This window comes from Halorussus litoreus (genome assembly GCF_003382685.1).
In the GTDB taxonomy this organism is placed as follows: Archaea; Halobacteriota; Halobacteria; order Halobacteriales; family Haladaptataceae; genus Halorussus; species Halorussus litoreus.
The window spans coordinates 24,274-80,541 of sequence record NZ_KZ859513.1 but is presented as its reverse complement, the minus strand read 5'-3'; the positions used below and the strand labels follow the sequence as shown (position 1 = coordinate 80,541).

Genomic DNA, 56,268 nt, shown 5'->3' with positions numbered 1-56,268 from the left:
TCTCTTTGCGGCTGAATCGGGTTCGACTGGATCGGCTCTGCGGAGACTGGCTCATTATCCCAGTTGTTCGCTGGCTTATCTTCCTTCTCGGCGCGCGCTTGCTCGTCCTCTCACTCGGCGCGTGCTGGCGCGGTTGTCGGGAGCGGGGCGCGGCCGACGGCCGCGGAAATGCGAGCGGTGAAACCGCGAGCGGAGCGACCGACTGCTCGGCAGACGCGGGTTGTCTGCCGGTGCCTCGTGCCGCGCCAGCACGCGCCAGGGTGGAAAGAAGGGTAAGCGCGCGCCGGGTCTAACACTGTCTCTTCACTCACGAACTGTCTCTTCACTCACGACCCGAGTTCCGTGTCGAAATCCAGCGTACCGCCGAAACCAAGTTTACGACGCCAAAGCAGTCCCGAAGCCATTATGACCGTTCGCCGCGGGGGTGTCCAACATGAACGTCACGTTTCTCGGCACGGGAAGCGCGATGCCGACCGGCGAGCGCTACCAGACCGGCATCCTCGTCTCGGACGAGGAGACGGACCGCCGGCTGCTCGTCGACTGCGGGAGCGGCGTCCTCCACCGACTCCAGCAGTCCGGCGTGGGCTACGAGAACGTCTCGACCGTCCTGCTGACACACCACCACCTCGACCACACCTCCGACCTGCTCTCGCTGCTCAAGGCCCGATGGCTGGCCGGCGAGGACCACCTCGAAGTCGTTGGCCCGACCGGGACCAAGGCCCTGCTGGACGACCTCATCGACGTGTACGACTACCTCCGCGACAAGGTGGACCTCCAGATCCGGGAGGTCGGAGCCCACGAGTTCGAGGTCGCGGGGTTCGAGGTCGAGGGGTTCGAGACGCGCCACTCGCTGCCGTGTCTGGCCTACCGGTTCGGCGACCGGTTCACCTACAGCGGCGACACCGAGGCGTTCGAGGGGCTGGGGAACTTCGCGGACGGCTGCGACGTGCTGGCTCACGACTGCTCGTTCCCGGACGACGTGGACGTGGACAACCACCCGACGCCGACCCAGCTCGGCGAGGCGCTCGCGGGCTCGGACGCGGACATCGGTCGCGTCTATCTGACCCACCTCTACCCGCACACCGAGGGTCGCCACGAGGAGATGCTCGACTCCATCGACGCGGTGTACGACGGCGACGTCCGGTTCGCCGAGGACCTGCGGACACTCGACCTGTAGGCCGAGTCGTCGCCGCGCGTCGCCAGCGCAGGCCGCCGACCTTCGGACCGTCGAACTGCCGGACGAGGGCCAAGCAGGCGGGAGCGACCTACTCCAAGCTATCAGCGTAGTCCTCGACGACACTCCACGTCGACGTCTCGTCCGGGAAGATTGCGAGCGGATTGTCCTCGTGCGTGCGCCGAGAACCGTCGTTCTTCGGGTCGCGCAGCTCCGCGAACCAGAACTGAACGCCGTCGAGGCCCTCCTCGCGGGCGACCCGAGTCGCCGTCCGGAAGAATTCGTTTCTCTGCGAGACCGGTAAACTCCCGTCAGCGTCTACCACAGCGCCGAACTCGCCGAAGTACGCGGGCTTACCGACCTCTTCATGCGCCTCACGCACGTGCGTGCGCACGTACTCGGCGAACGCTTCCTGTTCGCGGACCGTGATGTCACCACCGTGGCGCTCGACGGGGTAGCTGTGGAACGAACACGCGTCGATCGCCTCGGACTCGTGGGTCTCCACGTACGCGTTCCGGACGTTCCACGACTCGAAGACGTCTCCGGTCGCACCGTGCATGCCGGTGCCGACGAGGTGCGAATCGTCTACGGACTTGATGTGGCTGGCGGCGTCGTGATACCAGTTCGTGAGCGGTTCACCTCGCCGTTCGTCGTGGTACTCTATTTCGTTGCCCACTTCCCACATCAGGATGGTCGGGTCGTCCCGGTACTCGACGCCGGTCAACTGATTCGTACGAGTCAGGACGTACTCGACGTAGTTCCGGTAGTATTCGTTGGCCTGCTCGTCGCCGAAGAAGTCGTTTTTGGTCTCGGCGGTGTCCGACCAGTCGGCGTACGCGGCCGGACTCGGCGCGTGTTCACCGCCGTACCAGTTGTTCAACAGCGGGAGGACCAGCCGGATGTCGTGGCGTTTGGCCGCCAAGAGAACGTAGTCGAAGTGTTCGAACCAGTCGTCCCGGAAGGTCCCGGGTTCGGGATGGACGTCGGAATCGGTCCAAGCGGGCGGGAACCCCCAGGTTCGAACCACCGAAACCCCGTGGTTCGACAGATACTCGAACAGGCGGTCGACGTACTGTCGGCCCCACTGACGGACCGGCAGGTGGTTGTTGTTCGCGCCGACGTACCGGAACCGCGAACCGTCGAGAACGAAGTTCGCGCCGTCCCGACCGACGAACGACGGAGGGTACTGCTCGACAGTCATCGACGTAGTCGTGGTGTCCTGCCGTTCGCCGTCGACCGAGAGCGTGGCCTCGACGGTCTGCTCACCGACACGTGGATGTCGTATCTCGAACTCCGCCGTGCCTGTGCTGCCGGGGGCCAGCGAGACCGACGCTGAGTCCGTCGACTCCCCCGAGACGGCGAGCGCGACGGTAGCCGCTACCGACGCGTCCCCTTGATTCGTCACGTCGACGGCGACGGTGGCTGGTTGGGTCTGTCGGGGCGTCTCGGTTTCCAACCGGACTCCCGAGAACGCAGGGTCGGCTGTCGGTGTCTCCGTCGGCGCGTTCGTCGAGAGTTCGGTCGTTTCGCTCGTCGCGGTCGCGGTAACCGCCGGCGTGGCGATCTCGGTCGGTGGGGTCGAATCCTCCTCGCTTCTCGACGAGCAACCGGCGAGGCCCGTCGCCGCCACGACGACGCTCCCCAGATAGGTCCGCCGTCCGAGTCCGTTTCGAGCGGGAGACCCGTCCCCGGTATCCGCTTCGGGGCGGTCGCGTTCGTTCGACATGACCGATCATTCCGAGCATAGCATGAAAAATCCAGCGAGGGTGCGACTCGAACGACCCCCGACCCCGAGACTTCGACGCCGAACTTTTTATCCCGACAGTCCGTCCCGTGACCCATGGCCGACGAGTGCCCGTACCTCGAATACCGACCCCTCGCGGACGACGGGAACGACGCCGAGCGCGCGTACTGCACCGCATCCGGGGAGTTCGTGCAAGCGATGCGCGCCGACATCTGCAACGACCGGTACGGCCTCGACCACGAGACCGACTGCGAGATCTACCGCGACCACGAGGGTCTCCCTGACGTTCCAGGTGTGGACGCAGACGACCCGGCAGACGGCGTGGGAGGCTCCTGACCGATGGCGGGCTACGACGACTACCTCGCGGGCGAGCCGGTGATCGTCACCGCGGCGCTGACCGGCGGGGTCCACGGCAAGGAGGCCAACCCGAACCTGCCCGAGACTCCCGAAGAGATCGGCGAGGCCGCCGCGGCCTGCGAGGAGGCCGGAGCCGCGGTGGTCCACCTCCACGCCCGCCACGACTCTGGCGAGCGGTCGTTCGACCGCGAGCGCTTTCAGGCCATCACCGACGAGGTGCGCGAGCGCACGAATCTGGTGATCCAGCACTCGACCGGCGGGACCAGCGCGCCGGTCGACGCACGTCGCCAGTCGCTCCGGACCGACCCGCCGCCGGAGATGGCGAGCCTCGACATGGGGCCGCTGAATCGGTATCGCCACCTCACGAGCGAGAACACCGGCGCGACCGTCGATTCGCTGTACGACGAGATGGTCGACCGTGGCATCAAGCCCGAACTGGAGGTGTTCAACGACGGCCACCTCAACGAGGTCGCGGGGCTGCTGGAGCGCCGGGACCTCGACGACCCCATCTACGCGACGCTCATCTTCGGCGGGGGAACCACCTCGCCGCCATCGCCCCGGAACTTGCTCAACGCGGTGGCGAACCTGCCCGACGGCGCGCTGTTCAACACGCTTGGCTTCGGTCGCCACCAGCTTCCGCTCACGACGATGGGTATCCTGCTCGGCGGCCACGTCCGGGTCGGGCTGGAGGACAACGTCTACTACGGCCGGGGCGAACTCGCCGAGAGCAACGCCCAGCTGGTCGCCCGGACCGCAGAACTGACCGAGACGCTGGGCAGGCCGGTCGCGAGCCCGGACGAAGCGCGCGAGATGCTGGGAATTTAGAGTTCGGGTTACGGTCGGTAACCTGCTTTCCCCGAGGCCCCGGCAAGTCTCAAGGGCGCGGGTCGGGTAGTTCCGGACGATGAACGCACGCGAGTTCTCGGAGGGCCGGAGGTAACGATGGCGGGACGCAATCCCCACCGGGGCGACGTCGACCCCCACGAGGGACAGCCGGTCGGAACCGCAGGCGCGGAGCTGGCGGACGCCGACGCCGCGGTCCTGCTGGTCCACGGCCGAGGCGCGACCGCCGAGAGCATGCTGGAGATGGTCGGCGAGTTCGCGACCGACGGCGTGACCTACCTCGCGCCACAGGCCAAGGGCCGGACGTGGTACCCGAACTCGTTCCTCGAAGAGATCGACAGCAACGAGCCGAGCCTGTCGTCCGCACTCGCGCTCGTAGGCGACACACTCGACCGCATCACCGACGCCGGGGTTCCGACCGAGAAGGTCGCGCTCGTCGGCTTCTCGCAGGGGGCCTGCCTCTCCAGCGAGTTCGTCGCCCGGAACGCCGAGCGCTACGGCGGCCTCGCCGCGCTCAGCGGCGGCCTCATCGGGCCAGAGGGAACCCCGCGGGACTACGACGGCGATCTGGGCGGTGAGCGAACCGACGGTTCGCGATCCTCGTCGGCCCAGTGGTCCGACGGTGGTACGCCGGTCTTCCTCGGCTGTAGCGACGTGGACCCCCACATCCCGGTCGAGCGCGTCCACGAAACGCGCGACGTGCTGGCCGACCTCGGCGCGGACGTGACCGAGCGCATCTACGAGGGGATGGGCCACGGCGTGAACGAGGAGGAACTGGAGTACGTCGCGGACCTCGTGGCCGGGTTGACGGACGGGGAGTGAGTCGGAGGATCCATCGACAGTTACCGAATCGAATTTCGGATTTTGCAACTGGGCGCGTGCTGGCTAGTCTTTCCACGTGGGGCGCTCTGGGGTGATTTTCTACGTGGCGCGCGCTGGCTCGCCTTTCCACCCGGCGCGTGCGGGCGCGACCTCGTGTCGCGCCAAATCGCGCGAGGGCCGAGTAGCGCAGGTCGGAGTGAAAACGGAGACCGAGGCTTGCGAGACGCAAAGCGTCTCGCTGATCTGCGAACGCAGTTCGCAGACAACGCAGGCGGTTGGGGAGGACGAGGCGCGGTGCTGTTGCGGTGTTGTGCGGTCACGCCGAGGCTCAAGAAGTAGCTAGCTTCAGGATTGCGTTAATTTCTGTTTCGATTGAGCTAGCTATTCCCTCGACATAGGAGAGACCGCAACCGCACAGCACCGCGCCTCGTCCTCCCCAGCCTCCTGCGGTCCTCGCTGCGCTGCGGTCCTCGTCCCTCGCGCGCGAGTAACGCGCGCGCCGAGGTTTTAACAAAATAGACGATATCTCGATAGAATAGACGAGTTACAACGTATCCCGTCCATTTCGATTCCGAACCAGACCCCGACCGTATCTGCCCGGACCCGTGCGATTAAGCCCGTCAAGCGACAATCCGACCACATGGATTCGACGGAACCATCTCCGAGTTGGGACGCCGCGGCACATAGCGAGGTCGTCGACGCGTTCGAGGTCGCGGTCGGCGAGGTCACCTACCGCGTGTGGGGGGCCGACTGGTGTGGCGACTGCCACGACACCCTCCCGGACTTCTTCGCGGCGCTGGAGGCCGCGGGCGTCCCGGACGACGAGGTCAGCGTCCACGAGGTCGACGAGGACAAGCAGGGTGAGCGCGTCGACGACTACGAGGTCACGCTCATCCCGACCATCGTCGCCGAGCGCGAGGTCGACGGCGAGTCGAGAATCGTCGCGCGCTTCGAGGAGAGCGAAGACCGTCCCGCTGCCGAGTACGTCGCCGAGAAGTTGCTCGACGCGGACGTACTGGCCTGAGGAGAGCGCCCCCGGTTTTTCTCACCGCTTACTCAGCGGACTCACCGCCGAGCCACGCGTCTGCCCAGCGGAGCGTCCCGTTCGCGTCGATGGCGACCGAGTCGTCACCGAGCATCTCCCGGAGTTCCCTGCCCGTGTTCGTGAACGTGTCGAGCCGTCCGGGGACGAGGTAGTAGTTCGGCCCGCCGTCGTCCCCGAGGTACGGCTCGGTCACGCCGCCGACGCCGAGGTCGCTGGTCGCGTACACGTTGACGGCCACCTCGACCGACTCGTCCGGGTCGGGCGGGTCGTTCGGGTCCCGGTCGAACTCACACCGGAGGGGCATCGCGTCCACGCACTGGGAGACGCTCACACCGGGGTCGCCGACGACGACGTAGTGGCGACCGATAGCGGTGTACTCCTCGACGATCTCGAGCGCGCCGCCGACGTCGAAGCCGTAGTTGAGCAGCCGGGCGAACGTCTCGCCGACCTCGACCGCGCCGCCGTTGTCCACGTCGCCCCAGCTCACGATGGCCGCGCGAGCGCCCGCCTCCACGAGTTCGATGCCCTGGTCGTGCGAGCGACAGGCATTCAGCAGGACCGTCGTCGCGCCGGTCTGCTCCACGGTTTCGGCGTCGAGGATACCGTCCGGGCACGCGAGTCCCCGGCCGTCGATGTGGCCCACGAAGTGGAACACGTCGTGGTCGGCCGCGAGCAGCTCCCGGAGGTCGTCGGTCGGCACGTCGAACCGGCAGTCCACGTCGAACGGCGCGACCTCCCTGGCCCCGCCAGCGCCGTACACGTCCGAGACGGCGTCCCACTCCTCGCGCATCCCCTCGTCGTTGCACACCACCATCACGTCGATGACGCCGTCGGTCGGCGCGGGCCGGTCGTGCTCGAACGCCGCCCGTAGCAGCTTCGCGCCGTGGACGGGCGTACCCTCGCCGATCCACGCGCGTTCGATGGCGTCGGAGTCGGGGAGCGGCACGTACTCGTCGGTCTCGGGGACGCCCGCGTCGCGAGAGTCGGCGGTGGGCGGCCCGCGTTTGAACGACTCCAACGCCGCCGTCTGGTCGGTCCCGTCGGGCGACTCGGCGTCCGCGGAACTCGTGCCGGGCGACTCGACGTCCGTGGAACTCCCGTCCGCAGACGCTTCGACGGCTGGCGACTCCACGCGGACCAGCGAGAGGTCGTCGACGACGTACGGGAGGAGTTCGACCGCGTCCGGGTCGGGTCGGACGTGGGTGGCCCGGTGCCACGTCGGCGCGGCGGCGTCGAGCGCCTCGTCCGGCACCGAGCAGTAGGCCGCGAGCTGGTCGCCGAGTGGCGCGTCGTACAGCGCCTCGAAGTCGAGGTCCACGCCAGGGTGTGATTCGAGCACGCGGCGCTCGTGGAGGTCCATCGGGTGGAACCCCTCGGTCCGGGTCACGCAGTCGAGGACGAGTGCCCGCTTGAGGAAGCGGACGACTTCCTCCTCGAACCCACGCTCGCCGTCGAGGCGGTACGAAAAGCCCGTGTCGGCGGTCACTCGCGGCGTCTCCGCCGGCACCACGTTCGCGCCGAAGTAGTACGCCAGCGGTGCGACCGCGTACACGTGCTCGAAGTCCGCGGGCACGTGGAGCGTGACGCCGGTGTCGGGCACGCCGACGTCGTCCGGGATGGAGAGCTCGTCGCCGCGCTCGACCCGGGGCGGGTGCCCGCGGAGGTTCGGCCACGAGCGCTCGCAGGTCGTCGTCTTCAGCCCGGAGCCAAACGTCGAAATCGCGGCCATCGCGTCCGCGGGGTCGTCCGAGACCGTGACCGTGGCGGCCGGCGAGGTGTGGTGCGAGCGCGCGCCGACGAGTACCCCGGCCGCCTCGTCGAAGGTGATCGCGATGCGGTCGGTGTTCGCGGCGACCGACAGCGCGGCCTCGACCCGAAGGTAGAGCTTCATCGGCGCGTTGACCTCGACGAGATAGTCGTCCCGGGGAAGCTCGTGGTCCTCCCGGTAGCCGACGTCGAGCACGTGAGAGCCGTCCCTGGCGTCCCGGACCACGACGGTCACGGTGTACGGGAGTTCGACGGCTCCGGCGACGAACTCGCTCGCGACCGAGACGGGGTAGGCGAACGCCGCGGTGTCGGCGGGGGTCGGCGAGGCTTCGCGGTCCGTGTACAGCAGAAATCGGTGGCTTTCGATAGGGTCGACTATCTCCACGCCCGCCCGGTCGCCGAGTGCGTCGATGCGCGGTCGCATGGTCGAAATCTGGTCTCCGTAACCCAGCCATCGAAGACGTGGACCGAAAGCGTTCCGCTTGCGTCAACCCCGCAAAGGCGTCCCGCTCGCGTCCGACCTGCCGGAGTGTCCCGCTCGCGTCCAACCTGCCGGAGTGTCCCGCTTGCGACCGACCCGGGTCACATCGGCAGCCAGTCGCTCGTCACGTCGGGGTCCGAGACGTGCCAGCGCTCCTCGGCGTGGTGGTCGTGCTTGGCCGGATCGACCGGTCGGAGTTCGACCACCGCGTCGAACTCCCCGGCCAGTGACCGGACCCGCTCGCTCTCGTACGGCTCGGTCAGCACGTAGTGGCCCATCGCCGCGTAGTCGCCGACGTAGCCCGTGACGACCTGCAGACACCGGCGCACGACGCCCTCGTCGTAGTGCTCCAGCAGCGCGTCCAGCGAATCGACGCCGACCCGGAGCTCGGTCGAGTCGAGCCCGGAGGCGTGGGCGTCGAACGTCGCCATCGCCTCGGCCAGTTCGGCCTGCAATCCAGCGAGCTGCGGGTCGACGACCCGGCGCTCCGAGAGGTCGCCGAGCGATGGCGAGTCGGCGTTCCCGCCGGCCTCGGCGACCGACCGCGGCGGCGAAGCGTGGTTGATGATCTCGGTCGTCTCCTCGTACGAGCCGGGCATCTCGGTGGGGTCCGGGAGTCGTTCCGCGACGCTCCCCGGGCTGGCGTCCGTGATGGCGAGCAGCCGGTAGCGACGCTCGTCGGGGCCGCCGAGCAGGCTCGCGCTCGCCTCGGTGAACAGGCGGCGCGGCGCGTCGCCGACGACGAGCAGGTTGCAGCCGCCCGCCCGCAGATCCTGTAGCACCTCGCCGAACCCGACGTTGTCCGTGGGATTTTGGCCGTCGGTCGGGCCGGCAGGGTCGCCGGTATTCCCCTCGCTCATTAGATGAATTCTTGAGATGTAGCGTTAATAAACTTTCGACGCTGACAGCTGTGGAATTCCCGCGCGAGCGGACGGAACGTAAGGACGTTGTTAACTGCCTAGTGTCTTCGGAATTTACTTAGGAGAACGCTTATCCGTCGATTCGCCGGGGTCCGCGAGACAATGTCACAAAATAACGGTCCGAAGCATCAGATGCGTCCGCTGCGTCCGATGCGAACACGACGATAGTCTCACGCGACCGAGTATCGGACGGCAATTGCTGGCGCGAGCGAGTCGCGACTCGCTCGCGCCAGCAATTCCGCTCAGTTCTTGCCGACCACCTACCGTTCGCCGTCAGCCCAGTCGAGCGCCTCGGCGAGGTCGGCTCGCGGCGGCGAGCACGCGAAGTCCCGGCAGACGTAGGCGGTCGGCTCGCCGTCTTTCGCCGCCCGATCGGCCCAGATCGGCGGCGCGTCGTCGAGACCGAGCCGGTCGAGCCACGCTGCGAGGTCGTCCTCGGCGGGCGGCCGCCGCGAAAGCAGGCGGGTCGGCAGGTAGCGCTCGGCGAGTTCCGCGCGCCACGCGTCCGGGAGGTCGTCGGCGACCGCGGTGAGCTCCAGCGAGCCGCGAGCGTACCGGTCGGCCGCCAGCGCGAGCGAGGCGTGCTGGAGCGGATTCGAGCGAATCGCTTGCCCCCGGCTTTCGAGCACGCGCTCGGCGATGGTCTCGAACTCGTCGTCCGGAGTGAAATGGGCCAGCGCGAGCAGGGTGTCGGCCGCGACGCCGAGGCTGGACGGCGTCGACTGGTCGTGGGGCTCCTGCGGGCGCGCGACCAGCTCCTCGCCGCGCTCCGGCGTGAAGTAGATCGTGCCGGCGTCGGCGTCCCAGAACTCGGCCGCGATGGCGTCCGCGAGGTCGAGCGCGAAGCCGAGGTGGTCGGGGTCGCCGGTCGCCTCGTAGCAATGCAGCGCGCCGCGTGCGAGGAAGGCGTAGTCTTCGAGGTAGCCCTCGATGGCGGCGTCACCATCTTTGTACCGCCGGCGGAGTCGGCTGGGAGCATCGCCGTCCTCCGACTGGCTCCACAGCTTCTCGCGGACGAATTCGAGCGCGTTCTCGGCGAGGTCGGCGTACGAATCGTCGTCGAGGACGATTGCACCTTCGGCCAGCGCGGAGATCATCAGACCGTTCCAGCCCGCAAGCACCTTCTCGTCGCGCCGCGGTCGGACCCGCTCCGCGCGGGCGTCGAACACCTGCTCGCGGGCCTCGGCGATTGTCTGTTCGACCGCGGACTCGTCCAACCCGTGCTCCTCGGCGAGATCCGAGACCGACTCGCTGACGGTCAGCACGGACTTGCCTTCGAAGTTGCCCGACTCCGTCACGCCGTAGCGCTCGCAGAACAGGTCTGCGGTGGTGGCGTCCGCTACCGCCTCCCGAATCTGCTCGGGCGTCCAGACGTAGAACTTCCCCTCCTCGCCGTCGCTCTGGGCGTCGAGCGTGCTGTAGAATCCGCCTTCGGGGTGAGTCAGCTCGCGCTCCACGAAGTCGAAGGTTCGGCGGGCCGCGGTCGCGAAGCGCTCGTCACCGGTGACTTGATAGCCGGCGAGCATCGCGCGGGGGATCTCGGCGTTGTCGTACAGCATCTTCTCGAAGTGGGGGACGACCCACTCGCGGTCGACGGTGTAGCGGTGGAAGCCCCCGCCGACGTGGTCGAAGAGGCCTCCTTCCGCCATCGCGGTGAGCGCCTCCGTGGCGACTTCGCGGTACTCTGCTGCCGTTTCGTCGTCGCTGGAATCGCCAGTCTCGTCGTGTTCAGCCCGGAGGGACGCCCGCAGCAGCAGGTGGATTCGCCCGGCCTGCGGGAACTTCTGACCGGTGCCCCAGCCGCCGTGTTCGCGGTCGGCCCCGCGGAGCGCGGCGTCAGCGGCCGTTTCGAGCAGGTCCTCGCCCGGCGCGTCGCCGGGGTCGGGCACCGATTCGAGTTCGCCCTCGATGGCGTCGGTCCACTGGTCGGCTCTGCGTTTCATCTCCCGGCGATCTTCCGGGTCCGCCCACGAGTCGGCGATGTTCTCCAGTAGGTCGAGAAAGCCGGGCTGGCCGCGCTTGGCCTCCTTCGGGAAGTAAGTGCCCACGTAGAACGGTCGCCCGTCGGGCGTGAGCCACACCGAGAGGGGCCAGCCGCCCCGGCCGGAGACCGCCTGCGCGATGGTCTGGTAGATGCTGTCGAGGTCCGGGCGCTCCTCGCGGTCGACCTTTATCGGGACGAAGTTCTCGTTGAGGGTCTCGGCGACCGCCTCGTCCTCGAAGCTCTCGTCTTCCATCACGTGACACCAGTGGCACGCCGAGTAGCCCACCGACAGGAAGATGGGCACCTCGCGCTCTGCGGCCGCGTCGAGTGCGGCGTCGTCCCACGGCTGCCAGTTGACGGGGTTGTCGGCGTGCTGGCGGAGGTACGGGCTCGCCTCCTCGTCGAGCCGGTTTCGCGAAGTTGGGTCGGCGTCGGTATCGAGGTCGTCGGCGTCGGAGTCGCTCATGGGAGAGTCGAGGGGCTTGAGCGACGTAAAGTCGGGGCTTTCCGGGATGGTGACTCTCGAATGGCGTCGTGATGCTGTATGGCCCACTGGAGCGCTCGACTCGTCCTTCCACCCGGCACGCGCTTCCTAACCGTTCCACCCGGCGCACGCTTCCTAACCGTTCCACCCGGCGCACGCTGCTTCGACTTTTCCACCCGGCGCGCGCAGGCGCGGCCTCGTGCCGCGCCATCCCGTGTGAGGGACGAGGACCGCAGGCCGGAACGGAGTGGAGGCCGAGGACCGCAGGAGGCTGGGGAGGTCTGAGGCCCGTGCTGTGCGGTCGCGGTTGCGGTGTCTGCGCGAACGAATGTGAGCGCAGGCTCGGCAGCGCTTCGCTCTGCCGGTACTGTGCGGTCTCTCATATGCCTCGGCAGTAGCTAGCTCGTTCTGCCTCTACAGGCAAACGAGTATCACGAAGCTAGCTTCTGCCTCGACACGTGAGACCCGCAGCCTCACACCTCCATAGCCTCCTCTCTCGCGCGTTGCTCGCGCGCGCCGGCGCTGCAAAACAAATTGGCTCAAATAGGCCGTTCCAACCGACGCGCAATCAGACGAAACGTTCATCCATTCTGACTGCCACGACGGCCATATGGTCAGTCTGCCCTCCAATCCCGCCCTCACCATCGCGTTGGGCGTCCTGCTGCTGGCGAACCCGCTCTACGTCGGCCACTTACATCTCGACGATCCGAACTGGTACCGCTACGAGTCCTCGGAAGTCACGTACGACGGGTCGTCGATAGACGTGGACATCCACGTCGACGGCGTCGACGACGATGTTGCCTGTCTGGCGGCACCTACCCCGTCGCGTGCCTGCGCGCTGGAGTACGCGGTCCACGAGGACGGGAACCTGACCGCGCCGGTCGGATGGGGCCACATCTTCACCCGGAACTACGGCCGGCTCGGATACCGGTACGCCTTCGTGGAAGACGGCTTCTACGAGGTCGAGGCCCGCGAAGTCGGCGACGAGACCGTCCTCTCGCTGAACCGTACGCCGGCCGACGAGGCGATGCGGTCCGTGGCGACGCCCATCTCGCGCGCGGCCCCACAGGTCCGGCAGGCCATCCGGAGCGAGAGCGTGAAGACCCACCAACCTCTCGACGGTGCGAACCAACTGATCCGCGACGGCAACACCTACTACGTGGTCTATCGAGCCGCCGCCCACATCGAAAGCGGTCCGCATCCGCTCCGCAATCTGCTCGAATCAGGGGTCACGGCCTTCGGGATGGGCGTCGGGCTCTGGCTCGTCCTCAAGGGCCAACGCCGTCGTATCGAACGCGAACGGCAGTGAGATACACGTCCGTGGATATTTCTCTCGTTTCCAAGAGCAACCTTTACACTCCCGTGCCTACACCCTCCCGGTATGACCGAGACAGTCCTACTGGTCGGCGGTGGCGGACGCGAGCACGCCGTCGCACGCGCGCTCGACGCGAGCGACGCGGACTTGTACGCCTGCGCGGGCAACCGAAACCCCGGCATCGCGGCGCTCGCCGAAGGATTCGACACGCTGGAGACCACCAATCCCCAAGCAGTCGTCTCCTACGCCGAGGACGTGGGCGCGACGCTCGCGGTCGTCGGCCCGGAGGGTCCACTCGCGGCGGGGGTCGCCGACGCGCTCGACGACGCCGGAATCTACGCCTTCGGCCCGCAGGAGGCCGAGGCCCGCATCGAGACCGACAAGGCCTACCAGCGGCGGTTCATGCGCGAGTACGAGATTCCCGGCTGTCCGGATTTCGCGACGTTCGACGAGATGGAGGCCGCCTGCGAGTACATCGACGACTACGACGGCGACCTCGCGGTGAAGCCCGCGGGCCTCACCGGCGGAAAGGGCGTCCGCGTGATTGGGGACCAGGTGACCACGGAGGAAGCCAAAGACTACCTCCGCGACTCCGACTACGACCGCGTAGTGCTCGAAGAGCGCCTCGTGGGCGAGGAGTTCACCGTCCAGGCGTTCGTGGCGAACGGTGACCTGCGGGTGACCCCCGCGGTGCAGGATCACAAGCGCGCCTACGAGGGCGACGAGGGCCCGAACACAGGCGGGATGGGCAGTTACAACGACGCCGCACTCGAACTGCCGTTCATGGGCGAGGCTGCGTATCGTGAGGCCGTCGCGGTTCTGGAGGCCACCGTCGACGCGCTCGACGGCTACAAGGGCGTGCTCTACGGCCAGTTCATGCTGACCGCCGACGGCGTGAAGGTGGTCGAGTTCAACGCCCGCTTCGGCGACCCCGAGGCGATGAACACCCTGCCGGTGCTCAACACCGACCTCCTCGACGTGCTGGTCGCGGCCCGCGAGGGCGACTTCCTGCCGGAACTCTCTGTCGCGCCGAAGGCCACCGTCTGCAAGTACGCTGTCCCCGAGGGCTACCCGACCGACCCGAAGGCGGGCGCGAAGGTCGAGATTGACCCCGAGAATGCCGGAGACGCCCTGCTGTTCTACGCCAGCGTGGACGAACGCGAGGACGGTATCTACACCACCACCTCGCGCGCGTTCGCGGTCGTCGGCGTCGCCGACACCATCACGGAAGCCGAGGAGATCGCCGAGGACGCGCTCGCGGTCGCCGGCGAGGAGGGACTCGACGTGCGCCACGACATCGGCAAGCCCGAGCTCGTCCAGCAGCGAATCGACCACGTCGCGGCGCTCCGGGGGGAGTAGGAAGCAGTCCGCGAACGGTCGGTCTTGGAGTAATCGCGGCCTGACTCCCCTTCAGCCGATGACTGACGCAGCTTCAGTCCAGGCCTTCGCCCCGCCAAGCGACGAATAACAAACCCCCAACTGGTCGTTGGCGCGGACATGCCCGAGTCCGACGACGCCGCCGTCGAGTCGCTGTCGACCGACAGAGCGTTTCACCTGCTCGGCAACGCCACGCGCCGGCGGGCCCTGTCGGCGCTCCGAGAGTCCGACGGCGCGATGGCGCTGGACGACCTCGCCGCGGAGATCGCCGCGCGCGACGCCGACGCGACACTTGCGGCAGTGTCCCAGGACCGCCGCGACCGCGCTGCGGCGTCGCTCCACCACTGCCATCTGCCGAAACTCGCCGACGCGAACGTGGTCGAGTACGACCCGGTGGCCAACGAGGTCGAACTGCTGGGACGAGTCGAGGCGCTGGGGCCGTACTTCGACGTGATAGAGGGACCGTAGCGGCGATTCGATCCGATAGAAGTCCGTAGTCGGCCGTCTGCGAACTCCCCCGGCTCTCGCGAGAACTGTCGTCTCGAGCAGTTCCGAGCCGACCAGCTACTTTCAAGGTCGAACCCTCCGAACGTGCCACCGTGACCGACGAGCCAGCGGACGAGACGGGCGGGACCGACGACGCCGTCGCGCGACGCCACGACCGCATCGCGCACCACGCTACGCCGGGGCCGGGCAACTCGCTCCGGTCGTGGCCCAGCGCCAAGCATCCGCTCCGGGTCGCGCTCAACTACGTGGTCATCGTGCTGGCGCGCGTCTCGCCCAGCCTCGCGCTCAAGAATCTCCTCCTGCGCTCGATCGGCGTGACCGTCGGCGAAGGCGTCTCGTGGGGACTGGAGTCGACCCCTGACGTGTTCTGGCCGGAGCTCGTCACGGTCGAGGACCACGCGATAATCGGCTACGACGCCACCATCCTCTGCCACGAGTTCCTGCAGGACGAGTATCGGACAGGCGAGGTGGTCGTCGGCGAGGAGGCGATGATCGGCGCGGGCGCGATACTCCTGCCGGGCGTCGAGGTCGGCGCTGGCGCGAGCGTGGCCGCCAACTCGCTGGTGACTCAGGACGTGCCGCCGGGCGCGACGGTGGCCGGCGTTCCTGCCGAGCCGATGGGCAGCGGGGAGTCAGAATAAGTTGCTCGTCGTGCGCTACGGTAGTCACGAGTGCGGACAGTCCGATTCGCCGTCATCACCGGACCAGCGCCGCGTCCACGAGCGCGCGCTCGGCCTTCCGGAGGAGCGCGGACGCCGTGCTCTCGGTGCAGTCGAGTTCGGCCGCGACCGCGGCCAGTTCCGTCTCGCGGGGCACCTCGTAGTAGCCCAGCTCGCGGGCGACCTCGACGGCCTCGAACTGACGGGCCGTGAGCCGACCGGCCAGCGAGCCCGCGAGGTGGCGGTGCTCGCCCACGCGGTCGACCGCTACCTCGATGTCCTCGGGGAAGTCCGCGACGACCTGTCGAAGTTCCTCGGGGTCGCCCAGCACCGTCAGCGCGATTTCGCCGTCGGGCCCGAACACGACCGGCGGGACGACCACGATCTCCCGGCCGTCGAGCGCGGTCAGCCACGCGCGGTCGCCGGGCCGGACGTCCATCTCGACGTGGACGTAGCAGGTGTCGTCGTCGACCCGCGTGAGGTCGAACGACCGGACCGCATCGACAGCTCCGAGAACCGACCGGATGGCCTCTGGATCGCCGACCACCAGCGAGAGAAAGTAGACGACGCCATCGTCGTGGGCGTGCCAGGACAGCAACTCCTCGCGCACGAAGTCGTCGCCGGGCGCGTCCGCTTCGGGCACCGACAGTCGCAGCTCCGGCGGCAGTCGGATGGTCACGTCGAGCGATTTCACGTCCACGATTACCGGCCCCCGATATAAAAAGGCCAACTGCTTCGCGGCAACCGGGAGGCGGCTTGCGGCCCGAGAGGTAGATATGACCCGACGGAGCCACCCGGAACGCGAGGATGGTCGAAAGGAGTCGGCGGACGCGAGGTCGGCGGACGCGAAGTCGGCGGACGTAGCGCCGGCCACTGCACGGTCTCCCAAGCCGCCCGGCCCATCAGGCTTCCCGGTCGTCGACTCGACCGTGGCGGCCTCGCGCGACCCGCTGGGCTTCACCGACGAACTGGCGTCCTACGGCGACCTCGTCTCGTACGGCGCGTTCGGAGAGGAGTTCGTCGCGGTGTTCGACCCACGTATCGTCGAGACGGTGCTGGTCTCGGAGAACGATGCCTTCGTGAAGGGCGACTTCGAGCAGGCGTTCGGCGACCTCCTCGCGCCGCAGGGGGTCGCCTTCACGGAGGGCGAGCGATGGCGTCGCCAGCGCACCGCGCTCCAGTCGGCGTTCACCCCCGACCGCATCGAGAGCTACGCCGCCGAGATGGTCGCCGCCACGGCCGCGAGGGCCGACGACTGGGCCGACGGCGAGGCGGTCGAACTCGGCGACGCCTTCGCGGGGCTGACGCTCCACATTCTGACGCGAGCGCTGTTCGACCTCGATCTCGACGCCCAGCGCGGCGCGGTCGTCCGCGATGCGACCGAGGCCATCGGCGCGATCATGGACCGATTCGGCCTGCTATCGTTCCTGCCGGAGTGGGCTCCGAGTCGGACCGAGCGTCGCTACGAGGCGGCGATGGCGGGCCTCGACGACCTCGTGGACGACCTGATGGCCGAGCGCCGGGACGAAGCCGCCGAGGTGGACCCCGACCGCGACGACCTGCTCTCGCTACTCGTCGCCGCCGCAGAGGCCGAGGGAACGGGAATCGGAAACGAGGAGACGGGGATGAACGCCGAGGTGGTCCGCGACCAACTCGTGACCTTCCTGTTCGCGGGCCACGAGACCACCTCGACCGCGCTCACCTACGCCTGCTGGCTGCTCGCCGGACACCCCGACGTTCGCCGGCGGCTCGACGCGGAAATCGACAGGGTGCTGGGCGGTCGGGACCCTTCGTTCGCTGACGTGTCCCAACTCGACTACACCGAGCAAGTCACAAAGGAGGCGCTTCGGCTCTACCCGCCGGTGTACGCGCTGTATCGCCAGCCGAAGGACGAAGTCCTCGTCGACGACTACCGGATTCCGCCGGACACCACCCTCCAGATCGCCACGTACGAGATCCAGCGCGACGAGTGCTGGTGGGTGGCCCCCGACGAGTTCCGGCCGGAGCGGTGGCAAGAGGAGAACGCCTCCGACCGCCCCGAGTACGCCTACTTCCCGTTCGGCGGCGGCCCGCGCCACTGCCTCGGGATGCGGTTCGCGATGACCGAGTTACAGCTCGTACTTGCGACGCTGGCCCGTCGCGTCGAGTTCGAGCGCGTCACCGACGACCTCGACCTCTCGATGGGGCTGACGCTCGACCCCGGCGCGGTCGAGGTGCGAGTGCGAAAGAAGATGCGTTAGCGGCGGCGAACCGCAGCAGAATCAGTCGATCCGCCGCGTTCAGAACCGGTGGGTCTGCCGCGTTCAGAACCGATCCGTCCGCCCCGAGGCCGCCCACGCGTCGGTGGGCGCGCCGGTCGGGACGCGACCGGCGCGCCCCTGCAAGCCCCGCAGGCGACCGGCGAACGACCAGCGTTCGCCCTGCCACGTCTCCTCGGCGTCGTCGCCCTCTGCCGCGGCCGCCGCAGCCGCGGCCTGCGAGCGGAGGTGCGCGCCCACGGCCGCCGCGATGGCTGCGGCCTCCTCGTCGGTCGCGTCGTCGGGAATCCGGAGGTCCGCGTCGGATTCCTCGCTTTCCTCGCTCTCGTCGGCGTGTTGGCCCGCCATGCGTCTCAGAGCGGGATATTGCCGTGCTTCTTGTCGGGCTGTTCGTCGCGCTTGCTCGCCAGCATCTCCAGATCGTCGATGAGTCGCGGTCGGGTGTCCTGCGGTTCGAGCACGTCGTCGACGAACCCGCGGTCCGCGGCGGTGTACGGGTTGGCGAACTCCTCGCGGTACTCCTCGATGAGCTCCTCGCGGCGGGCCTCGGTGTCCTCGGCGGCGTCGAGTTCGTCGTCGTAGAGGATGTTGACCGCGCCCTGCGGGCCCATCACCGCGATCTCGGCGGTCGGCCACGCGTAGTTCACGTCCGCGCCGATGTGCTTGGAGGCCATCACGTCGTACGCCCCGCCGTACGCCTTCCGGGTGATGACCGTCATCAGCGGGACGGTGGCCTCGGAGTACGCATAGAGTAGCTTCGCGCCGTGGCGGATGATGCCGCCGTGCTCCTGGTCCGTCCCGGGCATGAACCCCGGCACGTCGACGAACGTCAGGATGGGAATATTGAACGAGTCGCAGAAGCGGACGAACCGCGCACCCTTCTGAGAGGACTCGATGTCGAGCGTGCCCGCGTTCACTCGGGGCTGGTTGGCGACCAAGCCGACCGAGCGGCCGTCGAGGCGGGCGAACCCGACCACGATGTTCTTCGCGAAGCCCGGCTGGACCTCGAAGAACGAATCCTCGTCGACCACGCCGTCGATGACGCGGGTCATGTCGTAGGGTTTCTGGGGTTCGTCGGGCACGATATTCGTCAGTTCCTCGTCGCGGCGCTCGGGGTCGTCCCACGGCTCGACTCTGGGCGGGTCCTCGACGTTGTTCTGCGGGACGTACGAGAGGAGCCGTCGGATGTCGTCGAGCGCCTGCTTCTCGTTTTCTTCCGCGAAGTGGGCCACGCCGGAAGTCGACTCGTGGGTCTTCGCGCCGCCCAACTCCTCGAAGCTCACCTGCTCGCCCGTCACCGTCTCGATCACGTCCGGGCCGGTGATGAACATGTGGCTGGTGTCCTGGACCATGAACACGAAGTCCGTGATGGCCGGCGAGTAGACCGCACCGCCGGCACAGGGGCCCATGATGGCCGAAACCTGCGGGATGACGCCGCTGGCTTCCGTATTGCGGCGGAAGATCTCGGCGTAGCCCGCGAGCGACGCGACGCCCTCCTGGATTCGGGCTCCCGCGGAGTCGTTCAGCCCGATGACTGGCGCGCCGACCTCCATCGCCTTGTCCATCACCTTGCAGACCTTCTCGGCGAACACCTCGCCGAGCGACCCGCCGAAGACGGTGAAGTCGTGGGCGAACACGAACGTCTTCCGGCCGTTGACCTCGCCGTAGCCCGTGACCACGCCGTCGCCCTTGACCTGCGTTTCCTCCATCCCGAAGTTGTGGCTCCGGTGGGTCCTGAGCTGGTCGAACTCGTTGAACGTCCCGTCGTCGAGGAAGTAGTCGATGCGCTCGCGCGCCGTCATCTTGCCCTTCTCGTGCTGGGCCTCGATGCGCTCTTCGCCGCCGCCTTTCAGCGCCTCTTCGCGCAATTTTCGGAGTTCCTCGATCTTGTCGTCCATCGTCATCGTCGGTGATCCCTCCGATAGCTACTCATTGGGCGAGTTGAGGACCACGCGCCGGAAAAACGTTGCTAAAAGGGGTCCCGGCGGGGCTGGGGCCCTCGATAGCGGGGACAGAAGGCGGTCGCCAAGTCACGTCGGTGCGACGCTTCTCAGCTCCAGAGGGTCACGCCCGCCAGCGCGAGCAGGTTGGCGAGCAGGGTCGCCAGCAGGAACAGCGGCAGGACGGTCCGGACCGACCAGAGCCACGCGGGGCCGACCGACCGGACGCGACGGCCTGCGCCGGTCGAGAACTCCGCGAGCGCGTCCGGGCCGAGCACCCAGCCCGCGAACAGCAGGAACCCCGTCAGCCCCGCGGTCAGCATCAGGTCGACGAGCGGGCCGGAAACGAAGGTGAACAGCCCCGGCGCGAGCGCGTTCGCGCTCCCGGTGAACAGCACCAGCCCGGCGAGCGCGCCGGTAGCGGTCCGGCGCTCGAACCCGTGCTCGTCGACCAGATACGCGACCGGAATCTCCAGCATACTGATCGAGGACGACAGCGCGGCGAGCGCGACCACGCCGAAGAACAGCACCGCGAGCACCCGGCCGAAGGGGACCTGCGAGAACGCGCCCGCGAGGCTGACGAACAGCGCGCCCGGTCCGCCGCCCTGCGCGGCGGGTCCAGTCAGCTCGCCGACGGTCGCGAACAGGAGCGGGAACACCACCAGCCCCGCGAGGACGCCGACGCCGGTGTTGAGCATCGCGATAGCGCTCCCGTCGAACGCGAGGTTGTGGTCGTCGCCGAGATACGAGGCGTAGGTGATCATCGTGCCGACGCCCAGCGAGAGGGTGAACAGCGCCTGTCCCGCCGCGGCTCCGACCACGTCGAGGACGTTCGCCCGGAGGTACGCCGCGTCGAATTCTAGGTAGAACGCCAGGCCCGCGCCCGCGCCCGGCCGCGTGACCGCCCAGCCCGCGAGCGCGAGCAGCAAGACCACGATGGCGGGCATCATCACGCGCGTCGCCGTCTCGATGCCGTCTCGGACGCCGCCGACCACGACCAGCGCAGTGAGCGCGAGGAACGCGACGTGGAACCCGACCGCCGGGAGGCCGAAGCCGATGGCCTCGAAGTACGGCCCCGCCGATCCGAAGTACGACCCGGTGAAGCTGGCGAGGAAGTATCTGAGGATCCACCCGCCGACGACGCTGTAGAACGACAGCAGGACGACGCCGGTCACCACGCCGAACAGGCCGACCGCGCCCCACGACTTCGACCCGTCGGACAGCCGGTAGAGCGCGCCCGCGGGGTTGCGCTGGGAGCGCCGCCCGATGACGAACTCCGCGAGCAGCCCGGGCACGCCGATCAGCAGGATGATGGCGAGGTAGACGACCAGAAACGCGCTCCCGCCGTTCTCGGCCGTCATCCACGGAAACCGCCACAGATTACCCAACCCGACCGCACTCCCGACCGCGGCGAGAATAAAGCCCAGCCGCGTCGCCCACGATTCGCGTGTCATTCCGAGACAGTCGCCAACCCGTCCCAAAGAGAGTTTCGAACCGAGGAACCGTCAACCGCCGAAGAACACGGTCGAACGTGGCTGAACGACCGTTATCGATTCGGTGGTCTCGACGCAATCGAACGATGAAAACGACCCAATCGATTCGACGAGAACGAGTGGCCGTCCTCAGAACGCCGGAATCGCCGGCATCTCGTAGAGCGTGTTCACGCCCAGCAGGAGCGTCGCCACCACGGCGAGCAGGACGAAGGTCCGGAGCGCCCAGAGCCACGCGGGACCCACCTGCGGGAGCCCGCCGGTCCCCTTCCGGAGTTCTTCGACCGCGACCGGGCCGAGCACCCAGCCGGCGAAGAAGACGCCGAGCAGGACCGACACCGGCAGGAGGAACTTGTACGCGACGGTGTCGAACCAGCCGAGCCACGCGGTGTCGCCGGCCGAGAGCGTGCCGAGCGCGAACAGCGCCGCACCGAAGCCGAACGCCGTGACCCTCCTGTCGACGCCGTACTTGTCCACCACGTAGGAGGTGACGACTTCGAGCAGGCTGATGGCCGACGACAGCGCGGCGACGAGCACCACGAGGAAGAACACCACGCCGGCCGCCCGGCCCGCCATCCCGAGGTCGGCGAACGCCGACGCGACCGCGACGAACAGCGCGCCGGGGCCGCCGCCGGCCGCCGTCTCCGAGATGCCGCCCTGCTGGGCGAACAGCAGCGGGAGCACGACGAACCCGGCGAGCAGGCCGACCAGCGTGTTCAGCACGACGATGGTCCCGCCGTCGGTCGGGAGGCTCTCGTCGCCGCCGATGTACGACGAGTAGGTGATCATCGCGCCCATCCCGAGCGACAGCGAGAAGAACGCCTGGCTCACCGCGAACGGGACCACGTCGCCGAGGTTGGCGAACAGGTACTCGAAGTCGGGGTTGAGGTAGTAGGCGTACGCGTCAGTCGCGCCGGGGAGGGTGGCGGCGTACACCGCGAGCGCGAGCAGGATGGCGACGATGCTGGGCACCATCAGCTTGGTCGCGCGCTCGATGCCGTCCTCGATACCGAACGCGACGATCCCCGCCGTCAGCAGCATGAAGACGCCGTGGAGCCCGACCGCTTCGAGGCCCATCGAGACGGTCTCGAAGTAGGTACCGGGGTCCCCGAAGTACGCGCCCGTGGCGCTCCCGAACACGTACCGGATGACCCACCCGCCGACCACGCTGTAGTACGACAGGATCCACATCCCGGTGAACAGGCCGAGCGCGCCCACGATGGTCCACGCCGGACGATTCAGCCGGCCGAACGCCTCGATGGCGTTGCGCTTGGCCCGGCGACCGATCACGAACTCGGCCAGAATCGCCGGGAGGCCGATGAGCACCGCGGCGAGGAGGTAGACGAACACGAACGCCGAACCCCCGTTCGTCGCCGTCTTGAACGGGAACTGCCAGATGTTTCCGAGGCCGACCGCGCTACCGACGGCGGCGAGGATGAACCCCACCCTCGTCGCCCACGTCTCTCGTGTCATGTGTGACGGTGACTATCGAATTTACACATAAAAAGGGGTCGGGTTCGAACGCCGCGGCGCGATTATTGCCAGGGTTTCGATCGGTTCCCCCCGCGGATGACGGCGAATATGGACGGTCGTCAGGCCTCGCCGTAGACGGGGACCGCCGCGCCGCTGGTGACCCTTGTGGCGTCCGAGCAGAGGACCAGTATCGTCTCGGCGATCTCGGCGGGCTTTACCCACGTGTCGTGGTCGGAGTCGGGCATCATCTCGCGGTTCGCTGGCGTGTCGATGACGCTCGGCATCACCGCGTTGGCCCGAACCTCGCCCGTTTCCTCCTCGGCGATGCTCTCGGTCAGCAGGCGCACGCCCGCCTTCGAAGCGCGGTAGGGACCGTCGCCTTCGCCGCCCTCCAGCGAGGAGCGGGCCGAGACCGAGACGATGGCTCCCTGCTCCCCAACGGCTTCATCTTCTTCGCTCCCGGGTTCCTCGCTCCCGGTTTCGCGGAGATGCGGGAGGGCGTGCTTGCTCGCGAGGAACGTGGTCTTGAGGTTCACGTCGAACAGGAAGTCGAACGTCTCGGCGTCGGTCTCCGCGATAGGCGTGCCGCCCCGCCACGTCCCCGCGACGTTCGCGAGGTAGTCGATAGTCCCGTGGTCCGTGACGATCTCCGAGACGACCCCCTCGACCGACTCCTCGTCGGTGAAGTCGCCCTCGTAGAAGTGGATGGCCTCGCGGTCGGTGTCGAGCTGGGCGTCCTCGTCGTCGGGCGCGCGCACGTCCGCCGCCGCCACGGTCGCGCCCGCGTCCGCGAACGCCTCACAGATTGCGCTCCCGAGCGCGCCGCTCGCGCCCGTGACCAGTGCGACCGAGTCGCCGAAGTCGAAGCTGACGCTCATGGGAGTGCGGACGAGCGCCGACGCGATAAAGGTCGGGCTTGACTGCGAGGAGGTTGATACGCGGGTCGAGAATCGAGTATCCACGGTTCCCGAACTCTCCAACGAACCATCCGGCGCGCGCTACGCACCTTCCTCCTCCTCGGCGCGCACTGTTCTCCCCACTCCATTTCGGCGCGCGCTGGCGCGACCTCCGTGTCGCGCCAAAACGCGCGAGGGACGAGCATCGCAGACCGGAGTGAAACGGAGGGTGAGAAGCGCAGGAGGCTGGGGAGGACTGAGGCCCGTGCTGTGCGGTTGGGGTGCTGTGCGGTTGGGGTGCTGTGCGGTTGGGGTGCTGTGCGGTTGGGGTGCTGTGCGGTTGGGGTGCTGTGCGGTTGGGGTGCGGTCACGCCGAGGTTCAAGCAACAGCTAGCTTCGACGGAATAGAAATTTGCCGAAGCTATCTACTGCCTCGACAGAGGTCACCGCAACCTCACACCTCCCCAGCATCCTGCGGTCCTCGGTCATTTCGCTCCCTGTGATCCTCGTCTCGCGCGCGCCGGGCAGAATGACGTGATAACAAGAAACGACGAATCAAGAGCGCGAATCGTCTCTCAGAGAACCCCGTCCAGTTTCCGCTTGCTGAGTTCCAGATAGTCCGAGTCGAAGGTGTACACTTCCGCCGAGACCGTGCCGGTCCACCCGTCCCGAAGCGGTGCGAGCGCCGTCTCGAAATCTAAGGTCCCCGACCCGGTCGGAACGTGCTCGTCGCGAGCCTCCCGGGAGTCGTTCACGTGGACGTGGCTCACCCGCTCTGCGTACTCGCGCAGAAAGTCAGCCATCTCCGCCTCGTCCATCCCATCGACGCGGGCGTGGCCGGTGTCGAACGTCATCGACGCCTCGGTGTTCTCGAACACCCGCTCGAACTGGTGGACGGTCAGGGGCACGCCCGGCAGGTTCTCGGCGCAGATCTCGACTCCGCGGTCGGCCCCGAAGCGGTGGAGTTCGCGGATCGACCCCAGCAGGGTGGACGAGATCTCGTCGAGTTCCCACTCGGGCGGCCGGGCGCTCGTCCCCGGGTGGAGCACGGCCTTCTCCGCGCCCATCTCCGCCGCGGTTTCGATGCACCCCCGGAGTTCGACCACCGAGCCCTCGCGGACCGGTGCGCGCGGCGAGCCGATCTCGAGGTCGACGAACGGGAGATGGACCAGCAGGTCGAGTCCCGCCTCCGCCACGGCCGACTCCACACCATTGATGTCCACCTTCGTGCGCTCGGACGCGCCGTCCATGTACAACTCCACGAAATCGAAGCCGAGTTCCTCGCCGTCGCGGATCGCTTCTTTCCACGACACCGCGCCGGTGTGGGTCTGTGTGACGTAGCCGGTCCGAACCTCGCCCGAGTCGTCGGGGAGTTCGCCCTGCTCGCTCGAACCGCCGTTGCTCATTTCGAGTCGCCCCCGCGAACGACGGACGCGGTCGTGCTCTCGCTAGGCGACCCGCTTTCGTTCGCCGTCGCGTTTTCGTTCGCCGTCGCGTTTTCGTTCGCCGTCGCGTTTTCCTTCGCCGACGCGCTTTCGGGTGCGACGAGGAACCGCGTGAGCGCGCCGACCGAGGGCGCGACCAGCGTCGGGGCGATCTCGCTGCGCTCGACCGCGGTCCGGGTGGCGTCGCCTGTCAGCACGCAGACCGACTCGCAGCCGACGTTCTCGGCGAGCGCCACGTCGGTCTCCAGTCGGTCGCCGACGACCGCCACGTCCTCGGGCGCGTAGCCCTCGGCGTCCAGCACGTGGTCGACCATCGCGGTGCTGGGCTTGCCGAACACCCGGTCTGGCGTCCGGTCGGTCGCGCGCTCGACCATCGCGGTGATGGAGCCACAGTCCGGGACGAACCCCGCCGCGGTGGGACACACCTCGTCGGGGTGGGCCTGCAGGAATGTCGCGCCGTCGCGAATCGCCAGGGTAGCCTTCCGGGCCTTATCGTAGGTGAGTTCCGTGTCGAAGCCGACGACGACGTTCTCCGGCGTTTCACCGCCGTTCTCCGCCGTGCCAGCGCCGACCGCGGGGTCGACTGCATTGACGCAGTCGACCCCGCGGTCGGCCAGCGCGCTCTGCATTCGGTCGGTGCCGAGCACGTACGTCTCGCCGGCGTCGGTCGACCGAAGGTAGTCCAGCACGCCGTCGGTCGACAGGAGCACGTCCTCCGGCGCGGCCGAGATGCCGAGGGAGGTGAGCCGGCCGGCGTAGTCGTCCTTCCACTTCGAGGAGTTGTTCGTCAGGAAGTAGACGTCCACGCCAGCGGCGCGGAGGTCCTCGACGACGCGGCCGGCACCCTCCACGAGTTCGTCGTCGAGGTAGATGGTGCCGTCGAGATCGAAGAAAATGGCTTCCTTCGACGCGAGGTCCGAGAGGGCGGCGAACTGGAGGTCGGCCTCCGCGAGGTCGCCCCGGTCGTCGATCTCGACCCAGCCGTAGCTGCCCACGTCGACCGGTTCGAGGTCGTGGTCGCGAGACCGGACTACGCGGTCGATGGCGAGTTCCGTCCACTCGCCATAGTCGCCCTCGCGTTCGATAGTCCGGGAAATTTCGGCGAACAGCTGTTCGGAGAACTCGGCCGAGAACCGGTACACGTCGTTCGAGATGGCGTGGGCCACGTCCGCGGGCACGTCCTTCGCGATGTGGCTCACGAATCCCGCGTCGTCGACGGTCACTTTCATCGCCTCGTCGGTGTAGGTGGCCGGGTCGCTAGCGACCGCGCTCGCGGCGTCGGCCGCCACGAGGTCGGCGAGCAGTCCGGCCTCGAAGACGGCGTCGCCGTTGCTGAGGACGAACGGCTCGCCCGCCACCGCCTCCCGGGCGCGGTACAGCGAGTACATGTTGTCGGTGTTGGCGTACACCTCACTCTCGATCACGGTCACGTCGAGCGCGGGATGCTGGTCGGCCACCTCGGCGCAAAGCGCCCGCACGTCGTCGGCGAGGTAGCCCGCGACGACCGTGACGTCGGTCACGCCCGCGTCGGCGTACGCGCGGAGCTGGCGCGTCAGGACGGGGAGTCGGCCCACCGTGAGGCAGCTCTTGGGTGTTTGAAGCGTGAGCGGTCGGAGGCGAGAACCGATGCCAGCCGCTAAGATAACGCCCTTCATGAGATAACACTGCACCGTAACGCAACGTAGGCATCAATAGTCCTATCGGCCCGAGGGGTGGGCTACTTGGACGACGGAGCGGTCGTCTCCGATTCTTGGGCCGCGGCGTCGTCGAACCGAACGACGCCCGGATAGTCCGCGATGAGGCCGTCCACGCCCGCGCACCGCAGTCGGTCGGCCTGATACCAACTCTCGACCGTCCACGCGTTGACGGCCCGGCCCTCCTCGTGGGCCGCCGCGACGACGTCGATCTCCTCGAAGGGGCCCAGCGAGTCGTACTCGGCGTTGAACAGTTCGGCGTCCGAGATGGCGTTCCACGGCGGGTGGACCGCCTCGCAGTCGTAGCGCCGGGCCACCTCCATCCCGTCGGCGATGGAGTCGGCGAACGCGACCGCGAGGGGGATCGAGGAGTCGAGTTCGCGCACCGCCGCGAGCGCGCCTTCCGCGAACGAGGAGACGAGCACGTCGTGGTCGTACTCGCCGAGGGTCCCGAGAACGTCGCTCGCGAAGTCGCGCCACAGGTTCTGCTGCTCGGCGCGCTCGTCCGGCGGGAGGTTCTCGCCCGGCCGCGCCGCCCGCGAGCCGGGGTTCTTGAACTCGACGTTGAGGCCGACCTCGGGCGGGACCGCGTCGAGCACCTCCCGCAAGCGGGGCACGCGCTGGCCGGTTCCGAGCACCTCGAACTCCGCAAGTCGGTCGTAGGGGACCTCCCACACCGGCCGGTTGGCGAGCGCCACGGGCGCGTCGGTCACGCGGCCGAGTTCCACGTCGTGGAACGCGACGATCTCGCCGTCGGCGGTCGGGACCACGTCGATCTCGACCATCTCCGGCGGGCCGCCACCGACCGACTCGGCGGCCGCCCGCTCGACGGCCGCGACGGTGTTCTCGGGGTAGACGCCGGCGAAGCCTCTGTGGGCGATCAGCGTCAGGTCCCGTCGGTTCGCCACCTCCTCTCGCGTCGTCGTGGTCGTAGTGTCCATGGGGGATTCGGACGCGCCGGAGCGCGATCTCCGGTCTTCGTGAGGGCTTTGCACAACCTCGACTTGAACCTTGCTTTCCGGAGAGACATAGCGGTACGGAGCGGTTCGGAGGGCTTCGGAGGGCTTCGGACCGCTCCAGAGCCGCGAATCGGTGGGCTCGGCCGGGGAGGCCATCACTCGCTGGGTCGTCCCTCTCGACCGCGGAGCCGACTGCGGATCGCCTCGAAGACGGCGGCCGACCGCGGCGTTCGCGACGGTGGTACTGCCGACTGCGACGGTCGCGAGCGCGCGGGCGCTGGCATGCCAGCGCCCGCGCGCTCGCGAGACGTTTCGGAATTTCCTCCGAGAGATTCTTCGCGGTGGTCCCGCACGCCGGGGTCGCCATCGAGCAGTCGCTCGCGGACCTCTTGCCGCCGGTCGGCGTCGGCATCCGAGCGAGCGAGCGCGCGGTCCAGCCCGTCGAGCAGGTCGTCGAAGGTTTGGGCGACCGGGCCGGGCGTCACCGAGTCGTAGTCGAGGTAGAACCCGCGCATAGAGCGGTATTCGTCGAGGTCGTAGGGGTAGTACACTATTGGCCGGTCGAGCAGCAGGTAATCGACGTACACCGACGAGTAGTCCGTCACGAGCGCGTCGGCCTGCCGGAGCAAGGGGTACGGGTCGGTCGCGGCGGGAAGCTGGACGACTCGCGAGCAGTCCTCGGGGAGTTCGATGGACTCGTTCGGATGCGTCTTGACGACGAGCGTCGCATCGCGCTCGGCGAGGAAATCGTCCAGCGACGCGAAGTCGAGGCGGTCGGCGACCGACTCGTCGGTCCACCCGCGGTAGGTCGGCAGGTAGGCGACGAGTCGTCCGTCGCCCGCGAGGGCGCTGACGCGAGCGAGCGCGGGCGAGTCGGTCGCGACTTCCTCGCCGGGGATCGCGTCGAACAGCGCGTCGTTGCGGGGATAGCCTGCGAGGACCATCCGGTCGGGGGCGATCCGGAGTCCAGATGCGAAAATCTCGACCAGTTCCCGGTCCGGAACCGCGAGCAGATCCATCTCCTCGGCCATGTCGGCGTGCGCGAGTCTGACCGGCCACGGGAGGTCGGGGAACTCCGCGTCCCACGAGATGCGCTTGAGTGGCACCCCGTGCCAGAGCTGGACTGCGAACGCGCCGGCACAGCATGGCATCGCGAGGTCGCGGTGGCCCTGCGTGAACAGGACTACGCGCGCGCGAAGATTCAGCAGGAGTCCCCGAAGCGAGTAGCAGTGGTACGCCTCGTAGCCGGCCGACTGGAGGTCGGCCACCACGGCGCGGTCTTTGGAGAGCCAGACGGGGCGGACTTCCGGGCGCTCGGCAGCGACGTGGAGGTAGAGGTACTTCGCGTTGTCCGCGAACGCCTCCCCGCCGCGCGCGCCGAAGACCCACAGCGCGGGATCGCGGCCGAAGGGCGGGAAGAGGTCGCGGAGGCGTTCGAGGAGTAGGATGGCGCGGTAGAGCACCCACTGGGCGAGAAACGAGAGGTGGTCGGCCAAATCGAGGAATCGAGTTCTCAGACCCATTCGTTCGTCTCGGACTCTGCCGGCGGTTGGAGGATCATCCACGGAACGCACGACGGCCAGCGGTAAAAAGGCAGTCGGGGGTTCGGGGTCGGTGTGGAGGTGGATGGGGTCGCGGAGGTGGATTCGGAAGTGGTCGCGGAAGCGGTGCGGTCGCGGAGGCTGGTGCGGTTGCGGAGGCTAGTGCGGTTGCGGTTCTCATAGTCTCAAGCATGACTCGCTGTGCGGTTGCTGTTGCGGTCGAGGTAGCAATTCTCGGCTCTATTTGTCCCTCGACGAACCCGTACTGCCAATTCAGAACGACCGCTACGTGCGAAATCCGACGAGATAAGACGCTAGCTATCGCTTGAGCATAGGAGGGACCGCGCCGCACGCGCCGGATAGAAGGCAAAGCCAGCGCATGTTCGGTGGAGGGGTTCGCAGTGCGCGAGCAGGGGGAAACTCCCGATGGCTAAACGAGGGCCGGTCAGCAGACCGTCGCATCCGAGTTGCGCAAAATCCCCGCGTCACCGACTACCGCGTGAACCCCTACCGACCGTTATCGGCTTCGAGAGGCTTTTAGCCACCGACCTGCCAGTTCGGGCAATGAGTTACCGGATCGGACTCGTGGGCAAGCCCTCGGTGGGCAAGTCCACCTTCTTCAATGCCGCGACGATGAACGACGTGCCGGAAGGAGCCTACCCCTTCACGACCATCGACCCCGCGGTGGGCGAGGCGTACGTCCGGGTCGAGTGCGCCGCGCCGGAGTTCGGCGAGACCTGTACCCCGAGCGTCGGCTTCTGCGAGGACGGCACCCGGTTCGTCCCCGTCAAGCTGGTCGACGTGGCGGGGCTGATCCCCGGCGCGCACGAGGGCAACGGGCTGGGCAACCAGTTCCTCACCGACCTGAACGAGGCCGACGTGCTGGTCCACGTCGTCGACTTCTCGGGCAAGACCGACATCGAAGGCGAACCCACCGAGGACCACGACCCGCGCGAGGACATCGACTTTCTGGAGAACGAACTCGACATGTGGTACCTCGGAATTCTGGAGAAGGGCATCGAACGCTACGAGACCGGCTACGACGGCGAGGACGACGACATCGAGGTCGAACTCGCCGAGCAGATGAGCGCGTTCCGCATCGACAAGGACGAGATCAAGCGCGAGATCCTCTCGCTCGGCCTCGACCTCGACCCCGTGACGTGGGACGACGAGGACCGCGAGGAACTCGCTCGCGAGATACGGAAGGTGACCAAGCCGATGGTCGTCGCCGCGAACAAGATGGACACCCCCGAAGCGCAGGAAAATTACGAGGAGATCGCGAGCGACCCAGACTACGACCACCTCGGGTTCGTGCCGGTCAGTGCCCACGCCGAGAAGGCGCTCAAGCAGGCCGACGAGCAGGGCGCTGTCGACTACCGCCCCGGCGACTCGTCGTTCGACATCGTCGCCGAGGACGCCCTCTCGGCCGACCAGCGCGCCGGCCTCGACGACATCGAGTCGTTCGTTGCCGAGTACGAGGGGTCGGGCGTCCAGCGCGCGCTCGAAACCGCGCTGTTCGACGAGTTGGGCGTCGTGCCGGTGTTCCCCGGCGGCGCGAACGGGCTCGGCAACGAGCGCGGCGAGGTGCTCCCGGACTGCTTCCTCCTGCCGCCGGATTCGACGGCCGAGGACTTCGCCTACCACGTCCACTCCGACATCGGCGAGGGGTTCCTCCACGGCATCGACTGCCGGACCGAGCGACAGGTCGGTGCCGACCACTCGCTCGACGACCGGGACGTCATCGACGTGGTCACGACGAACTGAGAAGTATCGCCACGAACTGAAATTTAAGTGGCCGCCGGGACTCCAATCGCGACATGGACACCGACCCGCGCTGTCCCGACTGCGGCGTGACGATGGAACGTGGCGACCTCCAGACCGGCGACGGATTCGGGGTCAAACTCAAGACCGACGAGAAGGCGGGCGGCCTGCTCGGGTCGTTGGGAGCGAAGGAGACCAAGAAGGTGTCGCCCCACGCGTGTCCCGAGTGCGGGCTCGTCCGCCTGTACGTCGACGAGTGACCCGCGTCGACGAGTGATCCGGGGCGAGATTACCGGATGACCTCGACCGGAACATTCCGGTCCGACCGACATGTTTTTCGTGGCGGGGCGAGGAGTATTCCGTATGGCCGACGACGCTCGCTGTCCGGACTGCGACGTCCCGTTCGAGGCGGCCGACCTGTTCACCGGGAAGGGGGAACTGAAGGTCCGGACCGAAGCTGAGAGCGACGACGTACTCGCCGCGGTCGGGGTCACGAAGGCCCTCGAAGTCGAGCCCCGGCGGTGTCCGGAGTGCGGGCTGGTCAGGTTCTACGCCGAGGAGTGAATTGGCGTAACGTATACGTATTTCGTCGAGCTAGTTTCGCGTATGGGGCCGGTCGAGATCGCTATCGTCACGGTACTCGGACTGCTCCTGTTCGGTGGGAAACGACTGTCGAACGTCGGCGAAGCGCTCGGCGAGACCCTCGGCTACGTTCGAGGGAAGGCTCAGCAGAAGGTCGACGACGACGCCCGTCGTTCCGGGTCGGGGTGACGTGGTAGGTCTGGTCGTACCGGGTGACGCGCCGGTTCACGTTACCTCCACGACTTCGCGTGCGGGTGCGGCGCGCGCAGTCCTGCGCGCGCCGCACCCGCACACAACGCGGTGGTAGAATCGTCCGGTCCAGTCCGTAATTCGATCTTCGAAGGAGCCGTGTCTCTGTCAATTCTTCCCGCCGAATCCCTCTCGACTGGCCAGCCGTTCGCGGCGCATCGCACTCGCCCGTTTCGATACTACTAACTCTCGGACGACAGAAGTAACGCCTGAGCTACTGATGAAACTACACGAGTATCAGGCGAAGCAGGTCTTCGCCGACGCAGGGATTCCGACGCCGGCCTCCACGCTGGCGTCGTCCGTAGACGAGGCCGTCGAGGCGGCCGAAGAGATCGGCTACCCGGTCGCCGTGAAGGCACAGGTTCACGTCGGCGGGCGCGGAAAGGCCGGCGGCATCAAACTCGCGGACGACCGCGAGGAGGCCGAGCAGGCCGCCGAGGACATCCTCGGGATGGACCTCAAGGGGTACACGGTCGAGACGGTCCTCGTCGAGGAGGCCGTCGACTTCGTGAACGAGCTGTACGTCGGCGTGACGATGGACCGCGGCGAGGGCGAACCCGTCGCCATGGTCTCGACGAAGGGCGGCGTCGACATCGAGGCGGTCGCCGAGGAGGACCCCGAGGCCATCGCGCGCGAGCACGTCGACCCCGCGTTCGGGATGCACCCGTTCGAGGCCCGGAAGGCGGTCTACGACGCCGGCGTTCCCAGCGAGGTCGCGTCCGACGTGGCTTCCATCCTGACGACGCTGTTCCAGCTCTGGGACGACAGCGACGCCAGCGACATCGAGATCAACCCGGTGATGATCACCAGCGACGACGAGGTCGTCGCCGCCGACGCCGTGATGAACATCGACGACGACGCGCTGTTCCGCCAGCCCGAGCTCGCCGAGATGGAAGAAGAGGCCGCCGAGGACGAACTGGAGGCGAAGGCCAACGAGTACGGCTTCGACTACGTACGCCTCGACGGTAACGTCGGCATCATCGGCAACGGCGCGGGCCTCGTGATGACGACGCTCGACCTCGTGGACCACTACGGCGGCGCGCCCGCCAACTTCCTCGACATCGGCGGCGGCGCGAAGGCCGAGCGCGTGACCAACGCGCTGGACATGGTGTTCGCCGACGAGAACGTCGACTCCGTGGTGTTCAACATCTTCGGGGGCATCACCCGCGGCGACGAGGTCGCGCAGGGTATCAACGACGCCCTCGGCCAGTTCGACGAGATCCCCAAGCCCGTGGTCGTCCGACTCGCGGGGACGAACGCCGAGGAGGGCCGCGAGATCCTGAACGACGAACTCGTGACCGTCGAGGAGACGCTGGAGGACGCCGTGCAACGTGCGGTCGAGTACGCGGACGCGGAGGTGGAACAATGAGCGTGCTAGTCGACGACGACACCAGAGTCGTGGTACAGGGCATCACCGGCGGGGAGGGCAACTTCCACGCCGAGCAGATGATCGAGTACGGAACGAACGTCGTGGCCGGCGCAGTGCCCGGCAAGGGCGGTCAAGAGGTCCACGGCGTCCCGGTCTACGACACCGTCGAGCGCGCCGCACGCGAGGAGGACGCCGACGCTTCCGTCGTGTTCGTCCCGCCAGCGTTCGCCGCGGACGCGGTCTTCGAGGCGCTCGACGCGCCGCTCGACCTCGTGGTCGCCATCACCGAGGGCATCCCCACGCAGGACATGTCGAAGGTGTACAAGCGACTCGGCGAGGTCGACACCCGCCTCATCGGTCCGAACTGCCCGGGCATCATCACGCCGGGCGAGGCGAAGCTCGGCATCCTGCCGGGCAACATCTTCGAGTCGGGTGACGTGGGGCTGGTCTCGCGGTCGGGCACGCTGACCTACCAGGTCGTGGACAACCTCACCTCGCGGGGCATCGGCCAGACTACCGCCATCGGTATCGGCGGCGACCCCATCATCGGCACGGACTTCGTCGACGCACTGGAACTGTTCGAGAACGACCCCGACACGAAGGCGGTCGTGATGTGCGGCGAAATCGGCGGCGAGGACGAGGAAGAGGCCGCCCGCTACATTGCCGAGAACATGGACACCCCGGTCGCGGGCTTCATCGCGGGCCGGACCGCACCGCCGGGCAAGCGCATGGGCCACGCCGGCGCGATTGTGTCGGGCAGCGGGACCGGGACTGCGGAAAGCAAGATCCAGGCGCTGAACGACGCCGGCGTGCCGGTCGGCGACACGCCGAACGAGGTCGCGGACCACATCGAAGACTTCCTGTAGAAATTCGTCTTCACTCGTTTTCGTTCGATTTTCACTTTTTCTTGGAGGTTCTACGATTCCAGCGACGCTCTCGATTACCGACGATTCTCGATAATCCACTTTTATCCGGCGCGCGGGAGCGACCGAGCGTAGCGAGAGCGCAACTCGCGCGAGGGACGAAGGAGGAGTCAGCGTGAGCCGGGAGAAAGACGAGTCAGTGTAAACAGAATGGAAGGACGGCGGAATATCCAATCGCCACCAAAACCGGCGACTCTCGGCGACCCGTACCTTCAACATCGCTCCGTCCTACCACACGGTATGCGAAACTACGACATCGTCTCCGTGTGGGGCATCCCCATTCGGATCAATGTCTCCCTCATCGTGTTCCTCCCCGTGCTGGCGTGGCTTATCGGCAGCGGCGAGCAGATCGCGCTGTACACCGGGTTCATCAACGGTTTCCCGGACATCGCGCTCGACGTGGGCGTGCTCCGGTCCGGGAACACGCCGTGGCTCATCGGCGCGGGTGCGGCGGTCGGGCTGTTCGCCAGCGTCGCGCTCCACGAACTCGGCCACGCGTGGGCCGCGCGCCGGTACGACATCGAGGTCGAGTCCATCACGCTGTGGCTGCTCGGCGGGCTGGCCAGCCTGAGCGAGATGCCCCGCGAGTGGGAGCGCGAACTCTGGATCGCGCTCGCCGGCCCGGCCGCGAGCGTGCTCGTCGCGGCGAGCTGTTACGCGGTCGTCCTCGTCCTGCCCGCGTCGACGCCCGCGGTCACGTTCGTCTTCGGCTGGCTCGTGATCACGAACGTCGTCCTCACCGTGTTCAACCTGCTCCCGGCGTTCCCGATGGACGGCGGGCGGGTGCTCCGCGCGCTGCTCGCCCGCAACCAGCCGTACGCGAGCGCGACTCGGACCGCAGCGCGAATCGGGACGCTGTTCGCGCTGGCCTTTGCGGTGCTGGGCGTGCTCTCCTTTAGCCCGCTGTTGCTCCTGCTCGCGCTGTTCATCTACGGCGCGGCCACGGGCGAGTCCCGGATGGTCGCGCTCGACACCCTCCTCGCGGGCGTGACCGCGGCGGACGCGATGACCCCGACCACCGAGCCGGTCAGGACCGACACGGCCCTCTCGGAACTGGGCTCGCGGATGATGGACGAGCGCCGGACCGACTACCCCGTCGTCGACGACTCCGGAGCGGTCGTCGGCGTGGTCTCGCTGGGGGATCTCCGGAAGTCCCGCCGCGAAGAAGGCGCGAGCGTCGGGGACGTGACCCGGCGCGACCTGCCCCGCGTGTCCGTGGACGCGCCGATGTTCGACATAGTGAGCGAACTGAACGCCGCGCGGGCCAACGCGGTTCTCGTCGAGGACCGCGGCGAGGTCGTCGGTACCATCACTCGAGCCGATCTCGCGGCCACACTGGAGGTCCGCCGCGACGCCGGGGCACTCGTCGCACCCCGGACCGCGATGTGAGCAGTAAGGAAGTCTGCTACTGCTGAGACGATTCGCTCGCGTCGTCAGTTGGCGATTCCGATTCGATTTCCGCGTCGTTCGTAGCCGTTGCGGCCGTCTCGGCCGTTGCGTCACTCTCGGTCGCCGCCTTCTTCGTCCACTTGTCCTCGACCGAGCCGTTGGCGAGTACCAGCACGTCGCCGCCCTCGACCTCCAGTCGCGTCTTCCTGAGTCCGATCTCGCGCACCACGCCCGACGCGCTGCCGACTTCGACGCTGTCGCCGGGGTTGAAGTCCGGGTCCCGGAGAAGGTAGACTCCGGAGACCGTGTCGGCGATCATGTCCGAGAGCGCGTAGCTCACCCCGAGCGCGACGAACCCGGTCGCGGTCCCGAGACTCGCCGCGATCTCGCCCATCCCGAGGATCTTCAGGAGCGTGAGCCCCGCCGCGAACCAGAGGAAGATGCCCGCGACGGTCGTAAACAGGTCGACCACGAGGTCCTGATCGTCGACGTACGCCCGGTCGAGCGCCGACCGGACGAGGCCGAGCACGAATCGGATGGTGACGTACGCCAGCGCGAGAAACAGGAAGCCGGTGACGAGCTTCGGGAGCAAGTCGACGAAGGTTGCCCGAAGCTCTACGAGTGAGGCGTTGAGCACCCCGTCGAACGGGCCGAACTGAAAGAGTACCATGCCCGTGACACGGCACTCGCGGGACAAGAAGCCTCGGTGCGCGGTCGGAGTACCGAGAAGCCACAGTCCGCGGTAGCGCGCCGGGCCGGGCTACCCGGGTCGGCCCGGCCCGGCGCGCTACCGCAGCTTCGACAGACAGTCGCCGCAGTACCGCGCGCCGAGCATGTTCGAGGACCCGCAGTTCGAGCAGGCGGTCGACTCGGGCCGGGGCGCGGGGGGGGGGGGGGGCCGGCGGGGGCGGGCGAACGCGCGTTCAGCGTCGTCGGTACTCCCGCTTCCGTCCGCTCGAATCGGTCGCTTTTCGAGTACGCTGGCGGCGGCGCTGGACACGTCGTCGGGCGCGTCGTCGCTCCGCGCGAGGTCCGCGAGGAGGGCGTCGTCGCGGAGCCACCGAAGGCCCCGGAGCAGTCCGAGGTACAGCAGCGTCGGCGCGGCGATGACGAGACACGCCACCGCGAGTCGGAGGGCGAGGTTCACGTGCGACGGGCTTTAGCGCGAGTTGTTAATGGTATCGGTTCACGGCATCTGGGGTCGATTCAACCGCGTCCCCGTCAGTATCGACTCCCGAAATCCGAGAGATTTACGGGCCGCCTGCGAGTACCGTCGGCGTGAACACGTTCCTCACCCTCGACTACGAGCAGGAGACCGACCTTCCGTCGGGCTTCGTCGACGACGTGCGAACTCCGGAAGCGTACGTCCGGCACTTCCTCCGGGAGCACTCTGAACCGGGCGATACCGTCTTCGACCCCTTCGCGGGGTTCGGCACGACCCTCGCGGTCGCAGCGGAACTGGGGCGGGTTCCCGCCGGCGTCGAGTACGAGACCGACCGCGCCGAGTTCGTTCGTGACCGACTGGGCTCCGAACACAGTGAGAGCCTCGTTCACGGGAGCGCGCTCGACCTCGCAGACTTCGACCTGCCGGCGTTCGACTGCTGTCTCACCTCGCCGCCGTACATGGTCGCTGGCATGGGGGTCGACCCGCTCGAAAACTACGCGGGCGAGAGCGACTACGGCCGCTATCTCGACCAGATCGGAGACGTGTTCGCGCAGGTGCGGGACCTCGCGGCACCGGACGCCTCCCTGCTGGTGGACGTTTCGAACATGAAACACGACGGCGAGGTGACGACGCTCGCGTGGGACGTGGCCGACGCCGTCGCCGAGTCGTTCCGATTCGAGGGCGAGGTGGTCGTCGGGTGGGAGGGCGAAGAGCAACCGGAGAGGGACGGTGGGAGTTACGGCTACGGGTACGACCACAGCTACTGTCTGGTGTTCGCCGCCGAAGGAGGGGGTTGACGCCTAGATGCCGCTGTCGGTTCAGACGGTGTACTCGTCCTCGCGGAACTGGACGTACTTGCCGTTGCGGTACTTGCGCTTGGTCATCTTGTACTTGCCGACGAGTCGCGCGCCCCGGATGCCCGTTTTGACGCTGTACTTCAGCAGTCGGCCGTCGCTCTCGTCTGCCAGGATGTCGCTCGCCATCGAGAACGCCTTGTCCCAGTCGCTCGGGCCGTAGTCGGCGACGATGTCCGCGAAGGTGACGTTCCGCAGGATCTCGTCGCCGATGGCCTCGTGCCACTGGTCGTTGTACGCGCCGAGGCGACCCTTGGCGGCGAGGTCCCCGGCGATGCGGCCGGTGCGCACCGCGAGGTGGTAGCCGCCCTCGTGGAACGCCGAGGTGGTGCCCATCGCGCCGCCCGCGACCGCGATGTTTGCTGCGGTGGGCGACTCGATGGGTCGCGTCGAGGAGATGGGGTAGGTCTCTGTGCCGCCGCGCTTGCCCCGGTCCTCGACGAGCGGGAAGTCCGAGAGGTCGTACTCGTCGCCGTACTCGCGTTCGAGCAGGCGCTCGACGTACGTCCCGCCGCGGGGGACCCGGTCGTCCTCGGGCCGGAGCAGGTCGTACTCCTCACGATTCGGAATCGCGTCGATGTCCATCCCGATTGGCATCGTGAGGCCCACGCGCGCGACCGTCCCGTCGTTGGGGAACACCCACGGATACGCCGTCTCGCCCGGCATCACCCCCCACCAGAACTTGAGCGACGCGGGGTCGAACAGCTCCTCGGGGAACTCCCGGTACTCCTGATACGCGATGTGGTTGGCCGTGTTCGGGGCCATCACCTGCGAGGTGGGCCGGTCGTCGGGCGAGAACCGGTCGAGCACGCGCATGGTGACCTGCCGCTGCGGTCCATCGGCCAGCACGAGGGAGTCGGCCTCCACGTCCTCGCCGTCGGCCAACGTCAGCATGTGGGTCGGCGACCCCGAGAGGTCGGTGGCCACGTCGGTCACGCTGGTTCCCACGCGGTACTCAGCGCCGCTCTCCAGTGCGCGCTCGCGGAGCCAGTCGTCCATCCGGGCGCGGTGGAAGGTGAAGCCGAACCCGTCGTACGACGACTCGATGCCGGTCGCTTCGAGGACGCAGGACTCGGTCGGGCCGAAGAACTCCGTCCGGTCGAGTTCCCGGTGGACCACGCGCTCGGGGATCTCCTCGTACGGGATACCCATCAGATCGACCCAGTAGTCGAGCATCCCGGCGGCGTCCGTCGAGTCCGGTCCGAGTTCCTCGCGGTCCGCGCGCGGGACGCCCTTTTCGACGACCAGCGCATCCGCCCCCTGTTCGGCGGCCGCCCGGGCGGCGGAGGCTCCCGCCGGGCCGCCACCCACGATGGCAACGTCGACTCGCTTCATACCCCTACGGTTCCGCGCCGGGTATTAAAGAATTGACTTTCCGGGTTCCTGAGTGGTCGGCCTCGGGTTCACGACGAGTCGATTCCCCTGTCGTGATGAGGCGATCTCGGGTTCGCGACGAATCGGCCCCAGTCGTGATGGGTCGGTCGGGTCGGCCGGGTTGCTCGAAACGGGGACGATCACCGGCGGAACCACCTCTCGCGGTACTTCGAACCGAAATACTCAAATCTTCGCCCTCGCTCCTCAACGTCATGCGAGCAATTGTCAATGGCACGGTCCACACGGTGAGCGAGCGCGGTCGAATCGACGGGGGAACCGTCCTCTTCGACGACGGGGAGATCGTCGCGGTCGGCACCGACGAGGAGGTAGAGGTTCCGGAGGGCACCGAGACGTTCGACGCCGGCGGCCGCAACGTCACGCCCGGACTGGTCGACGCCCACAGCCACGCCGGGATGGCCGAGTGGGGCGAACCCGAGGACGGCGACTTCAACGAGGTCTCGGACCCCGTGACCCCGCAGGTCAACGCGCTCGACGGGTTCCACCCGCGCGACGAGGAGCTCCAGCACGCGTTCCAAGGGGGCGTCACCACCGTCTCCTCGCGGATGGGCAGCGCGAACGTGATCGGCGGCATCATCTGCTCGATGAAGACGTACGGCGACGTGGCCGACCGGATGTTGATCCGCGAGGACGGGATGAAGGCCGCCTTCGGCGAGAACCCCAAGCGGTTCCACGGCGACGAGAAGGACCGCCAGCCCTCGACCCGGCCGGGCGTCGCCGCGACGCTCCGCGAGGCGCTCATGGAGGCCGAGGACTACGTCGAGCGCCGGGCCAATGCTCGCGAGGAGGACGAACCATTCGAGCGCGACCTCGGCATGGAGAACCTCGCCCGCGTCGTGGAGGGCGAACTCCCGCTCCGGGTCCACGCCCACCGCGCCGACGACATCGCGACGGTGTTCCGCATCGCCGACGAGTTCGGCATCGAGAAGCTGTCCATCGAGCACGCGACCGAGGGCCACGTCCTCGCCGACGAGTTCGTCGAGCGCGACGTGCCCGCGGTCGTCGGGCCGACCATCTCGTCGGCCAGCAAGTACGAGCTCCGGAACATCACCTTCGAGACGCCCGGCATCCTCCACGAGGCGGGCGTGAAAGTCGCCATCCAGACTGACGCGCCAATCCTTCCGCAGGAGCACCTTGACGTCTGCGTCGGCCTCGCGGTGCGCGAGGGCCTCCCGGAGGACGTCGCGCTCCGCACCGTCACCCGCAACCCGGCCGAGATCCTGGGCATCGAGGACCGCGTGGGCACCGTCGAGGAGGGAACGGACGCCGACCTCGTGGTCTGGGACGGCCCGATGTTCGAGTTGGAGTCGGACGCCGAACAGGTGTTCGTCGAGGGCGAGCGTGCGTACGACCGCGAGCGCGACGACCTGGACCCGCGCGAGGAGTACGCGTGGTGACTTCGGCGAAAAGCGATCACCGCAGTCGCTGGTAGACGCTCGACAGCGCGTTCGTGACCTTGTTGCCCTTCTCCAGCGTGTAGTGGGCCCGGAGTCGCGGCGCGAACTTGGCCTTGTAGCCACAGAGGCGCTCCTCGTTCGCACCGACGAGGTCGTAGCGCTCGATTCCCCGGTCCATCGCGTCGGCCATGATGGTCCAGTCCACCAGATCGTTGACCGGCAGGTCGCGGTGGTGCTTCGCGCCGCCCTGCCACCGGTAGACGGTGTCGCCGTCCTCCAGTGCCACCATGCCGCCCGCGACCTCGCCGTCGATCTCGCAGGCGTAGGGTCGGACCGTTCCCTCCGGCAGGCGCTCGTGGAGGTCGATCACGAACGATGGCGTCACGCCGTAGCTCTCGTCCTGCTCGTCGTGGCGCTCCCGGACCTGCGAGACGATGGCTTCGATCTCGTCGGGACCCCCTTCGTACACCCGGTAGTCGCCCTCGGTCCGGACGTTGTTCCGGGCGTCGCTGGAGAACGATTTCAGCAGGTCGTCCTCGTCGCGGGTGAGGTCCACGCTGTAGGTGTGGCGCACGTCGATCTCGTAGTCGTTCCACTCGAAGGGTCGCACGTCCCGGAAGGCCGGGTCCGGGCGGACCTGCGTGTACTTCGGGCCGACCTCGCGGTCGACCCAGTCGAGACAGCCCCGGACGAACCGCTTGGTCCGGCGCTCGCGCTTGCGGCGCTTGAGCTTCCGGAAGTTGAGCAGCGCCGGCCCGAGATACGACACCCAGAGGCTCGGCGCGGGCGAGAACGCCATCGACATGCCGCCAGCGCGCTTCTCGAAGACCGGGAAGATACCCACCGGTTCGTGGCCCTTGTAGCCGACCAGCGCGTGGAGCCGCGCGTTGGCGTGGTCAGCCTGCACCGCCAGTGACTCCCGGCGATGGAAGACGTTCGTCTGGGGCGACCGCTCCACGAGGTCGTTCCAGTCGTGGTGGTCGAATGCGTCTGCGGGGCCGATCGTGATACCGTCGTTGTCCAGGATGCTAATGCTCATGCCATCTCGGAAGGTCGTGTCATTCCAGATACCCGAGCTCCGCGAGACGGGCTTCCACCTCGCCGTCGTCGGTCGCTCGTCGTTCGCCCGCGTCGAACGCGGGGTACGATTCCGTGCCGACCGGCTCGACCGGGGACAGCACCGAGCCGTCCATGTGGTCGCCGGCAGGCTGGTCCAGCGTCGCCAGCACCGTCGGGGCCACGTCGAAGAGGTGGGCGTCCGAGAGGTCGGCGTCCGAGTCGACGCCTGCCCCCGACAGCGCCACCACGCCCTCGCGCTTGTGGTTGTACGGCTCGCTCGGCGGGCCGAACACCCCGTCGCCCACCCGCGTCGAGAGGAACTCGTCGTACTCGCGAGGGACCGTGATCACGTCGGGCGCTTGTTCGACGTAGGAACCCGAGAACACCTCCTCTCGACGGGTAACCTGCTCGAACACAGGCTTGCCGTCTGGCGTTTCGACGCCGGAGAGGGCCTCGATCACCTCGTCGCGGACCCGCTCGTACTCCTCGGGCGCGACGGTGCCCTCGGGCTCGCGACCCGCGAGGTTCACCCGGACGCCGAGTTCGATGCGGTCGCGGGCGTACGCGGTGGAGTTCGGGAAGTCGACCTGCTCGGCGGCCGCGCGGGCGACGTCGGTCGGGACGCGCTCGGCGACGAACTCCGCCAGCCCGACCGCGTCGAGTGCGGCCTTGATGCGCTGGGCGGTGACGCCGAGCGACGCGAGGCCGGACATGCCGCGTTCGAGCGCTCCGGACACATCGCCTCCGAGCGCCCCGGATGCCCCACCTCCGCGCGGCGAGGGATCGGGAGCGGCCGACACGTCGGCCGCTCCCGATCCCTCGCCACCCCGATCCGACGTATCGTCGCCCTGCAACTCGTCGTCGGCGATGGTCGACCACGTGGGCATCCCGTCGCCCTCGGTCGTGGTCTCGACGAGGCCGCGCTCGCGCAGGAACTCGTTGGGCCGGAACTCGTGGCCGCCGTACTCGCCCATCCCGTGATCGCTGGCGACGACGACGGTGTCGGGGTCGCAGGCCGCCACGATCGCGCCGACTTGGTCGTCGACCGCCTCGTACACCGCCCGAACCTTCGCGTCGTCGCCCGGGAACTCGTGGAACACGGTGTCGGTCGCCTGAAACTGGACGAAGCCGAAATCGGGGGCGAACCGTTCGGCGAGATATCGGAACGCCTCGCCGCGCATCCGCACGAGGCGTCGGTACCACTCGACAGCGTCTACCTCGTCGGCGTCCCGCGGGGCGTACACGCGGTAGTCGCCGATCTCGTCCCGAACGTCGTCGAGCAACCCCTCGGGGTGGCAGTCGGGATTCTCGGGCGCGGTGTAGCCCGGGACGACCGCTCCGTCGAACTCGGTCGGCGGATGAGTCACCGGCGCGTTGACCACGACGCTCGATGCGTCGCGGTGGTCGAGTAGCTCCCAGACGGTCCGTTCGCGGACGTGGGTCGCGTTCACCACGTCCCAGTCGTAGCCGTCGAAGGTGAGGAAGCCGAACACGCCGTGCTTGCCGGGGTTGACGCCGGTGTACAGCGAGGGCCACGCGCTCGGGGTCCACGGCGGAATCTGGGAGGTGAGCGTCCCGACCGCGCCGGTTTCGAACACCGACGCGAGGTTCGGCACAGCGCCCGCCTCCACGAGCGGGTCGAGAACCGGCCGACACCCGGCGTCGATGCCGACGAGCAGCGTCTTCAGATTGGCCTGCGGGGGGTCAGCCATGCAGTCGTACGAACCTCGCGTTCGGCCTTTGTTATACGGCGTCTGCCGGGGTGCAACCGCGACCTGTCGCGATTCTCGACGGTTAGGCTCGCGTTACGCGGCGGAAACGCGTCGTTTCGGCGAAGACGCTGGCGTTCGTTTCGACCGTTGCACAGGTGGCCGGTACTTTTAAATTGGTAATCAAGCATTGAACTCAAGACGGAACCTTTAAGAATGGCCGGCCTTCCATTGAAAACTGCATGGCACGCGACGAGACGGCACGCGAACGCGATCCCGAACGCTCGCTGCTCGACCGCCGGTCGTACCTCCGACTGGCCGGCGCGGCGGCGGCCTCGGTCGCAGTGGCAGGCGCGAGTGGTTCCGCGGACGCCGCGGGCCAAGAGACGACCTACGAGACGATCACGGTCCCCGCTGGCGAAACCCGGTCCTTCGAGGTCGAAAGCGGCGAGACGCTCGAGAACCTCCACCTCGACATGACTGCCGACGGCGCGTCGGCGCGAATCTCCGCCTCCGGTGACGACTGGACCGTCCGGAACGTCGCCTTCGAGGGCGAACACCCCGGCGGCCACTATCTGCTCGACCCCGCCGTGAGCAGCGAGGACGCCGAAGGGCTCGTGGAGAACGTCTACATGGGCGACGGCCAGACCGAGGGCTCCGACGAGGGAGCCATCTGGGTCCACGGTAGCGACCACTACGGGACCATCACGTTCCGGAACCTCAACGTGCGGCACTTCGTCGATAACGGCCTGTACGGCACCGGCCCGGGCGCATCGGTGAGTGACAGCCACGGCGGCGTGGTCCACGTCGAGGACAGCTACTTCGAGAGCAACAACGTGGCGAACATCCGGGTCGGCTCCATCGACGGCCGGACCTGCCGCGTCGACAACTGCGTGGTGAAGACCGGCTCGGCCCGCGCGCTCGACGACGGCGCGGTCAACTCCCGCGGCGTCTGGGCGTGGTGGGGTCCCGTCGATGTCCGCGACTCGGACATCGAGGGCGGCTACGCCGAGCACACCGAACGGGCCGGGAACCCCTCCGTCTCGGCCACGAACACCCGCTGGGACGACGAGGCCGACACCGACAGGATTCCGGCCGGTGTCCCGGCAACTCCCGAGGACGCCGTGTCGTCCCAGTAGGTTGGTCCCCGCTGGCGCTCGACAGTCTCAGCCGCGCTCGACTCTCCCTCTTGCCCTCCAAGGCTCGACTTCTCTCTGATTCTTCTTCGCTAACTGCCGCCGCTCGACTCTTTTCCGCTCCCGATTCTGGCCTTTGGGTCGTTCCGTGACTACTCGTAATCCATCACTACTGCGAGCTCAACGCCGCGTTTCGACCACTGTTTCACACCGTTTCACCACTGGCTCGGCGCGAAGGACGGTGGATTACGCCGGTTTGCGTTCGGAGTACAGTGGGAAAGTAAGCGGTCGGCAAGAGCAACGGAAATCCTTTTGTCGGGATCGCTCGCTCCCGCAGCCGATTGGTACCTTTAAATTGTAACGGAGATATTGAACTGCATCCGGAAGCTTTTTGAACTGGTAATGGCCCGTTGAATACGCATGGCACGCGACGAGACGGCACGCGAACGTGATCCCGAACAGGCGCTCCTCGGACGTGCGGCGCACCTCCAACTGGCAGACGCTGCGGTGGCGACTGTCGCCGAATCATCGGCAGACAATTTTGGAGAGACCACGGAGGGTGACGATGGCGACGAATAACGTCGAGGCGGGCCGCGAGCACTGGCAGGGCGTCGCCCGCGATCCCGAACCGGAGGACCTGGGCTACGACATCGCCGACTGGGAGGTCGTCCGCGCCCGGAAGGACGACCGCGGGCACCTGATGTTCCTCCCCGAGAACGAGGACCAACTCCGCGAAGAGGCATTCATCGTCGCCGAATCTGACTCGGTGTGCGACGTCGTCGACCGGATATGAGATAGTCTGGCTCCGTCGAACTCCGCTCCTCCCGGGATACAGTCGAAGTAAAGTAGCTGTTCGAAGACGGGCGATTGGATCGAAGAACGAAGGTTTATCTCCTGAACACTTCCAGGAACAGTATGGTGGAAACCCTGCGAGGGCTTTACCAGCGCAACGAGGTGTTCTGGATGGGATTGTCAGCAGTCGTTCTCGGGATGGTGATTCCCGGCACCCTCGCGTTCGGGGAAATTAACGTTTCGAGACTGTTCGTCGTTACTGGAGGTGGCCTCCTGATCACGAGCGTTTTCGTCGGTCTCTACAGATTCGGCACGAAGTAGACCCTGCTTCTGGTAAGGGAATCAACTTGACCGCCCCGTATGATTGGCTGCGCTTCTCGGCCTTCGGCCTGCGATGGCTGCGGGCGACCCACGCGTCGCCTGCACGGCACGCGAGACGCACTGCGCCTCTCCCTGCTCGGCCACCGTCAGCGCTCAAAAATCGGCTGGACTGCCCCAGCGCTACTCGCAGTCCTCGACCAGCGCGGTCGCCTCCACGAAGAGGTCGTCGACGCGGGTACGGCTCCGGGCCTCCGCAGTGACTCTGACCAGCGGTTCGGTCCCGCTCGCGCGCACGAGGAACCAGCCCTCGTCGGTGCCCACCCGCACGCCGTCGAGCGCCGAGACAGCCCGGTACTCCGCGCGAACCCGCTCGCGGACGCGGTCCATCACCGCGGCCTTCCGGTCGGTCCGGACGCTCCCGCGCCGGAGGGGGTACGTCTCGATGTCGTCGACGAGCCGGCCGAGCGGTTTCCGGCGGGCGACGAGCGCCGCGAGCCGACACGCGGCCAGCGGGCCGTCGGGACAAAGCGTCTCGGCCGGCCAGATCCACGCGCCGCTGGGCTCGCCGCCGAACGCCACGCCGCAGTCGCTGGCGCGCTCGGCCACGTACACGTCGCCCACTCGCGTCCGCGCGACCGAGACGGCCTGCCGTTCGAGCGCGTCCGCGACCGCGAGGCTGGTGTCGACCGGGACCGCGACCTCGTCACCGGGGTTGGCGGCCTCGCGGGCGAACACCGCGAGCAGGACGTCGCCCGAGACGAACTCGCCGTCGCCGGTCACCGCGCGCATCCGGTCGGCGTCGCCGTCGTGAGCGATGCCGAAGTCGGCGTCCGAAGCCGCGGTGAGTTCGGCGAGCCCCCGGCAGTTCTCCGCGGTCGGCTCGCTCGGTCGTGCGGGAAACGAGCCGTCGGGCGTGGCGTTCAGCGTCCGCACGTCGTGGCCGAGCCGCCGGAGCGCAGTCGCCGTCACCTGCCCGACGCCGTTGCCCGCGTCGACGACGAGCGAGCAGTTGCCCGACGCGGCCGCGCCGACCAGCGCCTCGACGTGTCGCTGGTCGGCACTTTTCCTATTCTGGCTGCCCCACTCGCGCTCCTCGCCGAGGTCGTCCCAGTCCGCGAACGAGAACTCCTCTTCGCGCACGCGCGCCGCGATGGTCTCGCGCTGGTCCTCGTCGAACGCCTGCCCGGAAGGGTTCCAGAGCTTCAGGCCGTTGTCCTCGGGCGGGTTGTGGCTCGCGGTCACCACCAGCCCGGCGTCGGCGTCCCGCCAGCCGACGCTCCGGGCCACCGTAGGCGTCGCTGCCTCGCCGAGCCGAATCACGTCGGCCCCGCACTCCCGGAGTCCCGCCGCGGCCGCGTCCGCGAGCATCCGCCCGCTCTCGCGGGCGTCGCGGCCCACGACCACCTCCTCGTGGCCCTCGCTCGCGAGCGCGCGCCCGACCGCGAGCGCGAGGTCGCACGTTACGTCGTCGCCGACGCGGCCGCGAACGCCGCTGGTTCCGAACATCTAATTCTCCTGTCCGTTCGCCGGAGCCAGTTCGGGCGGCGCGCCGAGATCGCCACCGCGTCGGTACCCGAGGTAGTGGACGATAGCCGAGAGCCCGAACGCGATCAGGATGACCGTCGCGAGCACGAGCCCCGGAACGGCGGCGAACGGGGCAATCTCCAGCCACGCCGCCGCGACGAGCACGCCGCTTATCCCGACGAGTGCGAGGTAGTACCGGTCCCAGGGAAACTGTTCGCGCGAGACGTTCCCGAGGTAGATGTCGACGTCCGAGGCCCTGTCGGCCAGTCGGACGACGCCCTCGTCGCGGTCGTACTCGACGATGTTCGCCTCGTCGAGTTTCGGGAGGTGGGTCTGGTACAGCGAGATGTACACCCGCTTGCGCTGCTCGGTCGACAGCGCGGCGACGGTGGTCTCGTTCTCCCACGCCGCCACCTGCTCGGTCAGGTCCGAGAGGTCCGACTCACCCCCTTCGCGCCGGAGATAGTACAGCGCGTAGCGTCGCCGCGGGCTCTTCAGGACCTCGAAGACCTCGTCCTGTGAGAGCGGTTCAGCCCGCGACATGCTCCCTCGGAGGTCGGCGAGTCGTCTGTAGCAACGGGCGTTCGGGGCCAGCGGAGTGCGAGGACGTCCGAGAGTGACCGGTACGTGGGGACGTCCGCAGGTGAGACCGCCGCATAGCGACGAAATCGGGACCTCGCCACTTTGTTACCCAGTTGCTGTTCGGGGGTAACCCCGCGGTACGGCCGGCCGAATTCGGGCTAGGGGCTGGCACGAGGTCCGATAGGTGCCGGCAAGCCACCCGATACGGTCGGCCACGACGCTCGATACGCGCGGCCATCCTCGGGAATACGCGCTGTCTGTCTCGCTACTCACTGGGGCGGTTGCGGATTCAGAGGAAACTTCTGTGCTCGCTCGACGAACGGGAAAATCGCCCGGCAGCGCCCTGATAGGATGTATATACCTGTCGACAGGTGGCGTATAACAAAGAGACGAGAGGGGTTTGGTGACGGTAACGCCCGGCCCGCCGTCTGGCGGTACGGTCGGGCAAACCCATCGACTATGAACACGTTATCGACCCCGACGATTCGAGACGTTCCGCTCGGGGGTGACCGCCGGTGACGGGGACCGAGGCCCGGTCCCGCGACGACCGGATCGACCCTCGACTCGGCGACGACTGCACCATCTCCCCCGACGCCACGGTGGGCCATCGCCACCGCGAGGACGCCGACCCGCCGGTGCTCGGCGACCGCGCGACCGTCCGCGCGGGCAGCATCGTCTACGCGGACGTGGTGGTCGGCGACGACTTCACGACCGGCCACGACGTGCTCGTGCGCGAGGACACCACCGTCGGCGACGACGTGGTGGTCGGCACCAACACGGTGATCGACGGCACCTCTACCATCGGCTCGCACGTCAGCCTCCAGACCGGCGTGTACGTCCCCACCAACACCACCATCGGCGACGAGGTGTTCGTCGGCCCGCGCGCAGTGCTGACCAACGACCCCTACCCCATCCGCGAGGACGCGGAGCTCGACGGGCCGACCCTCGAAGATCACGTCTCGGTCGGCGCGAACGCCACCCTCCTCCCCGGCGTGACGGTCGGCGAAGGCTCGTTCGTCGCGGCCGGTGCAATCGTCACCGAGGACGTGCCCCCGGAGACGCTGGCGGTCGGCGCGCCCGCCGAGCATCGACCGCTCCCCGAGGTGCTGGACGGAGGGAACGAGATCGCATGACCCGGGATGCAAATCGAATGAGCGAGGTGACATTCCATGAGTGAGATCCCCATCGCTGACCCCGAACTGGGCGAGCGCGAGATCGACCGCGTCCGAGCGGTGATGGAGTCGGGGCGGGTCGCCGACGGCCCCGAAGTCCGAAAGTTCGAGGCCGAGTTCGCCGACTTCTGCGACGCCGAACACGGCGTGGCGACCTCGAACGGCACGACCGCGCTCCACGCCGCGTTGGAAGCGCTCGATATCGGACCGGGCGACAAAGTGGTAACGTCGCCGTTCTCGTTCGTCGCGAGCGCGAACGCGATTCGACTCGCGGGAGCCGACCCGGTGTTCGCCGACGTGGACCCCGACACCTACGCGCTCGACCCGGCCGCGGTCGAGGCGGTCGCGCGCGAGCACGACGACGTGGCCGCGGTCGTGCCGGTCCACCTCTACGGGCTCCCCGCGGACGTGGGCCATCTGCTCGACGTGGCCGACGACTACGGGCTCGCCGTGGTCGAAGACGCCGCGCAGGCCCACGGCGCGGAGTACCGCGGGCGAAAAGTCGGCTCGTTCGGCGACGCGGCCTGCTTCTCCTTTTACCCGACGAAGAACATGACCACGGGCGAGGGCGGGATGATCACCACCCAACGCGAGGACGTGGCCGAGCGAGCCGCCAGTTTCGCAAACCACGGCCGGCCCGCAGACGGCGGCGGGTACGAGCACGTCCGGCTCGGCCACAACTTCCGGCTCACGTCGCTCGCGGCCGCCATCGGCCGGATCCAGCTCGACCGCCTGCCTGACTACAACGCGGCCCGGCGGTCGAACGCCGGGTACCTGACGGACGCCCTCGCGGATAGCGAGGTCGTCACCCCGACCGAACCAGACGACCGCAGGCACATCTACCACCAGTACACCGTCCGAACCGACGACCGGGACGGCCTCGCGGCCCACCTCGACGACGCCGGCGTCGGGACGGGCGTCTACTACCCGACGCCCATCCACGAGCTCGACACGTACGAGGACGTGGACTCCTCGGCCCAGGTCGCGGAGCGGGCCGCCCGGGAGGTGCTCTCGCTGCCCGTCCACCCGAACCTCTCGGAGTCCGACCTTCGAACCATCGCCGAAGCCATCACCGAGTATGACAATTAATCCCCCAGACGAGACAGATTCGAACGGCGTCACGAACGCCGCGGTCGTCGGCGTCGGCAGCATGGGTCGCCACCACGCGCGGGTGTACAGCGAGCTGCCGGACGTGAACCTCGTCGGCGTCTCCGACGTGGACGAGGAGACCGCCCGGCAGGTGGCCGAGGACCACGGAACGATCCCGATGGACCGAGACGCCCTCCTCGACGCGGCCGACGTGGCCTCGATCTGCGTGCCGACCCGGTTCCACGCCGAGGTGGCCGCCGAGTGCATCGATTCCGGCGTCGACGTGCTGGTCGAGAAACCGTTCGTGGCCGACCCCGCTCGCGGCCGGCAGCTCATCGAGCGCGCCGAGGAGGCCGGCGTGACGATTCAGGTCGGCCACGTCGAGCGGTTCAACCCCGCCATCCGGGCGCTGTCTGACGTGGTCGCCGACCTCGACGTCATCGCGGTCGACGCCCGGCGACTCGGTCCGCCGCCCGAGGGCCGACAGCTCGACCGGAGCGCGGTGCTCGACCTGATGATCCACGACATCGACGTGGTGCTGGCGATGCTGGACGGCCAGCCCGAGAACGTGACCGCGCAAGGCGTGAAGGACAACCAGTACGCCGCCGCGACGCTGTCGTTCTCGGACGGGACGGTCGCCACGCTCACGGCGAGCCGGGTGACTCAGGAGCGCGTCCGGACGCTCGCCATCACCGCGGAGGAGTGCCGGGTCGACGTCGACTACGTCGACCGGTCGGTCGAAATCCACCGCCACTCGCTGCCCGAATACATCGAGGACAACGGCGACGTGCGCTACCGCCACGAGAGCATCGTCGAGCGACCGACGGTCGAGACGGGCGAGCCGCTGAAGAACCAGCTCGAATCGTTCGTCGCGGCCGCGATCAGCGACGCCGAGCCGGTGGTTTCGGGCGAAGACGGCCTGCGAGTGCTCGAACTCGCCCGCCAGATCGACGAGGCCGCGGCGGACCCGCGGCCGGAACCGGAGGTGAGCGCCCGGTGACTGCGGCAGATGGCTCCCGACTCTACGGCAGCGACGCCTCGACCGCCGACCAGCGCGAGGCGCTGCTGTCCGGCGAGGTTCCGGTCGCGGTGTACGGCCTCGGCAAAATGGGCCTCCCGCTCGCGGCCGTCTACGCCGACGTGACCGGCGACGTGGTCGGCGCGGACGTGGACGAGGGAGTCGTCGAGGCGGTGAACGCGGGCGAGTGCCACGTCGAGAGCGAACCCGGACTGTCGGAACTCGTCGAGCGGACCGTCGCGGCGGGGGCGTTCGAGGCGACCGCCGACCCCCGAGCGGCGGCCGAGCGCGCCGCGATTCACGTCGTCATCGTGCCGACGCCCATCACCGACGAGAAGGAGGCCGACCTCTCGGCGCTGGAGTCGGTCGCCCGCGACGTGGGAGCCGAACTCGACACGGGCGACGCCGTGTTCGTGGAGTGTACGGTCCCGCCGCGAACCTGCGCGGACCTGCTCGAACCGATGCTGGCCGAGGAGGCGGGCCACGACGCCTTCGGGCTCGCGTTCTGCCCCGAGCGGACCGCCAGCGGGCGCGCGCTGGCGGACATCCGGGGTGCGTACCCGAAGGTCGTCGGCGGCGTCGACGACGAGAGCACCCGGGTCGCGGAGCTGGTGTACGGAGAGCTCACGGACAACGACGTGCTCGCGGTCGGCGACGCGACCACTGCGGAGTGCGTGAAGGTGTTCGAGGGGCTGTACCGCGACGTGAACATCGCGCTGGCGAACGAACTCGCCACCTTCGCCGACGAGATCGGCGTGGACGTGAACGAGGCCATCGAGACGGCCAACACCCAGCCGTTCTGCGACCTCCACGACCCCGGCCCGGGCGTCGGCGGCCACTGCATCCCGTACTACCCGTACTTCGTCATCAACGGATTCGAGACCGAGGCACCCTTACTGCGGACCGCCCGCGAGGTCAACGACTCGATGCCCGCGTTCACCGTGAACACCCTCGCTCGCGAGGTCCGCGCCGAAGGCGGGGACCTTGCGGACGCGACGGTGGCGATACTCGGGCTCACCTACCGGCCGGGCGTCGAGGAGACGCGGGCCACGCCTGCCGGGCCAATTGCAGAAGAACTCGCTGCCGCAGGCGCGGAGGTCGTCGCGGTCGACCCGCTGCTCGACGACGCCGACGAGTTCGTGGCCGAGATGATCCCCCAGCGCGCGCTGTACGATCCGGACCGCGACCTCGACGCGGTCGTGCTGGTGACGCCCCACGAGGCGTTCGACGACATCGAGTGGGAGCGGTTCGACCCGCTGGTGGTCGTGGACGGTCGCCAGTACCTCGACCTGTCGGACACCGACCACCGGGTGTACACCGTCGGGAGCGGCGTGACTTCCGCGGGCCGAGCGGAGTCCGCCGAACCCCACCGCGACGCGAATCTCGCCGCGGAGGTGGAGCGATGACGGTGCTCACCGTGGTCGGGGCGCGCCCGCAGTTCGTGAAGGCCGCGGCGGTGTCCCGAGAACTTCGCCGCGAGCACGAGGAGGTGCTTGTCCACACGGGCCAACACTACGACGAGGAGATGTCGGACGTGTTCTTCGACGAACTCGGCATTCCCGAACCCGACGACAACCTCGGCGTGGGCTCGGACAGCCACGGCGCGCAGACCGCCGAGATGATCGCCGGGCTGGAGGAGCTGATCGCGGCCGAAGAGCCCGACGCGGTGTTGGTCTACGGCGACACCAACTCCACGCTGGCGGCGGCCGTGGCGGCCTCGAAGATGGACACCGAATTAGCTCACGTCGAGGCCGGGCTCCGGAGCTACAACCGCGAAATGCCCGAGGAGGTCAACCGGGTGCTGACCGACCACGCGGCGGACCTGCTGTTCGCACCCTCCCGGCGTGCGGTCGAGAACCTCCGGGCCGAGAGCGTCGCGGGCGCGGTCCACGACACCGGCGACGTGATGTTCGACGCGGTGCTGTGGGCGCGCGACCGGGCGGCCGACCACTCCACGGTGCTCGACGACCTCGGGGTCGACCCCGGCGAGTACGTGCTGGCGACGGTCCACCGCGCGGGCAACACCGACGACCCCGACCGGCTCGCGGCCGTCCTCGACGCGCTCGCGGCAGACCCGCGGGAGGTCGTCTTCCCGGCCCATCCCCGGACCGTCGAGCGCATGGCGGAGTACGGGCTGCGCGAGGACGCCGAAGAGTGCATCACCGTCACCGAGCCGGCCGGATACCTCGACTTCGTGCGCCTCCAGGACTGCGCCGACGTGGTCGCCACCGACTCGGGCGGCGTCCAGAAGGAGGCGTTCTTCCTCGACACGCCGTGCGTGACGATGCGCGGCGAGACCGAGTGGCGCGAGACGGTCGAGGCCGGCTGGAACCAGCTCGTCGGCGCGGACTCGGAGGCCATCCGCCGGGCGCTCGCGACCGCGGAGCGACCGACCGAGAAACCGCAGCCGTACGGCGACGGCGACGCCGCGGCCAGAATCGCGGAGCTGTTGAGCGATGTCTGATGGAACTGATTTCGAGGAGGAGTTTCCCCCCGAGTCCCGTCCGGAGCTGGCGGTCGACGCCGAGTTCGCGCTGCTGCTGACCCACGACGTGGACCGCCCGTACAAGACGGTCCAATCGCTGTATCACGCGGTGCGCCACAGCGACCCGCGACAGCTCAAGGGCCTCTTGCCCGGCGTGAACCCGTGGTGGCAGTTCGAGGAGATCATGGCACTGGAGGACGACCTCGGGGTCAGGTCGTCGTTCTACTTCCTGCGGGAACCCCACCTGCTCGCGCGCGAGCCCGGTGACTGGCTCGACCCGTTCTACTGGGTCGAACACGCGGGTCGGTACGAACTCGACACTCCGGAGCTGCTCGACGTGATCGACCGGCTCCGGGACGGCGGTTGGGAGGTCGGCCTCCACGGCTCGTACGACTCGTACGACGACCCCGACCGGCTTCGGACCGAGAAGGCGGTGCTCGAATCGGCGCTGGGCGGACCAGTGCTCGGCGGCCGCCAGCACCACCTCAACCGTGGGTCGAACACGTGGCGCTACCACCGCGAGGTCGGCCTGCACTACGACGCCAGCCCGGGATCGGCGACCGAGTACGGCTTCCAGCAGGGCTACCGACCGTTCCGACCGTTCGACGACGAGTTCGTGGTGTTCCCTTTGACGCTGATGGAGAACGCGCTCCCGGACCCCGGTGAGTTCCCCGAAGCGGCGTGGCAGGTCTGCGAACATCTGCTGGAGGAGGCCGCCACCAACGACGCCGTGATGTCGGTGCTGTGGCACCCCCGGCTGTTCGCCGAGCGGGACTTCCCGGGGTATCGGCGGGTATACCGTCGGCTGGTCGAGCGCGCGCTGGAGCTGGGCGCGTGGGTCGGTCCCGCGGCCGACTACTACGGGCTGATGGATCACCCCGAGCGGTCGGTATCGAAAGCTGAGCCCGTCTCGGAGCCACAGACGGGGTCGGCTCCGGAGTCGGAATGCTCCGACTCCGGAGCCGACCCCGCCGAGAGCGATGGGGGGCGTTCCGGTGACGCAAAAGAGGCCGACAGGAGCCGCGTACCGCCGTCACAGGCGAGGGATAACAAAGTGAAATCCACCGCCAACACGGAGTCAACAGGATGAGAGTCGAGCAACTCGAACTGTCCGAGTGGGAGTCGGCGCTACCGAACGACGGCATCGAAGTGTTTCACCTGCCCGAAGCGCTCAAGGTCCTCGACCGGCACAGCGACGCCGAGATGAAGCTGTTCGGCGGGTTCAAGGGCCAACAGCCGATCGCCTTGCTGCCCGTGTTCGTCCAGCGCAAGGCGGTCGGCAGCGCGGTCACCTCCCCGCCGCCGGGGATGGGCGTGCCGCGGCTCGGACCGATCCTGATGCCGACCAGCCCGAAGCGCCGCAAGCAGGAGAAGGTCAACAACGAGTTCACCGAGTCGGTGCTGGAGCAGGTCGGCACCGACCTCGACCTGGACGAACGGCTCGCCGATGCGGGGGTCGAGTCGTCCGTGGCCGAGTCGGTCCTCGGCAGGCTCGACGTGGACTCGCGGCTCACACTGTTCCGGATGGAGTGCAACGCGGCGTACGGCGACCCCCGACCGTACGCGTGGGGCAACCTCCGGGTCGAGCCCAACTTCACCTACTTCCTAAACCTTGAAGACCGGAGCGCCAACGACGTGCGAAAGTCGTTCTCCAAGAGCTTGCGCCGGGAGATCCGGGACGCCGAGGACCTCGACGTTTCCATCGAGACCGAGGGGCTGTCGGGCGCTCGCGACGTGTTCGAGGCCACCGAGGAGCGCTACGCCGAGCAGGACGAGCCGTTCCCGCTCACGTGGTCGTACGTCCGGGACCTGTTCGAGGCGCTCGCCGAGCAGGACCGCGCCCGGTCGTACGTCGCCCGCGACGCCGACGGCGAGTACCTCTCGGGCATCACGGCGCTGTACTCGAACGACTGTGCGTACTTCTGGCAGGGCGGCGCGAAGGCCATCTACGAGGGCACCGCGGTCAACAGCCTCATCCACTGGCGACTGATGAAGGACATCATCGAGGACCCGCCGGTGGAGTCGGTCACCCAGTACGACCTGATGGGCGCGAACACCGAACGGCTCTGCCGGTACAAGGCCAAGTTCGGCGCGGATCTCGTGCCGTACTACGTCGTGGAGTCGCCCGGTGCGGCGATGAACGTCGCCAAGCGGGCCTACCAGCTCGTGAAGTAACTGTCCTCGAAGTTACCGTTTCGTCGTACTCGCCGTCGAGGCGGACCGATTTCGACGGTTCTAGCGGACGTTGCCGGAACCGAAACCCGTGCCCAGAAATCGTAATCCGGATTCTCGACCACGTAACCTGCCCGTTATCCGGTCGAACGGCCTGCACGGTGTACCTCGTTGAAGTTGCTGGCTGTCTCACCGACTTGCATGGACGCTCACGAGCCGACAGAACTCGTCGACGTCGATCCCGAGACCGGGACGTTTCGGGCGACCTACCGTTATCCGGCGAGACCGCCCAGCACCGCAGTTGCGACCGCGCTCATGCAGGCGACCGACAGCGCGGTCACCGACCTCGATCCGATGTACGAGTCGTCGAGCGTCGACCCCGACGCGCTTGACGACCTGTTCCGGCCGACGGAGGGCAGTCCCCCACGTCGGAATCGCGTGACGTTCACGTACAGCGACTTCCGGATCATCGTCAAAAGCTACGGTCGGATCGTCTTTCGCTCGGTGGCGGATGGCGAGTCCCGATAAGCGCGTGCAGTCGGATCGTGGGAAGCGTCGGGAAGACGTACCGCCCTGATCCTGTCCGAAGAAGAGAGATCAGCACCGATACCGCGAGGCGGTCGAGCGATCAGTCCATCTCCTCGATTTCGACCGCCGCGTCCGATTTGAGCCACGCGTCGGCGTTTCGGGTGTCGAAGACGATGGTCTCGTCGTCGTCGCTGTAGGCGGCGTATCTGTCTGGTTCCGCGTCCGTTCTGTCTCTGTTGTTCTCGCTGTCGTACTTGTTCGTCATCGGGGGACCCACTTTTCGTGGGCTTGTATCTGGACCTTACTACCAGCGGTTGATAAGAGTTGCCACCCACCCAGATACGGCCGTGAGCGAAACGCGGTGGGGGGGGGGGGGCCCACCCGGAGGCGAGACCCCCCCCCCCGGGCGCCCCCGGACGCCCACC

53 protein-coding genes are annotated in these 56,268 nt (G+C 68.0%); 31 read left to right on the top strand and 22 right to left on the bottom strand.

Annotation, left to right across the window (positions count from 1 at the left end):
- Positions 1 to 433: 433 nt before the first annotated feature.
- The gene (locus DPQ64_RS06695) at positions 434 to 1,177 is read left to right on the top strand and encodes an MBL fold metallo-hydrolase (protein ID WP_115863585.1); all 744 of its coding nucleotides are present in this window, start codon (positions 434 to 436) and stop codon (positions 1,175 to 1,177) included.
- Positions 1,178 to 1,265: 88 nt separating this feature from the next.
- On the opposite strand, the gene DPQ64_RS06690 is transcribed toward DPQ64_RS06695, so the two are convergent.
- The gene (locus DPQ64_RS06690) at positions 1,266 to 2,900 is read right to left on the bottom strand and encodes a glycoside hydrolase 5 family protein (protein WP_115863584.1); all 1,635 of its coding nucleotides are present in this window, start codon (positions 2,898 to 2,900) and stop codon (positions 1,266 to 1,268) included.
- 114 nt (positions 2,901 to 3,014) lie between these two features.
- Between DPQ64_RS06690 and DPQ64_RS06685 the strand changes: the two genes are divergently transcribed.
- From DPQ64_RS06685 to DPQ64_RS06670, 4 genes are all read left to right on the top strand, one after another.
- Positions 3,015 to 3,254 carry a hypothetical protein gene (locus tag DPQ64_RS06685; protein ID WP_115863583.1) on the top strand — a complete coding sequence of 80 codons (240 nt, stop codon included), beginning with the start codon at positions 3,015 to 3,017 and terminating at the stop codon, positions 3,252 to 3,254.
- A 3-nt stretch (positions 3,255 to 3,257) separates the two neighbouring features.
- Positions 3,258 to 4,100: a BKACE family enzyme gene (locus DPQ64_RS06680; protein WP_115863582.1), complete on the top strand. Its 843-nt coding sequence runs from the start codon at positions 3,258 to 3,260 to the stop codon at positions 4,098 to 4,100.
- 117 nt (positions 4,101 to 4,217) lie between these two features.
- Entirely contained in the window at positions 4,218 to 4,940 is a 723-nt protein-coding gene (locus DPQ64_RS06675) for an alpha/beta hydrolase (protein ID WP_115863581.1), read from the top strand.
- 640 nt (positions 4,941 to 5,580) lie between these two features.
- A complete protein-coding gene (locus DPQ64_RS06670) occupies positions 5,581 to 5,964 on the top strand; it encodes a TlpA family protein disulfide reductase (RefSeq protein ID WP_115863580.1) in 384 nt (127 codons plus the stop codon).
- Between the two features lie 28 nt (positions 5,965 to 5,992).
- Here the strand turns inward: DPQ64_RS06670 and DPQ64_RS06665 are convergent, their stop codons facing one another.
- From DPQ64_RS06665 to DPQ64_RS06655, 3 genes are all read right to left on the bottom strand, one after another.
- Positions 5,993 to 8,176, bottom strand: coding sequence for a hypothetical protein (locus DPQ64_RS06665; RefSeq protein ID WP_115863579.1), 2,184 nt, complete (start codon positions 8,174 to 8,176; stop codon positions 5,993 to 5,995).
- 158 nt (positions 8,177 to 8,334) lie between these two features.
- Positions 8,335 to 9,093, bottom strand: coding sequence for a DUF7504 family protein (locus DPQ64_RS06660; protein ID WP_115863578.1), 759 nt, complete (start codon positions 9,091 to 9,093; stop codon positions 8,335 to 8,337).
- Between the two features lie 320 nt (positions 9,094 to 9,413).
- Entirely contained in the window at positions 9,414 to 11,603 is a 2,190-nt protein-coding gene (locus tag DPQ64_RS06655) for a thioredoxin domain-containing protein (protein ID WP_115863577.1), read from the bottom strand.
- A 628-nt stretch (positions 11,604 to 12,231) separates the two neighbouring features.
- Between DPQ64_RS06655 and DPQ64_RS06650 the strand changes: the two genes are divergently transcribed.
- The 4 genes from DPQ64_RS06650 (at position 12,232) to DPQ64_RS06635 (ending at position 15,461) form a co-directional block, all read left to right on the top strand.
- Positions 12,232 to 12,930 (top strand): hypothetical protein, encoded by a 699-nt coding sequence (locus tag DPQ64_RS06650; protein WP_115863576.1) that lies wholly within the window; start codon positions 12,232 to 12,234, stop codon positions 12,928 to 12,930.
- Positions 12,931 to 13,002: 72 nt separating this feature from the next.
- On the top strand, positions 13,003 to 14,295 hold the full coding sequence (gene purD, locus DPQ64_RS06645) for a phosphoribosylamine--glycine ligase (RefSeq protein WP_115863575.1): 1,293 nt from the start codon (positions 13,003 to 13,005) through the stop codon (positions 14,293 to 14,295).
- A gap of 138 nt (positions 14,296 to 14,433) precedes the next feature.
- Positions 14,434 to 14,781 carry a DUF7344 domain-containing protein gene (locus DPQ64_RS06640; RefSeq protein WP_115863574.1) on the top strand — a complete coding sequence of 116 codons (348 nt, stop codon included), beginning with the start codon at positions 14,434 to 14,436 and terminating at the stop codon, positions 14,779 to 14,781.
- A 131-nt stretch (positions 14,782 to 14,912) separates the two neighbouring features.
- A complete protein-coding gene (locus tag DPQ64_RS06635; protein ID WP_115863573.1) occupies positions 14,913 to 15,461 on the top strand; it encodes an acyltransferase in 549 nt (182 codons plus the stop codon).
- Between the two features lie 55 nt (positions 15,462 to 15,516).
- On the opposite strand, the gene DPQ64_RS06630 is transcribed toward DPQ64_RS06635, so the two are convergent.
- Positions 15,517 to 16,173 carry a helix-turn-helix domain-containing protein gene (locus DPQ64_RS06630; protein ID WP_115863572.1) on the bottom strand — a complete coding sequence of 219 codons (657 nt, stop codon included), beginning with the start codon at positions 16,171 to 16,173 and terminating at the stop codon, positions 15,517 to 15,519.
- A gap of 82 nt (positions 16,174 to 16,255) precedes the next feature.
- Between DPQ64_RS06630 and DPQ64_RS06625 the strand changes: the two genes are divergently transcribed.
- Positions 16,256 to 17,719, top strand: coding sequence for a cytochrome P450 (locus DPQ64_RS06625; RefSeq protein ID WP_115863571.1), 1,464 nt, complete (start codon positions 16,256 to 16,258; stop codon positions 17,717 to 17,719).
- A gap of 63 nt (positions 17,720 to 17,782) precedes the next feature.
- Here DPQ64_RS06625 and DPQ64_RS06620 read toward each other — a convergent pair whose 3' ends face one another.
- The 9 genes from DPQ64_RS06620 to DPQ64_RS06580 form a co-directional block, all read right to left on the bottom strand.
- The gene (locus tag DPQ64_RS06620; protein WP_115863570.1) at positions 17,783 to 18,085 is read right to left on the bottom strand and encodes an acc operon protein; all 303 of its coding nucleotides are present in this window, start codon (positions 18,083 to 18,085) and stop codon (positions 17,783 to 17,785) included.
- A 5-nt stretch (positions 18,086 to 18,090) separates the two neighbouring features.
- On the bottom strand, positions 18,091 to 19,635 hold the full coding sequence (locus DPQ64_RS06615; RefSeq protein ID WP_115863569.1) for an acyl-CoA carboxylase subunit beta: 1,545 nt from the start codon (positions 19,633 to 19,635) through the stop codon (positions 18,091 to 18,093).
- Between the two features lie 152 nt (positions 19,636 to 19,787).
- Positions 19,788 to 21,131 (bottom strand): sodium-dependent transporter, encoded by a 1,344-nt coding sequence (locus tag DPQ64_RS06610; RefSeq protein WP_115863568.1) that lies wholly within the window; start codon positions 21,129 to 21,131, stop codon positions 19,788 to 19,790.
- A gap of 168 nt (positions 21,132 to 21,299) precedes the next feature.
- Positions 21,300 to 22,640: a sodium-dependent transporter gene (locus tag DPQ64_RS06605; RefSeq protein WP_115863567.1), complete on the bottom strand. Its 1,341-nt coding sequence runs from the start codon at positions 22,638 to 22,640 to the stop codon at positions 21,300 to 21,302.
- Between the two features lie 119 nt (positions 22,641 to 22,759).
- Entirely contained in the window at positions 22,760 to 23,518 is a 759-nt protein-coding gene (locus DPQ64_RS06600; RefSeq protein ID WP_115863566.1) for an SDR family NAD(P)-dependent oxidoreductase, read from the bottom strand.
- Between the two features lie 593 nt (positions 23,519 to 24,111).
- Positions 24,112 to 24,942: a sugar phosphate isomerase/epimerase family protein gene (locus tag DPQ64_RS06595; RefSeq protein ID WP_115863565.1), complete on the bottom strand. Its 831-nt coding sequence runs from the start codon at positions 24,940 to 24,942 to the stop codon at positions 24,112 to 24,114.
- Positions 24,939 to 26,636, bottom strand: coding sequence for an HAD-IIA family hydrolase (locus DPQ64_RS06590; RefSeq protein WP_115863564.1), 1,698 nt, complete (start codon positions 26,634 to 26,636; stop codon positions 24,939 to 24,941). The genes DPQ64_RS06595 and DPQ64_RS06590 overlap by 4 nt, the downstream gene beginning before the upstream one ends.
- Positions 26,637 to 26,698: 62 nt before the next feature.
- Positions 26,699 to 27,616: a glycerophosphodiester phosphodiesterase gene (locus tag DPQ64_RS06585; protein ID WP_115863563.1), complete on the bottom strand. Its 918-nt coding sequence runs from the start codon at positions 27,614 to 27,616 to the stop codon at positions 26,699 to 26,701.
- 173 nt (positions 27,617 to 27,789) lie between these two features.
- The gene (locus DPQ64_RS06580) at positions 27,790 to 29,157 is read right to left on the bottom strand and encodes a CDP-glycerol glycerophosphotransferase family protein (protein ID WP_115863562.1); all 1,368 of its coding nucleotides are present in this window, start codon (positions 29,155 to 29,157) and stop codon (positions 27,790 to 27,792) included.
- Positions 29,158 to 29,739: 582 nt separating this feature from the next.
- Between DPQ64_RS06580 and DPQ64_RS06575 the strand changes: the two genes are divergently transcribed.
- The 7 genes from DPQ64_RS06575 to DPQ64_RS06545 all read left to right on the top strand — a co-directional run bounded on the left by DPQ64_RS06575 (position 29,740) and on the right by DPQ64_RS06545 (position 35,448).
- Complete coding sequence (locus DPQ64_RS06575) at positions 29,740 to 30,939, top strand: redox-regulated ATPase YchF (RefSeq protein ID WP_115863561.1); 1,200 nt, start codon at positions 29,740 to 29,742, stop codon at positions 30,937 to 30,939.
- 53 nt (positions 30,940 to 30,992) lie between these two features.
- A complete protein-coding gene (locus DPQ64_RS06570; RefSeq protein WP_115863560.1) occupies positions 30,993 to 31,196 on the top strand; it encodes a hypothetical protein in 204 nt (67 codons plus the stop codon).
- A gap of 103 nt (positions 31,197 to 31,299) precedes the next feature.
- Positions 31,300 to 31,500, top strand: coding sequence for a hypothetical protein (locus DPQ64_RS06565; RefSeq protein ID WP_115863559.1), 201 nt, complete (start codon positions 31,300 to 31,302; stop codon positions 31,498 to 31,500).
- Positions 31,501 to 31,542: 42 nt separating this feature from the next.
- Entirely contained in the window at positions 31,543 to 31,707 is a 165-nt protein-coding gene (locus tag DPQ64_RS06560; protein WP_115863558.1) for a Sec-independent protein translocase subunit TatA/TatB, read from the top strand.
- Positions 31,708 to 31,987: 280 nt separating this feature from the next.
- Entirely contained in the window at positions 31,988 to 33,136 is a 1,149-nt protein-coding gene (sucC, locus tag DPQ64_RS06555) for an ADP-forming succinate--CoA ligase subunit beta (RefSeq protein ID WP_115863557.1), read from the top strand.
- Positions 33,133 to 34,002, top strand: a complete 870-nt coding sequence (sucD, locus tag DPQ64_RS06550) for a succinate--CoA ligase subunit alpha (RefSeq protein ID WP_115863556.1) — start codon at positions 33,133 to 33,135, stop codon at positions 34,000 to 34,002. The genes sucC and sucD overlap by 4 nt, the downstream gene beginning before the upstream one ends.
- Positions 34,003 to 34,299: 297 nt before the next feature.
- The gene (locus DPQ64_RS06545; RefSeq protein ID WP_115863555.1) at positions 34,300 to 35,448 is read left to right on the top strand and encodes a site-2 protease family protein; all 1,149 of its coding nucleotides are present in this window, start codon (positions 34,300 to 34,302) and stop codon (positions 35,446 to 35,448) included.
- 16 nt (positions 35,449 to 35,464) lie between these two features.
- Here DPQ64_RS06545 and DPQ64_RS06540 read toward each other — a convergent pair whose 3' ends face one another.
- On the bottom strand, positions 35,465 to 36,118 hold the full coding sequence (locus DPQ64_RS06540; RefSeq protein ID WP_115863554.1) for a mechanosensitive ion channel domain-containing protein: 654 nt from the start codon (positions 36,116 to 36,118) through the stop codon (positions 35,465 to 35,467).
- Between the two features lie 117 nt (positions 36,119 to 36,235).
- Positions 36,236 to 36,595 (bottom strand): hypothetical protein, encoded by a 360-nt coding sequence (locus DPQ64_RS06535; RefSeq protein WP_115863553.1) that lies wholly within the window; start codon positions 36,593 to 36,595, stop codon positions 36,236 to 36,238.
- A gap of 131 nt (positions 36,596 to 36,726) precedes the next feature.
- Here DPQ64_RS06535 and DPQ64_RS06530 point away from each other — a divergent pair, with 131 nt between their 5' ends.
- Positions 36,727 to 37,410 (top strand): DNA methyltransferase, encoded by a 684-nt coding sequence (locus tag DPQ64_RS06530; protein ID WP_115863552.1) that lies wholly within the window; start codon positions 36,727 to 36,729, stop codon positions 37,408 to 37,410.
- Between the two features lie 21 nt (positions 37,411 to 37,431).
- On the opposite strand, the gene DPQ64_RS06525 is transcribed toward DPQ64_RS06530, so the two are convergent.
- A complete protein-coding gene (locus DPQ64_RS06525) occupies positions 37,432 to 38,802 on the bottom strand; it encodes an NAD(P)/FAD-dependent oxidoreductase (protein WP_115863551.1) in 1,371 nt (456 codons plus the stop codon).
- Between the two features lie 251 nt (positions 38,803 to 39,053).
- Between DPQ64_RS06525 and DPQ64_RS06520 the strand changes: the two genes are divergently transcribed.
- Positions 39,054 to 40,256 (top strand): amidohydrolase, encoded by a 1,203-nt coding sequence (locus DPQ64_RS06520; RefSeq protein WP_115863550.1) that lies wholly within the window; start codon positions 39,054 to 39,056, stop codon positions 40,254 to 40,256.
- A gap of 16 nt (positions 40,257 to 40,272) precedes the next feature.
- Here DPQ64_RS06520 and DPQ64_RS06515 read toward each other — a convergent pair whose 3' ends face one another.
- Both DPQ64_RS06515 and DPQ64_RS06510 read right to left on the bottom strand, forming a co-directional pair.
- Complete coding sequence (locus DPQ64_RS06515; RefSeq protein WP_115863549.1) at positions 40,273 to 41,295, bottom strand: lipid II:glycine glycyltransferase FemX; 1,023 nt, start codon at positions 41,293 to 41,295, stop codon at positions 40,273 to 40,275.
- Between the two features lie 19 nt (positions 41,296 to 41,314).
- Complete coding sequence (locus DPQ64_RS06510) at positions 41,315 to 43,027, bottom strand: alkaline phosphatase family protein (protein WP_115863548.1); 1,713 nt, start codon at positions 43,025 to 43,027, stop codon at positions 41,315 to 41,317.
- A gap of 239 nt (positions 43,028 to 43,266) precedes the next feature.
- On the opposite strand from DPQ64_RS06510, the gene DPQ64_RS06505 reads away from it, so the two are divergent.
- From DPQ64_RS06505 to DPQ64_RS06495, 4 genes are all read left to right on the top strand, one after another.
- On the top strand, positions 43,267 to 44,163 hold the full coding sequence (locus DPQ64_RS06505) for a hypothetical protein (RefSeq protein ID WP_115863547.1): 897 nt from the start codon (positions 43,267 to 43,269) through the stop codon (positions 44,161 to 44,163).
- Positions 44,164 to 44,580: 417 nt separating this feature from the next.
- Positions 44,581 to 44,739, top strand: coding sequence for a hypothetical protein (locus DPQ64_RS18670; protein ID WP_157971618.1), 159 nt, complete (start codon positions 44,581 to 44,583; stop codon positions 44,737 to 44,739).
- Positions 44,726 to 44,953 (top strand): hypothetical protein, encoded by a 228-nt coding sequence (locus DPQ64_RS06500; protein WP_115863546.1) that lies wholly within the window; start codon positions 44,726 to 44,728, stop codon positions 44,951 to 44,953. Before DPQ64_RS18670 ends, DPQ64_RS06500 begins: the two co-directional genes overlap by 14 nt.
- 122 nt (positions 44,954 to 45,075) lie before the next feature.
- Positions 45,076 to 45,273: a hypothetical protein gene (locus tag DPQ64_RS06495; RefSeq protein WP_115863545.1), complete on the top strand. Its 198-nt coding sequence runs from the start codon at positions 45,076 to 45,078 to the stop codon at positions 45,271 to 45,273.
- Between the two features lie 180 nt (positions 45,274 to 45,453).
- Here the strand turns inward: DPQ64_RS06495 and glmM are convergent, their stop codons facing one another.
- Both glmM and DPQ64_RS06485 read right to left on the bottom strand, forming a co-directional pair.
- A complete protein-coding gene (gene glmM, locus DPQ64_RS06490; protein ID WP_115863544.1) occupies positions 45,454 to 46,779 on the bottom strand; it encodes a phosphoglucosamine mutase in 1,326 nt (441 codons plus the stop codon).
- Positions 46,780 to 47,340, bottom strand: coding sequence for a DUF7344 domain-containing protein (locus DPQ64_RS06485; protein ID WP_115863543.1), 561 nt, complete (start codon positions 47,338 to 47,340; stop codon positions 46,780 to 46,782).
- Between the two features lie 590 nt (positions 47,341 to 47,930).
- Between DPQ64_RS06485 and DPQ64_RS06480 the strand changes: the two genes are divergently transcribed.
- From DPQ64_RS06480 to DPQ64_RS06445, 8 genes are all read left to right on the top strand, one after another.
- Positions 47,931 to 48,512, top strand: a complete 582-nt coding sequence (locus tag DPQ64_RS06480; protein ID WP_115863604.1) for an acyltransferase — start codon at positions 47,931 to 47,933, stop codon at positions 48,510 to 48,512.
- A gap of 36 nt (positions 48,513 to 48,548) precedes the next feature.
- Positions 48,549 to 49,640 carry a DegT/DnrJ/EryC1/StrS family aminotransferase gene (locus tag DPQ64_RS06475; RefSeq protein WP_115863542.1) on the top strand — a complete coding sequence of 364 codons (1,092 nt, stop codon included), beginning with the start codon at positions 48,549 to 48,551 and terminating at the stop codon, positions 49,638 to 49,640.
- Positions 49,630 to 50,640 (top strand): Gfo/Idh/MocA family protein, encoded by a 1,011-nt coding sequence (locus DPQ64_RS06470; RefSeq protein ID WP_115863541.1) that lies wholly within the window; start codon positions 49,630 to 49,632, stop codon positions 50,638 to 50,640. The genes DPQ64_RS06475 and DPQ64_RS06470 overlap by 11 nt, the downstream gene beginning before the upstream one ends.
- Positions 50,637 to 52,064 carry a nucleotide sugar dehydrogenase gene (locus DPQ64_RS06465; RefSeq protein ID WP_115863540.1) on the top strand — a complete coding sequence of 476 codons (1,428 nt, stop codon included), beginning with the start codon at positions 50,637 to 50,639 and terminating at the stop codon, positions 52,062 to 52,064. Before DPQ64_RS06470 ends, DPQ64_RS06465 begins: the two co-directional genes overlap by 4 nt.
- Complete coding sequence (gene wecB / locus DPQ64_RS06460; protein WP_115863539.1) at positions 52,061 to 53,122, top strand: non-hydrolyzing UDP-N-acetylglucosamine 2-epimerase; 1,062 nt, start codon at positions 52,061 to 52,063, stop codon at positions 53,120 to 53,122. Before DPQ64_RS06465 ends, wecB begins: the two co-directional genes overlap by 4 nt.
- Complete coding sequence (locus DPQ64_RS06455) at positions 53,115 to 54,233, top strand: polysaccharide deacetylase family protein (protein ID WP_368276003.1); 1,119 nt, start codon at positions 53,115 to 53,117, stop codon at positions 54,231 to 54,233. The genes wecB and DPQ64_RS06455 overlap by 8 nt, the downstream gene beginning before the upstream one ends.
- Entirely contained in the window at positions 54,230 to 55,318 is a 1,089-nt protein-coding gene (locus DPQ64_RS06450; protein WP_115863538.1) for a lipid II:glycine glycyltransferase FemX, read from the top strand. Before DPQ64_RS06455 ends, DPQ64_RS06450 begins: the two co-directional genes overlap by 4 nt.
- Positions 55,319 to 55,516: 198 nt before the next feature.
- Positions 55,517 to 55,843, top strand: a complete 327-nt coding sequence (locus DPQ64_RS06445) for a HalOD1 output domain-containing protein (RefSeq protein WP_115863537.1) — start codon at positions 55,517 to 55,519, stop codon at positions 55,841 to 55,843.
- 100 nt (positions 55,844 to 55,943) lie between these two features.
- On the opposite strand, the gene DPQ64_RS18665 is transcribed toward DPQ64_RS06445, so the two are convergent.
- A complete protein-coding gene (locus tag DPQ64_RS18665; RefSeq protein WP_157971617.1) occupies positions 55,944 to 56,108 on the bottom strand; it encodes a DUF7331 family protein in 165 nt (54 codons plus the stop codon).
- Positions 56,109 to 56,268 lie beyond the last annotated feature (160 nt).

Coding starts and splice junctions, on each gene's coding strand:
- DPQ64_RS06690 (WP_115863584.1), bottom strand. CDS start 2,900: ATGTCGAACGAACGCGACCGCCCCGAAGCGGATACCGGGGACGGGTCT.
- DPQ64_RS06515 (WP_115863549.1), bottom strand. CDS start 41,295: ATGAGCATTAGCATCCTGGACAACGACGGTATCACGATCGGCCCCGCA.
- DPQ64_RS06660 (WP_115863578.1), bottom strand. CDS start 9,093: ATGAGCGAGGGGAATACCGGCGACCCTGCCGGCCCGACCGACGGCCAA.
- DPQ64_RS06610 (WP_115863568.1), bottom strand. CDS start 21,131: ATGACACGCGAATCGTGGGCGACGCGGCTGGGCTTTATTCTCGCCGCG.
- glmM (WP_115863544.1), bottom strand. CDS start 46,779: ATGTTCGGAACCAGCGGCGTTCGCGGCCGCGTCGGCGACGACGTAACG.
- DPQ64_RS06545 (WP_115863555.1), top strand. CDS start 34,300: ATGCGAAACTACGACATCGTCTCCGTGTGGGGCATCCCCATTCGGATC.
- wecB (WP_115863539.1), top strand. CDS start 52,061: ATGACGGTGCTCACCGTGGTCGGGGCGCGCCCGCAGTTCGTGAAGGCC.
- DPQ64_RS06605 (WP_115863567.1), bottom strand. CDS start 22,640: ATGACACGAGAGACGTGGGCGACGAGGGTGGGGTTCATCCTCGCCGCC.
- DPQ64_RS06590 (WP_115863564.1), bottom strand. CDS start 26,636: ATGAAGGGCGTTATCTTAGCGGCTGGCATCGGTTCTCGCCTCCGACCG.
- DPQ64_RS06675 (WP_115863581.1), top strand. CDS start 4,218: ATGGCGGGACGCAATCCCCACCGGGGCGACGTCGACCCCCACGAGGGA.
- DPQ64_RS18670 (WP_157971618.1), top strand. CDS start 44,581: ATGGCACGCGACGAGACGGCACGCGAACGTGATCCCGAACAGGCGCTC.
- DPQ64_RS06650 (WP_115863576.1), top strand. CDS start 12,232: ATGGTCAGTCTGCCCTCCAATCCCGCCCTCACCATCGCGTTGGGCGTC.
- DPQ64_RS06680 (WP_115863582.1), top strand. CDS start 3,258: ATGGCGGGCTACGACGACTACCTCGCGGGCGAGCCGGTGATCGTCACC.
- DPQ64_RS18665 (WP_157971617.1), bottom strand. CDS start 56,108: ATGACGAACAAGTACGACAGCGAGAACAACAGAGACAGAACGGACGCG.
- DPQ64_RS06585 (WP_115863563.1), bottom strand. CDS start 27,616: ATGGACACTACGACCACGACGACGCGAGAGGAGGTGGCGAACCGACGG.
- DPQ64_RS06600 (WP_115863566.1), bottom strand. CDS start 23,518: ATGAGCGTCAGCTTCGACTTCGGCGACTCGGTCGCACTGGTCACGGGC.
- DPQ64_RS06560 (WP_115863558.1), top strand. CDS start 31,543: ATGGGGCCGGTCGAGATCGCTATCGTCACGGTACTCGGACTGCTCCTG.
- DPQ64_RS06570 (WP_115863560.1), top strand. CDS start 30,993: ATGGACACCGACCCGCGCTGTCCCGACTGCGGCGTGACGATGGAACGT.
- DPQ64_RS06455 (WP_368276003.1), top strand. CDS start 53,115: ATGTCTGATGGAACTGATTTCGAGGAGGAGTTTCCCCCCGAGTCCCGT.
- DPQ64_RS06580 (WP_115863562.1), bottom strand. CDS start 29,157: ATGGGTCTGAGAACTCGATTCCTCGATTTGGCCGACCACCTCTCGTTT.
- DPQ64_RS06695 (WP_115863585.1), top strand. CDS start 434: ATGAACGTCACGTTTCTCGGCACGGGAAGCGCGATGCCGACCGGCGAG.
- DPQ64_RS06595 (WP_115863565.1), bottom strand. CDS start 24,942: ATGAGCAACGGCGGTTCGAGCGAGCAGGGCGAACTCCCCGACGACTCG.
- DPQ64_RS06470 (WP_115863541.1), top strand. CDS start 49,630: ATGACAATTAATCCCCCAGACGAGACAGATTCGAACGGCGTCACGAAC.
- DPQ64_RS06565 (WP_115863559.1), top strand. CDS start 31,300: ATGGCCGACGACGCTCGCTGTCCGGACTGCGACGTCCCGTTCGAGGCG.
- DPQ64_RS06670 (WP_115863580.1), top strand. CDS start 5,581: ATGGATTCGACGGAACCATCTCCGAGTTGGGACGCCGCGGCACATAGC.
- DPQ64_RS06685 (WP_115863583.1), top strand. CDS start 3,015: ATGGCCGACGAGTGCCCGTACCTCGAATACCGACCCCTCGCGGACGAC.
- DPQ64_RS06540 (WP_115863554.1), bottom strand. CDS start 36,118: ATGGTACTCTTTCAGTTCGGCCCGTTCGACGGGGTGCTCAACGCCTCA.
- DPQ64_RS06615 (WP_115863569.1), bottom strand. CDS start 19,635: ATGGACGACAAGATCGAGGAACTCCGAAAATTGCGCGAAGAGGCGCTG.
- DPQ64_RS06500 (WP_115863546.1), top strand. CDS start 44,726: ATGGCGACGAATAACGTCGAGGCGGGCCGCGAGCACTGGCAGGGCGTC.
- DPQ64_RS06625 (WP_115863571.1), top strand. CDS start 16,256: ATGACCCGACGGAGCCACCCGGAACGCGAGGATGGTCGAAAGGAGTCG.
- purD (WP_115863575.1), top strand. CDS start 13,003: ATGACCGAGACAGTCCTACTGGTCGGCGGTGGCGGACGCGAGCACGCC.
- DPQ64_RS06525 (WP_115863551.1), bottom strand. CDS start 38,802: ATGAAGCGAGTCGACGTTGCCATCGTGGGTGGCGGCCCGGCGGGAGCC.
- DPQ64_RS06655 (WP_115863577.1), bottom strand. CDS start 11,603: ATGAGCGACTCCGACGCCGACGACCTCGATACCGACGCCGACCCAACT.
- DPQ64_RS06520 (WP_115863550.1), top strand. CDS start 39,054: ATGCGAGCAATTGTCAATGGCACGGTCCACACGGTGAGCGAGCGCGGT.
- DPQ64_RS06450 (WP_115863538.1), top strand. CDS start 54,230: ATGAGAGTCGAGCAACTCGAACTGTCCGAGTGGGAGTCGGCGCTACCG.
- sucD (WP_115863556.1), top strand. CDS start 33,133: ATGAGCGTGCTAGTCGACGACGACACCAGAGTCGTGGTACAGGGCATC.
- DPQ64_RS06475 (WP_115863542.1), top strand. CDS start 48,549: ATGAGTGAGATCCCCATCGCTGACCCCGAACTGGGCGAGCGCGAGATC.
- DPQ64_RS06510 (WP_115863548.1), bottom strand. CDS start 43,027: ATGGCTGACCCCCCGCAGGCCAATCTGAAGACGCTGCTCGTCGGCATC.
- DPQ64_RS06505 (WP_115863547.1), top strand. CDS start 43,267: ATGGCACGCGACGAGACGGCACGCGAACGCGATCCCGAACGCTCGCTG.
- DPQ64_RS06640 (WP_115863574.1), top strand. CDS start 14,434: ATGCCCGAGTCCGACGACGCCGCCGTCGAGTCGCTGTCGACCGACAGA.
- DPQ64_RS06485 (WP_115863543.1), bottom strand. CDS start 47,340: ATGTCGCGGGCTGAACCGCTCTCACAGGACGAGGTCTTCGAGGTCCTG.
- DPQ64_RS06620 (WP_115863570.1), bottom strand. CDS start 18,085: ATGGCGGGCCAACACGCCGACGAGAGCGAGGAAAGCGAGGAATCCGAC.
- DPQ64_RS06495 (WP_115863545.1), top strand. CDS start 45,076: ATGGTGGAAACCCTGCGAGGGCTTTACCAGCGCAACGAGGTGTTCTGG.
- DPQ64_RS06445 (WP_115863537.1), top strand. CDS start 55,517: ATGGACGCTCACGAGCCGACAGAACTCGTCGACGTCGATCCCGAGACC.
- sucC (WP_115863557.1), top strand. CDS start 31,988: ATGAAACTACACGAGTATCAGGCGAAGCAGGTCTTCGCCGACGCAGGG.
- DPQ64_RS06575 (WP_115863561.1), top strand. CDS start 29,740: ATGAGTTACCGGATCGGACTCGTGGGCAAGCCCTCGGTGGGCAAGTCC.
- DPQ64_RS06665 (WP_115863579.1), bottom strand. CDS start 8,176: ATGCGACCGCGCATCGACGCACTCGGCGACCGGGCGGGCGTGGAGATA.